The sequence below is a fragment of the Rathayibacter rhapontici genome, from assembly GCF_001995175.1.
GTDB lineage: Bacteria > Actinomycetota > Actinomycetes > Actinomycetales > Microbacteriaceae > Rathayibacter.
Genome location: NZ_MUKN01000016.1, coordinates 1 through 56,211, shown reverse-complemented (window position 1 = coordinate 56,211; position 56,211 = coordinate 1). Strand labels below are relative to the sequence as shown.

Here is a 56,211-nt window from a genome sequence, read left to right as displayed (position 1 = left end):
GATCTCGTCGTGGTCCGACTCCGGCTGCGCGAAGGAGTCGTAGAGCACGATGTCGATCGTGTCCGAGAGGGTCGCGTTGGCGTCGATCTCGGCGACGAGGACGCGGTGCCGGTAGTGGTCGAACATGTGGGCGAGGCCGGTGAGCACCACGTCGTAGTCGTCGACGAGCGCGACGGTGAGGGGCGCGGTCCGGGACATGGGTCGGACGCTACCGCACGGTCCTGAGCGCAGACCACACCCCCAGGGGTGTACCGGAGCCTCCCTGCGGGTGTAACTGTTGCCTCAGGCCCCGCGACTGCAGGGCTCCCACGCGGACCCGGTCCGCAGAACGGAAGGTGACCATCGTGATCGGTCTCATCATCAGCATCGTCGTCGTCGGTCTCATCGCCGGAGCGCTGGCGCGGCTCCTCGTCCCCGGACGTCAGAGCATCAGCATCCTCATGACCATCGTGCTCGGCATCGTCGGCTCGTTCGTCGGCGGGTTCCTCGGCTTCCTGATCTTCGGGCAGGCGCCGGCGACGGCTTCCTCCAGCCGGCCGGCATCATCGGCTCGGTCATCGGCGCGATCATCGTGCTGCTCGTCTACACCCGCTTCGCCGGCCGCTCGGGCTCGCGCCGCTGACCCCGCGGGGTCGACTCCGGTCGCGGACGTTTCGGATCGGGCCGTCCGGGGAAGGGGAGGAGTGCACCTTCCCCGGATCCGGCCCGCCGGCTCCGCACCACCGAGAGGAACACCCCGTGGTCGCCATCGCCCCCCTCCGAGAGCGCTTCGACGGAGTCGAGAGGATCGCCGTGCTCCGCGGCGGCGGCCTCGGCGACCTGCTGTTCGCGCTGCCCGCCGTGGACGCGCTGGCCGCCGCCTACCCCGACGCCGAGATCACCCTGCTCGGCACCCCCGCCCACCGGGTCCTGCTCGAGGGCGGGGTGTCGCCCGTCGCCGACGTGGAGGTGCTGCCCGTGGCGCAGGGCGTCCGCGACGGCGAGGGCGAGGACCCGCGGGTCGTCGAGGACTTCACCGCCCGGATGCGCGCACGCCGGTTCGACCTCGCCGTGCAGCTGCACGGCGGCGGTCGCTACTCCAACCCGTTCCTGCAGCGCCTCGGAGCGCGCCACACCGTCGGCTGCCGCACGCCCGACGCGGAGGAGCTCGAGCGCACCATCCCCTACGTCTACTACCAGCACGAGATGCTGCGCGCGCTGGAGGTCGTCGGCCTCGCCGGGGCACCCGCGGTCCGGCTCGAGCCCGAGCTCCACGTCGACGTCGAGCGGCGCGACCGGCTCGCCGCGACCCTGGGCGGTGACGGCCCGCTCGTGCTGATCCACCCGGGAGCGACGGATCCGCGCCGCCGCTGGCCCTCCGACTCGTTCGCCGTGGTCGCCCGGGCCCTGCTCGAGGACGGAGCGCGCGTGCTCGTCGTCGGCGACGACTCCGACGTGCCCGCGGCCGACGCGATCGTCGCGGGGGCGCCCGGCACCGAGTCGTGGGCGGGACGCGTGGAGCTGCGCGACCTCGCTCCGCTGCTCTCGCTCGCCGACCTCGTGCTCGGCAACGACAGCGGACCCCGCCACCTCGCGGCCGCGGTCGGCGCTCCCACCGTCGGCGTCTTCTGGGTGGGCAACGCCATCAACGCCGCCCCGCTGGGCCGGCAGCGCCACCGCGTGCAGCTGAGCTGGACGACGGCGTGCCCCGTCTGCGGTCGCGACGCGACGCAGGTCGGCTGGACGGCTCCGCGCTGCGAGCACGACCCGTCCTTCGTGGCGGACGTGCGGATCGAGGCCGTCCTGGAGGACGTGCGCGAGGTCCTCGCCGCCACCCGCTGAGACGCGAGACGCCACTCCGGTGCGCCTGCGACGATGTGTCGCGGACCGGAGTGGCGTCTCGGGGAAGCGATCCCTAGGGGATCAGGCGGCTCACGGCCAGGACGGCTCCTCCTCGTGCGTGATGACGAGCTCGCGCACCTCGCAGCCCTGCGGCTGGCCGAGGACGAACATGACCGCGTTCGCCACGTTCTCGGGCTCGTTGAGCAGGGCGTCGGGGCCCGGCTTGTACTGCGCGTCGCGGTCGTCGAAGAAGCGCGTCTTCATGCCGGAGGGGATGAGCGTCGTGACGCCGATCTCGCCCTTGGTCTCGGCGGCGAGGGCGCGGGTGAAGCCGAGCACGCCGAACTTCGACGCGCAGTAGGCGGTCGCGTCCGAGACGGCCTTGATCGCGAGCGAGGAGGCGACGGTGACGACGCGTCCGTGCGTCTCGGTCAGGAACGGCAGCGCTGCCCGGACCACCGCGGCGGTGCCGAGGAGGTTGACCGAGATGACGCGCTCCCACTCCTCCGGGTCGACGTCGACGAGGCGGCCGCAGCGGTCGATCCCGGCGGCGGTGACCACGGCGTCGAGTCCGCCGTGCTCGCGGGCGATGTCGACGACGGCCTTCTCGGCCTCGCGGGTCTTCGCGACGTCCACCTGGTAGGCGGCGACGCCCTCCGCCACGCTCGAGACGTCGCGGTCGAGCACGATCGGGGTGCCGCCCGCGGCGGTGACGGCGGCCGCGACGGCGGCACCGAGGCCGGAGGCTCCTCCGGTGATCAGGACGCGGCCGATGGGGGTGGGGGTGAGACTCATGATGTCCTTCTGGGTGACGGTGCGACGGCGCGCGGGTGGCGGGCCGCCGCGGGGCGGGAGTGGTGAGGTCAGCCGACGCGGGCGAGCGCCGCGGCGAGGTGGGTGGTCGAGCGGCCCGGGTGGTACGGCACGGTGAGCACGCGCCCGCCCCACTCGGCGACGGTCGCGGTCTCGGGGAGGGACTCGGCGGAGTAGTCGCCGCCCTTCACCCAGACGTCGGGGCGGATGCGGCGCAGCGCCTCGTCGGGGGTGTCCTCGCCGAAGACGAGCACCGCGTCGACGCACTCGAGCGCGAGCAGCAGATCGACCCGGTCGTCCTCGGGGATGATCGGGCGCGACGCGCCCTTGAGGCGGCGCACCGAGTCGTCGGAGTTGAGGCACACGATCAGGCAGTCGCCCAGCGCCCGGGCCGCCGAGAGCGTGCGGGCGTGGCCCGCGTGCAGCAGGTCGAAGCAGCCGCCCGTCGCGACGACCGTGCCTCCGGAGCCGCGGACGCCTCGGCGACGCGCAGGGCGTCGACTCCGGCGCTGTGCAGCACGGCGGTGTCGGTCGGCGCGGCCAGCGAGGCGACGCCTCCCGCGAGGAGGTAGGCGCCCGCGTCCGCGACGGCGGCGCCCACGGCCTGGGAGGGGGTCGCTCCGCCCGCGAGGGCCACGGCGGCCGACGCGGCGAAGCGGTCGCCCGCTCCGCACGGATCGGTCGGCGGCACGGAGGCGGCAGGGACCACGACGGGCACACCGGCGCCGCGCGAGCGCACCAGAGCCCCGCTGCCGCCCATCGTCACCGCGACGGCGCCGCAGCCCCAGCGCTCGAGCAGGGTCGTGGCGGCCGTCTCGGCGAGGGTGACGCCGCGTCCGCTCGCACCAGAGAACCCGGTCGCCTCGGCGAGGTTCGGAGTCGCGAGCGTCGTGCCCGCGACGGGAGCGGTGCCGCGCGGGTGCGGATCCCACACCAGGGGGACCGCGAGTGCGTCGAGAGCAGCGCGGAGCGACTCGTCCTCGGTGAGGCGGCGGCCGTAGTCGGCGACGACGACGGCGTCGACGTCCTGCAGCGCCGCCAGCATGCCGTCGGTGACGGCGGGGACCGGCGGGCGCTCGCAGCCGCGGTCGAAGCGCACGACGGCCTGCCCCGAGGCGGCGACGCGGGTCTTCACCGGAGTCGGTGCTCCCGACGGCCCGGCGACCACGCGGATCCCGTCCAGCGCCGCGCGCAGCTCCGCCACGTCGGCGTCGGAGTCGTCGGCCAGCGCCGTCACGAGGGTGACGTCGTGACCGTCGCGGGCGAGCATCCGCGCGACGAGCCCGGCACCGCCGGCGCGCACGCCGCGGGTCGAGACGTCGACGACGGGCACCGGCGCGTCGGGACTCAGCCGCTCGGCGGGGCCGGAGAGGTCGACGTCGAGCATCACGTCGCCGACGACGGCGATCCGCAGGCGCGGGCTCACGCGGCGGCTCCCGTGCGGGCGCGGATGCGGTGCTCGAAGGCCCGGCAGAGCGCGTGCACGAGCACGAGCTGCGCCTCCTGCACGTTCGAGCCGTGGCCCTCCAGGGCGATCGCCTCGTCGCACGCGTCGTCAGCGGGTTGGGTCCGTCGCCGGTCAGCGCCCAGGTGCGGGCGCCCGCCGCGCGGGCCGCCTCGGCCGCGTGCAGCAGGTTGGCGCTGCGCCCGCTGGTCGAGAGCAGCACGACCACGTCGCCGGCGCGCGCGTGGGCCGTGACCTGGCGGGCGAAGACGTGGTCGAAGCCGTAGTCGTTGCCGATCGCGGTGAGGCTGGACGTCTCGGCGTGCAGCGAGATCGCCGAGAACGGCACGCGGTCGCCGTCGAAGCGGCCGACGAGCTCGGCCGTCAGGTGCTGCGCCTCGGCCGCCGAGCCGCCGTTGCCGGCCGCGAGCAGCCGGGCACCCGAGTGCAGGCGGTCGGCGAGCTCGACGCCCCAGGCGACGATCTGCTCCGAGTGGCGCTCCAGCTGCGCGACGACGTCGAGCGAGCGGGCGATGTGGTCGTCGACGATCCGCCGGGCGGCGTCCGTCGGGGTGTCCAGCACGGTGTCGATGCTCATCGTCGCGGGGCCGCCTTCCGGGGCTTGGAGGAGTGGGAGGAGAGGGAGGCGCCGGTCAGGACGGCCTCTGCGTCGCCGAGTCCGGCGAGGGTGGTGAGGTACGCGCGCTCGGTGTCCGCGGCGACGCGGTCCCAGGAGTAGCGCGACTCGACGCGCTCGCGACCCGCGGCTCCGTAGGCGCGGGCGCGCTCGGGGTCGGCGATCAGAGCGGCGAGGGCGGCGGCCAGGGCCGCCGGGTCGCGGGGCGGCACGTGCACGCCGGTGACGTCCTCGACGACGGTGTCGATGAGCCCGCCGACCGAGGACGCGACGACCGGCCGGCCGCACGCCATCGCCTCCAGCGGCACGATGCCGAACGGCTCGTACCAGGGGGCGCAGACGACGATGTCGGCCGAGCGGAGCATCGCGGGCATCTCGGTCTGCGAGAGCTGGCCCACGAGGTGGACGCGATCCGCGACTCCGAGGCCCTCGGCGACGCCGTGCAGGCGCTGGTACTCGGGGTCGGCCGCGAGGGCGTCGCCGGAGCCGGAGCCGCCGACGATGACGAGCTCGGCGTCGTGGCCGTCCTGCACCAGACGCGCGAGCGCCTCGATCGCGTGGCCCATGCCCTTGCGGGGCACGAGACGGCCGATGCTCATGAGGCGGAGCGGGCGGGTCTTCTCGGCGACGGGTCCGTCGGGGGAGAAGCGCTCGAGGTCCACTCCGCACGGGACGACCGAGATGCTGCCCGTCGGCACGCCGAGGCCCTTGAGCTCGAACGCCTCGTCCGAGCAGGTGGCGACGACGCCGTCGGCGCGCTGGCCGACGCCCGGCTCGAGCCAGGCGCGCTCCTCCGGGCTCGTGTCGAGTGCGCCCTGCTGGCGGCGCTTGACCACTCCGAGCGCGTGGAACGTGTGGAACACGGGCACGCGGCGGCCGGTCGCGCGCTCCACCCGCTCCGACGCGTCGAGCGCGGCGACCCCGGACATCCAGAAGTGGCTGTGCACGAGGTCGGGGCGGGAGTCGAGCCAGTCGTTCGCGAGGTCGACGGCGAAGTCGCCCATGTAGGGGAGCAGCTCGTCCTTCGACACCTTCGCGGCGGGCCCGGCGTCGATGTGCACCACCTCCACCCCCGAGGTGAAGGGGACGCGCCGGGGGAGGGAGGGGTCGTCTCGCCGGGTGTAGACGGTGACGCGGTGGCCGCGGCGCGCGAGCGCGTCGGCGAGGGCCGCGACGTGCACGTTCTGCCCGCCCGCGTCGACGCCTCCGAGCGTCGCCAGCGGGCTGGCGTGCTCCGAGACCATCGCGATCGCGAGCGGTCGGGTGGTGGTGGTGGTGGTGTGCTTCATCGGGTGCTCCCTCCTCGGGTCCCTGCGGCGGTGAGGGCCCGGCCGGTGCGGCGCGGACGATCGGAGAGGACCTCGTCCCAGTCCCGGTGGAACCGGGCGAGTCCGTAGCGCTCGAGGACGCTCTCGCGGGCGATCGCCCCGGCGGCGGCGGCGCGCTCCGGATCCGCGATCAGCTCGCGAGCGGCGGCGACGAGCTCGTCGAGGTCGTTCGAGACCGCTCCCGCGCCGGGCGGCACGGCGCGGCCCGCCTCGGTCGTCTCGAGCGCGATCACGGGCATGCCCAGGTGCATCGCCTCGAGGAGCGCGAGGCCGAGCGAGGTCCAGCGGAACGGGTGGAGGTAGACGCGGCGGCGGGCGAGCTGCGCGTGCATCTCGCTCGTCCGCACGTCGCCGAGCACGTCGAGCCGGCCCTCCGGGAAGCCGGGCAGCTCGGCCAGGCCCTCGGTCTTCATCCCGAAGACGTCCAGCGGGGCGACCTCGGCGAAGCGGGGCAGCAGATCGGTGCCGGTGACGCGGTTGCGGCGCACCGGCTCGTTGATCACCACACCGAAGTGCGCGAGCTCGCCCGTGTAGAGGGGCCCCGGGTCGTGGATCCCGTGCTCGATCACCGTGGTGGCCGTCGAGCCCGTGTCCCACATCAGCGCGTTGAAGTGCGTGACGTGCACCAGGAGGAGGTCGTCGCGGTCGGCGAGCGGGTGGCGGCTGGTCGGGGCGTCCCCGCGCGGGGTGTTGTGCTCGACGTAGACGGCGGGCACGTCGAGGCCGAGGCGCCGGCCCAGCAGGCGCTCGGCCTCCGCGAGCTCCTCGGGTCGCTGCAGGAGCACGACGTCGATGTCGGCGTCGCGCAGGTCCTCGGGGGCGATCTCGATCGCGTTCGGCCAGTCGCGCCCGCCGGTGCCCAGGCCCCAGCCGTCGCGGGCGTCCGTCGTGGGGAGCAGGTACTCGTGGTCGCCGCGGACGAACGCGTCCGCCCAGCCGCCGTGCACGTGCCAGAGGAGGATCCTCATGCCATCGCCTCCGTCGTGGTCGTGGTGGTGGAGCGCCCGAGGGCGCGGAGTCGCAGGACGGCGGCGACCGCCTCCTCGGCGCTCACCCCCGCCAGACAGGGATGGCCGGGCAGCGGGCAGACCCGGGCGCGGGAGCCGGCGCACGCGGCGCCCTGGTCGCCCAGCAGCTCCACCGGAACGCCGTAGGGCGCCCAGCGGATCGCGGGGACGACGGGGGAGAACAGGCTGACGACCGGAGTGCCGACGGCGGCGGCGAGGTGCGCCGGGCCGGTGTTGCCGCTGACGACGACCTCGGCGCGGCCGAGCACCTCGGCTGCACCGGCGAAGTCGGTCGCGCCGCCCAGGTCGATGCCGCGGGTGCCGGCGACCTCGGCCGTGAGAGCGCGCTCGCCGGGGCCGCCGGTCACCGCGACGGCGAAGCCCTCGTCCGCGAGCAGCTCGACGGCGCGGGCCGCGTTCGCCGCGGGCCAGGCGCGGGCCGGCACCGCCGCTCCGGGGTGCACGACGACGTAGGGGCCGACTCCCTCGAGCGCGGCCGGCAGAGCGCCCTCGCGGCGCACGCGCAGACGGCCGTCGTCGCCCTCGGGCAGTGCGAAGCCGGCGGCCGCGGCGATGGCGAGCGCGCGCTCCGGCTCGGGCTGGTCCTCCTCGAGGGTCTCGCCCGGCACGAGGCGCACGTCGAGCAGGGCACCGGCGAAGTCGACGGAGGCGCCGCTGATCCTCGCGACGCCCGCCAGGCGCAGCAGCAGAGCGAGCGGCAGCGGCGACTGGTGGAAGGAGGTCAGGATGACGGCCTCGTCCGGGGCGAACTCCTCGACGATCGCGTGCAGCTCCGCCACGAGCGCGGCGTCGACCGGTCGCGACGCGTCGCCGATCCACGGGCACCACCAGGTGCGGACGCTCGTCGGGCCGGGCAGCAAGGCCGCGGCGGGCGCGCCCTGGGGGCCCGCGAGCAGCAGCACTTCGGCGTCGGCGGCGATCGCGCGCACGGCGGGGCCGCAGAGGAGCACGTCGCCCGCGCTGTCGAGGCGGGCGACGAGGACGCGGCGGGTCATGCCGTGCCCTCCTCTGACGGGTCCGGCTGCATCGCCAGGAGCAGCTCGACCGCCTCGAGGAGCGTGTCGGCGCGCAGCGTCGCGGCCGCCACCTCCTCGGCCCGGGTGATCGGAGTGGGGACGAGCACGCCCCGCGCACCCGCGTTGGCCGCGGCACCCACGTCGGCGCCGATGTCGCCGATCACGGCGAGGGAGTCGGCGGGCAGCCCGAGTGCCTCGGCGGCGCCCAGCACCATCCCGGGCGCGGGCTTGCGGCAGCCGCAGCCGTCCTCGGGGCCGTGCGGGCAGAGCATCCAGACGTCGAAGCCGCCGAAGAGCTCGTCGACCCGCCGGTTCACCGCGTCGGCCTGCGATCGGTCGATGATGCCGCGAGCGATGCCCGACTGGTTCGTGACGACTCCGATCGACAGCCCTGCCTCGCGCGCGCGCTCGACGGCGTCGAGGGCGGTCGGCATCGGCTCGACCCGGGCGGGGTCGCCGTTGTAGGGCACGTCGACGACGAGCGTGGCATCGCGGTCGAAGAGGATCCCGCGCAGTCGCGGGGTCCGCTCGAGCTCGGCGGTGCCGCGCTGCTCGCTCGGGTGCATCGGGTCGGTCACACCGTTCTCGTACCCTGCTTCTCCTCCTCGTAAACGGTGCCGAGGAGAAGTGGTGCCGCTCGGGCGCGTCGGGATCGGAGTCCGCGCGTCTGAGCCTGCGGGGACGGGGTACGGGACGTCCGACAGGAAGGAGGCGCCGTGCGCGCTCTCACCGAACCGGACGGCACCCCGGAGGTCCTCGCGCTCCGCGCGCTCAAGCTCGGCGACATCCTGGTGGCGGTGCCGGCCCTCAAGGCACTGCGCCGCGGCTTCCCCGAGCATCGGCTGATCCTCGCCACGACGCCCTGGCTCGAGCCGATCGTCGACCTGGTCGAGGGGCTGGACGCTCTGGTGCCCACCCTGCACGGTCTCGACGACCCGCTGCCGATGGCGGCCGGTCGCGTCGAGCTCGGCGTCAACCTGCACGGCAACGGCCCGGAGTCGCGGCTGCGCCTCGCCGAGATCGAGCCCGAGCGCACGCTCGAGTTCCGCGTGCCGGCGCTCGATCCCGACGCGGGCCACGACGACCCGCGCCCGCTCTGGATCGACGGCGAGCTCGAGCGCGCCCGCTGGGCCCGCCTGGTGAACTCGATCGGACTCGACGCCGATCCCGAGGACGTCGCCATCGCGGTCCCCGAGGTCGCGCCCCGCGTCGACGGCGCCGCCGTCGTGCACATCGGCGCCTTCTACGGCTCGCGCGAGTGGCCCGAGGAGCGCTTCGCCGCGGTCGCCCGCTCTCTCGCCGACCAGGGGCACCGCGTCGTCTACACCGGAGGAGCGAACGAGGCCGATCGCGCCCGTCGCGTCGCCGAGCTCGCCGGCACGGGGGAGGTGCTGGCCGGAGAGGTCGACCTGGTCGAGTTCGCCGCCGTCGTGGCGGCCGCCGAGACCCTGGTCACGGTCGACACCGGAGCCGCGCACCTGGCGTCGGCGTACGGCATCCCCTCGGTCGTCATCTTCGGACCGGCGCCGCCCGAGGCCTGGGGCCCGCCCGCGAGCGGACCGCACGTCGTCCTGACCGACGCGTCGCTCCGCAAGGGCGACGTCTTCTCCTCCGAGCCGGACCCGGCCCTCCTGGCCGTGCAGACCGAGGACGTCCTGGACGCCCTCGCCTCGCTGCCCTCGCGTGCCGAGGCGCACCTCAGGCGGACCGCAGGCGCGGAGCCTGCCGGACGGGCGTGACCACGGCGACGCGGGCGCGGGGGGAGCGCGGCTGATGCGATCGCGAGGGGGCGCCGAGGCGGTCGGCGAGCTGCGCGAGGATCCGGCGCTGCAGACGCGAGACCTGCATCTGCGTCGTGCCGAGCGCCTCCGCGATCTGCTGCTGCGTCATCTCCTCGACGAAGCGCATGCGCAGCAGCTCGCGCTGCGCGTCCTCGAGCTCCGCGAGGGCCGTGGCGAGGCCGTGACGGCGGTCGATCGCCGCGAGGTTGTCGTCGTCCCCGCCGAGCGTCTCGCCGAGCCGCACTCCACCCTCGCCACCCGTGCCGACCGTCTCGTCGAGCGAGAGCGGGTGACCCGCCGAGCGCGCGTCGGCGACCTCGGCGGCACCGACCCCGAGCCGCAGCGCGATCTCGTGGTCGGAGGGGTGCCGGCCGAGCTCCTGCGACAGCTCCTCGGCGACGACTCCGGAGCGACGGTGCAGCTCCTGCACGCTGCGCGGCGGGCGGACCATCCAGCCCAGGTCCCTCAGGTGGCGCTTGAGCTCGCCGGTGATCGTGGGCACGGCGAAGGCCGCGAAGCTGTCGCCGCGCTCGGGGGCGAAGCGGCGGGCGCCTTGACCAGGCCCACGTACGCCACCTGGCGCAGGTCCGCCCAGTCGCCGCCGGCGCCGCCTCCGCGCGAGACGCGGCGGGCCATGGCCTCGGCGAGTCCGAGGTGGTCGAGCACGATGCGCTCGCGGATGCGGTCGCCCTCGGCGCCCGTGGCCTCGGCGGCCGCGCGGAAGAGCGAGAGGGTGCGCGCGTCCTTCTCCTCGCGTGCCGGATCCATCGCGGCGGTGGCGCGCGACGTGGCGACATCGAGATCGGTCGTGCTCATCCGAATCCCCTTTCCGGGCGTGCTGGCGCGAGGCCCGGGGCATGGCGGATGCGGTGCGCTCCTCATCGAGCGGCCCCGGAGAAGCGCTCTGCACAGAGCACCACTGCTCCTCGGAGAAGACGAGTCCGTTGACGCGGAGCACTGCTTCGCGATAAAGGGCGTGGGAGCGCGGTCATCCGACCGGACGGCGGAGGATCCCGTCCGTGCGGCAGCGGGACGGGACCCGGAACCGGCGCCCGCGCGGAGTCCGCACCCCCGGGACGCCCCTTGTCCAGCCCGACGGCACTGCGCGCTCCGCGGCTAGAATCGCGGGCGTATGTCTGAGCTCACCCCGCCCTCCGATCGCGCCGCAGCGGCGCACCCGTTCACGACCGCGACCGGGAGCGACGTGCGCGTCCGCTTCTGCCCGTCCCCGACCGGGACACCCCACGTCGGCCTCATCCGCACCGCCCTGTTCAACTGGGCGTACGCGCGGCACACGGGGGGCACGTTCGTCTTCCGCATCGAGGACACCGACGCGGCGCGCGACAGCGAGGAGAGCTACGAGCAGATCGTCGACGCGCTGCGCTGGCTGAAGCTCGACTGGGACGAGGGCGTCGGAGTCGGCGGCCCGCACGGTCCGTACCGCCAGTCGGAGCGCAGCGACGTCTACCTCGATGTGATCCAGCGCCTGCTCGCCTCGGGTCACCTCTACGAGAGCTACTCCACCGCCGAGGAGATCGACGCCCGCAACGAGGCCGCCGGCCGCGCCAAGCAGCACGGCTACGACAACTTCGACCGCGGTCTCACCGAGGAGCAGCGCGCGGCGTTCCGCGCCGAGGGCCGCAGCCCCGCGCTGCGTCTGCGGGTCCCCGACGCCGATCTCTCCTTCGACGACCTGGTGCGGGGCGAGATCACCTTCCCGGCCGGCTCCTTCAGCGACTTCGTGGTCGTGCGCCCCAACGGCCAGCCGCTCTACACGCTGGTGAACCCGGTCGACGACGCGATCATGCAGATCACGCACGTGCTCCGCGGCGAGGACATCCTGCCCTCCACCGCCCGGCAGATCGCGCTGTACCACGCGCTGATCGACATCGGAGTGACCACCTTCGTGCCGCGCTTCGGCCACCTCCCGTACGTGATGGGCGAGGGCAACAAAAAGCTCTCGAAGCGCGACCCCTCCTCGAACCTCTTCCACCACCGCGACCGCGGCTTCATCCCCGAGGGCCTGGTGAACTACCTGGCCCTGCTGGGCTGGTCGCTGACCCACGACCGCGACGTCTTCTCGATCGACGAGATGATCGCCGCGTTCGACGTCGCCGACGTGAACCCCAACCCCGCGCGCTTCGACCTCAAGAAGGCCGAGTCGATCAACGGCGACCACATCCGCCTGCTCGCGGTCGACGACTTCACCGTGCGCACCGTGCCGTACCTGATCGCCGCGGGCGTGCTCGAGGGCGAGCCGACTCCGGCACAGCGCGCCGTGCTCGACGCCGCCGCCCCGCTCGTGCAGGAGCGCATCGGCCTGCTCGGCGAGGCTCCCGGCATGCTCGGCTTCCTCTTCACCACGGCCGACGCGCTGACGTACGACGAGGACGCGCTCAAGGGCCTCCCCGCGAACGCCGGCGCCGTGCTCGCCGCCTCGATCGAGGCGCTGTCCGCGGTGCCGGAGGGGGAGTGGCTGACCGCCTCGATCCAGGCCGCGCTCGCCTCGGCCCTGATCGAGGGCCTCGGGCTCAAGCCCCGCATCGCCTACGGACCCCTGCGCACCGCGATCTCGGGCCGCCGCGTCTCGCCCCCGCTGTTCGAGTCGATGGAGATCCTCGGCAAGGCGGAGTCGCTCGCACGCCTCTCGCGCCTCGCCGGCCGCACCGCCGCCTCCGCCGGACCGGCCTGAGCATGGCCGAGGCGGTGGGAGGCCAGTACGACGTCGTCGTGATCGGCGCGGGCCCGGCCGGTCTGTCGGCCGCGCTCAATCTGGCGCGCGCCCGCCGCAGCGTCCTGCTGCTCGACAGCAACCGTCCGCGGAACGCCGCGACACTGCACTCGCACGGCTTCCTGACGCGCGACGGAGTCTCTCCGCTCGAGCTGCGTCGTCTGGGTCGCGAAGAGGTCGAGAGCTACGAGGCCGCCGAGGTGCACAACGCCCTGGTCACCTCGGTCGAGCGCTCCGGCGGCGAGTTCCTCGTCTCCGCGCGCGGCGTGCGCGGCGCAGCGGACCGCGCCGTCGTGGCCACCGCCGTGGTCGTCGCCGCGGGCCTCAGCGAGAAGCTGCCACGCCTGCCCAGCCTCCGCGCCTACTACGGCACCGCGGTGCACAGCTGCATGGAGTGCGACGGCTACGAGAAGGCGGGGGAGCCCCTCGCCCTGATCGGCGAGACCTCCGACCTCGCCGAGCGCGCCATGCTGCTGTCGCAGTGGAGCACCGACCTGATCGTCTTCACCAACGGCATCGGAGTCGTGAGCGACGCCGACGAGTCCCTGCTCGGCTCGATCGGCATCCGCGTCGAGCGCCGCCCGGTCGCCGACCTCGCGGGCGAGCGCGCGCTCATGACCGGGGTCCTGCTCGAGGACGGCGACGTCATCCCGCGCACCGGCGCTTTCGTCCGCCCGATCTGGGTCCCCGTCCTGGAGTACCTCGACGCCGCCGGCCCCGAGACCGACGGCGACGGCTTCCTCCTCGTGGACGCGGGCGGACGCACCTCGGTGCCCGGCCTCTACGCCGCCGGCGAGGTCACCGCTCCGGGCCCGCAGCAGCTGATCGTGGCCGCCGGCTCCGGCGCGCAGGTCGCCTCGGCCGTCAACCGCGACCTCGTGCGCGCCCGCCTCGGCGAGGCCGCCCCCGAGTCCGAGGCCCACGCGATCCACGAGGCCGGCGTCGATTTGAGCGGCGTGCGCCCGTAGGGTAGTGTTCTTCCTCGGCGCCGGAAGTTCTTCCGATCGCCGCCTGGCCTCCTCCCTCACCTGCGGATGGCCATTGGGGTATGGTGTAATTGGCAACACGGCTGATTCTGGTTCAGTTGTTCTTGGTTCGAGTCCAGGTACCCCAGCAGTTTCTCGGCTCCGCTTCGGCGTGAGCATCCTCGCCGGAGTCATGTGCTGGCTTGCGCGTCCCTCCTGCCGCATGCTGCTGTCGATGCTTTGCGTTCGATCCGCCGGAGCCGTCGTCGATCGCGTCACTCGACGCGGACCGGGGACCTGCAGACCTTCAGAACCCTGTCTGCCGACTCGCCCCGGTCCTCCTCCGCCGGTGGACGCGGAACAGCCTCGACGCTCCGTCCGGGCCCCGATCCGCGACGACTCGCTGCCGACCGGGCACGGAACTGCTGTGTGGAGCACGCCGATCGCGATCCGTCCACTCCGTTCGACGTCTGCGGCGCGTGATTACGCTGGCGCCATGCGGGCTGAGCGGATGCGGAAGTGCGGCGTCGGCGCCCTCGCTCTGACCACCGTTCTCCTGCTCACCGGCTGCTCGGGCGACTCCTTCCGCGCCGATTTCGCGCGGACCTTCGGCAGCGACGAGGCGGTCGCGGATCTCGAGCTCTCGACGGTCGAGGACATGCCGTTCACGGGTGGCGTGAGCGCCGAGGTGGTGGCGCGCGAGAACCTCGCCGACGCGACCTGCGGGCGCTCGCCGACCGACTCAGTGCGTTCGCGTCCGAGCGCCCGGCGGGCGACGTGCGGGTCGTGCTCGACGCCGAGGGGCTCAGCCTCCCTGTGTCGGGCGACTCCGATCTCGCGGACGGGAGGATCGCGGCGGCGCTCGAGCTGCGCGACGACGTGCGGGTGTCGTCCGTCGCGCTGACCGCGGACGACGGCGACGACCGCGTGACCGGGCTGAGCCTGATCCTCGGCGAGGCGGCCACGGCGGGGGACCTCTTCTCGCTCGCCCGGGATGCGCCCGGACTGCTTCCGGACGCGCCGCCGGTGCACGTCAGTGTGCAGAGCGCCAACCGGTCCGCGCTCCTCAGCGGAGAGCCGGGCGCGTGGATCGACGGGGCCGAGGGCACGTGGGCGGCGGTCTCGGCGGCGGTGCCCGTGACCGGGTTCCGGGCGACTCCGGAGCGGCTTGAGGTGAGCCTGGGCAGTGAGGCGGACCTCACTGCGGCGGAGTCGGCGGCCGCGTCGACCGGCGGCCCCGCGGTCGTGTTCTCGACTCCGCTGGTCGCGCTCGGCGATGGCGGCACCGGAGTCGCTGCTCGCTCCGTGCTCGCCGCTCTCGCTCCCGACGTCCTCGCCGACGTCCGCTCGGTCTGGACGGACGACGACCGCCTCCGGCTCGCCGTCGACTCGGCCGATCGGGCCGCGATCGTCGCGGAGGCGGTGTCCGCGGCTCCGGGCTCCGCGGAGTTCGCGACCCTCACGATGAGCGTCGGCGATGCTCGGATTCTCGAGATCGGTGCCGCTCCCCGCTCCCTCGGCACTGCAGTGACCGACGCGTCGGCGCTGCTCGCTGCTCCGGGCGTCACCTCGGTCGCCCGCTCGGACCGGTCCGTGACGGTGACGGCCTCGGGTGACGACGGCGACCTCGAGCGACTGCTCCCTCCGGCCCGGAGCCTCGCACCCGAGGGCGCCCGCGTCTGCGTGCAGCGCGCCGACGGCACCGGCGTCTGCGACACCTCCGCCGGCTGACGGCGCCGAGTCGCGGTCGCTCCGCGCCGATCCCCGCCGCTCGCCGCTCCGCCTCGCGCCGGGGCATGCCACCATGAAGCCGTACATCGCTCAGAGACACGTCTCCGGCGTGTCCCGAGAAGGGGGAATCTCGTTCATGCAATCCGACCTGCTCTGGATCGTCATCGCGGGGGTCGTCGCCGGCGCCCTGCTGCTGCTGGCACTCATCGGCTTCTTCATCTTCCGCGCCTGGTATCAGGTGCCTCAGGCCGACGAGGCGATCGTGATCGTCGGCAAGAAGCAGAAGGGGGATGACGGGCTCACATCCAACATGACCGTCATCACCGGTGGCGGCGCGTTCGTCAACAAGCTGACGCAGCGCTCCGACCGCATCTCGCTGCGGTCGCGGCAGATCAAGATGGAGCCGGTCGCGCAGACCAAGAACGGCGTGACGATCCACCTCGCCGGCGTCGCTCTCGTGAAGATCGGCTCCACGGCCGATCAGGTGCGCGCCGCTGCCGAGCGCTTCGCGTCGCAGGACCAGTCGATCGACGTCTTCACGACCGAGCAGCTCGAGGGCGCCCTCCGCGGCGTCGTCGCGAAGCTCAGCGTCGAGGAGGTCATGCAGGACCGGCAGAAGCTGGGCGACGAGATCGCCGAGGGCATCAAGGGCGACCTGCTCGCGCAGGGACTCGTCCTCGACTCGTTCGCGATCCAGGGGGTCACCGACCGCAACGGCTACATCGAGGCGCTCGGCGCGCAGGAGATCGAGCGCGTCCGCCGCGAGGCCGACGTCGCCCGGATCAACGCGGCGCGCGAGGTCAAGGCGCGCCAGCTCGCGACCGACGAGGCGAACCTGATCGAGCAGACCGCCTACGACAAGAACACCGCCGCCGCGAAGTCCGAGGTCGGCCGCGCCAACGCCGAGGCCGAGCAGGCCGAGAACCTGGCCCGCGCCGAGCGCGAGCAGGCCGTCCTCGTGCAGCGCGCCGAGAACCGCCAGGCCGAGCTCGACGCCGACGTCAAGCGCGTCGCCGACGCCGAGAAGTACCGCCGCCAGACCGAGGCCGACGCCGACGCCTACGGGCGCGCCAAGAAGGCCGAGACCGACCGCCAGGTCGCTCAGCAGGTGTCCGACGCCGAGGCGTACGCCGTTCAGCGCCAGGCCGAGGCCCGTCAGGCGTCCGCCGCGGCCGAGGCGGCTGCCGTGAGCGCCCGCGCCGAGGCGGAGGCTCACGCTCTGCGGGCCAAGGCCGGTGCCGAGGCCGAGGCCCTGCGCGCGAACGCGACCGCCGAGGCAGAGGCGATCCGCGCGAAGGGCGAGGCGAGCGCGGCGGCCATCGCGGCCGAGGCGGAGGCGCTCCGCGAGAACCAGGAGGCGATCCTGGGACGCGAGCTCATCGGGCAGCTGCCCTCGCTCATGTCCGAGTTCGCCAAGGGCTACCAGAACGTCGGCACCGTCACGCTGATCGGCGGCGACACCGCCGGCACGCACATCGCCCGCGAGCAGGCGGCGAGCCTCGCCGCGACCTTCGACAGCGTCAAGTCGGCGACCGGCGTCGACCTGGGGGCGATCCTCCAGGGCCAGGCCTTCGGCCGCGGAGTCGGCGCGGCTACTCAGGGGGCGGGTCAGTCCGACCCGACGGCGGTGCCCTCGACGAACTGACCTCCGATGGCTGGCCGCCCGGCCCGGTGCCCGATGGTGGTGCCGGGTCGGGCGGCCGCGAGAAGTCCGGAAGCTCTCGGACGAGGCGGGAACGCGAAAACCGGACCGTGTCGCTCAGCCAGTGGTCGCGAACCGGCCGGCGAGGGAAGCGCAGGCCCCGGATGGCGACGAGTCAGTGCGGCCGCGGCCGCCCACTGGACGTGGAAAGGTCCCTCCGGCCCGCTCAGGGCCCGGAATGCGTCCACTCGCAGGAGCGGCACCCGACCAGACAGCGTGTCGCCACCCCAGCGTCGAGGGCGCTCTCCCTGTGACCCGCAGACCGCCGTGCGGCGGGTACGACTGATCTGGACGATGTTCTCCCGGCCCCGTTCTGCGCCGATCCGACCCCTCCGGCGCTTTCCGTCGCACGATATTCGCCATGAGCGACCGAGAGTCGATCGATGGCCGACCCGTGACCGAGCAGCAGATCGCGGACTGGGCGGCGCAGGTCGAGCAGGGCTACGACGTCGACGCCCTCCGCGCCCGTGGGCGGGGTCGCCCCGGACCCTCCGGTGCTCGGTCGCGATCGATTCCGAACAGCAGCTCAGCCTGGACAGGAACGGCGTTTCGTGACGGATCGGATCACGCCGGCTCCCTAGGAGGAGCGCTGAATGCCTGCGGCAGCGCGGCACCCCGGCCGAGGCAGTCGCGGTCGGCGCGCGCCCGACTCAAAAGTAGCGCTTCAGATGCTCCCTCAGCGCGTCATCGCACACGTACACGTACGTCCCGCGGATCCCGCGCGTCAGCAGCACCGTGTAGATGTTGCGGACGTACGCCAGCAGATCCTCGTCGGAGTACGTGATCCCCAGCTTCGGGTTGTTCTCGCGGCCCTTCGTGTCGTGGTAGTTCGAGCGGTCGAAGACGACCCGCTGCGCGACCGGATCGAAGCGCAGGTCGCGTCCGATGATCACGCCGGCGAAGTTCAGGTCGTAGCCCTGCACCGTGTGGATGGAGCCGACCTCGTCGATCGCGCCGGGCGAGTTGATCCAGTCGCGCTGCGTCTGGTTCCACCGCAGTGAGAGGCCGTCGATCTCGATGTCGAACGCGTCCTTCTGCTTCTTGGTGATCCACTTCCATGCGTACCCGGCCACGAGGCGCGCGAGGCCGTGCTCCTGTTCTCGGAGCAGCAGCTCCCGGCGCAGCTCGTGCACGTCGTCGAAGAAGCGCAGGTCGTAGCCGTCGAATTCCTCGCGCAGCGGAGGCGGGTCGTCCGACAGGACCGACCTCACGTACCCGACGTAGTCCTTGTCCGCCGCGATGCGCATTTGCGAGCGGAGCGGGTACATGCGGCTGCCCGCGGAGGCCTCCGCGAGGAGGCCCCGCGTCACCGCGGCCGGGAGGTCCATCGGACGGACCGTCTGGGCGGTGTCGAGCATCAGGATCACGTGCCTGCTCTGCGCCCGGATCCAGTCGAGCTGCGTGTACTCGAGCCCGTCCTCGCCGAAGAGCGTTCGGTTGACGTCGGCGAACGTCTTGTTCAGGGGGCCGGAGGGCTGGTTCGCCCGCTGGCTCAGGCGGTGCGCCTCGTCGACGAGGAGGAGGTCGAAGGGCTCGGCGCTCTTCCCCACCTGGAAGGGCGTGAGCACCAGATTCTTCGACAGCCCCGGCGTGAGAGTGAAGACCCGCGCGATCGACCCCCGCAGCGACTGCTGTGGAACCACCAGTCCGATGCGGAGCGTCGACAGCAGTTCTCTGTGCCCCGGCGTGAAGAAGTCGCTGAAGACGGAGTCGCTGTCCAGCGGCTCCTCCGGATCGTGCCGGCGGATGTCCTGGAGCAATTTCATCAGGTAGATCGCGACGACGGTCTTGCCGGTTCCGGGATCCCCCCGTACGACGACGGTGCTCCGCTCGCCCGACTCGAGGTCGGCGAAGAGGCCCTCGAGGATGTCCTCGACGGCGATCGCCTGATCGTGGTTGAGCGCCTTGAACGGCGACAGCTTGAAGAGGTCGCTGTTGATGATCTCCGGGAGCGTCCGCTGGAAGAGGTGCTCCTGGGTCCGCAGGACCTCGAACACCTCGTCGAACGTCCGGCGGTAGGAGTCGCGATCGAAGTAGTCGGCGTCGGTGACGCCCGCGTTGTGGTTCAGCACCTGCAGACGGCCCTCGCCCGACAGCATCCGCAGGAGGAAGGACTCGAGATCGAGGCACGCGGACTTGTTGAAGGTCTCGTCCAGGACGACCCGCACGCGCTCGAGCCGGCTCTTCTCGGGGGAGTCGAGATGCTGGCGGAGGCGTCCTTCCGCGTTGAGGGATTCGCCCACATAGACCTCGGCCGCACTGTCCAGCACGTACACGACCGGCCAGTTGCGGTGCCGCGGGTCGGCTGCTCCCCACGCGCGCACCTGGTCGGAGTCGAAGGGCAGGTGCTCGAGGCTAAAGCCGGTCATACTTCTCGCTCCGTCCGCGAGCCTTGTCGACGGGGTACTTCTCGCGGGTCTTCCGGAGCTTGGCGAGGACGATCTCGTCCGCATCGACTCCGAGCCGGTCGGCGAGCAGGAGGCAGTACGTCAGCACGTCCGCGAGCTCGTCGACCGCCGAGGGCAGGTCGCCCTCGCCCCACTGGAAGCACTCGAGCAGCTCGCCCGACTCGATGCTGATGCTCTTCGCGAGGTTCTCCGGCGTGTGGAACTGAGCCCAGTCGCGCTCCTCGACGAACGAGCGGAGGGCATCGAGGACGTCGTCACCGGGCATGGCTGCCAACCTATTCGACCTGCGGTGCGCTTGCTGCCACCGGGCAGGCGCCGGCCCGATGGTCGCGAATCGGTCCTCGAAGGGTGAGCAGACCCCGGATCAGGTCGACTCGCCGCGGTCTCGGTCGCCCACCGGACGCGGAACGGCCCCCACGGTCCCGTCGTGCCCCCGATCGCGTCCACTCGTCGTCGGTGTGACCGACAGCGATCGCTGAGCGAAGTGCTTCTGCGCCCGACGAGCGCGCGACTGATCCGTCACGACAGGCCGCTCATCCCGAGCAGGGGCGACTCATCGCGACGGATCGGATCACACCGCGTCGCCGTTGGACACGATCTGCGGTTCCGAGCAGCTCGGAGCAGCGGAAACTGTCCAACGGTGGCCGCTACGACCGGTCCGCGTCCTCGCGCGCCGACACCTGGTCCGCGTGACGCTTCTTGCCGAAGCGCGTCGCCAGGAACAGCAGCGACCCGACCACGACGTAGCCCGCGGTGCCGAGCCACACCACTCCGGTCTGCTGCGTGAGCAGCACGATGCTGGCGATCGTCGCCAGGATCGGCACGACGCGCGGCACCGAGAAGTGCGGGTGGTCGACGCGGTCCTTCTTCAGCACGAGCACCGAGACGTTCGCCGAGATGAAGACCAGGAGCAGCAGCAGCACGGTCGTCTCCGAGAGCGTGCCGACGTCGCCGAGGACGCTGAGCACCATCGTCACGCCGCCGACGACGAGGATCGAGACCCACGGGGTGCGGCGGTTCGGCAGGACGCGTCCGAAGGCGCTCGGCAGGAGCCCCGCCGTGGCCAAACCGAAGCCCACGCGGCTCGCCATGACCATGAAGAGCAGTGCGCCGTTGGCGATCGCGACGAGCGCGATCAGGCCGAACAGCCAGGGCGGCACACCCACCCCGCTGGCCGCGACCACGTCGAGCAGGGGACCGGTCGATTCGGCGAGCTCGTCGATCGGGAGCACGATGACGGCGCCGAGGGCGATCAGGAGGTAGACGACGGCGGCCGTGAACAGGGCCGCGAAGAGCGCGCGCGGGTAGACCTTCGAGGGGTTCCGCACCTCCTCCGCCATGTTCGCCGCGGCCTCGAAGCCGAGGAAGGAGAAGAAGGCGACGATGGAGGCGGCGAACGCGCCCTGCAGCGGCGCGACCTCGGGGTTGAACTCCAGGACCCGGGCGAAGTCGCCGTTGCCGGCGCCGAAGAAGATCGCCGCGCAGACGATCACGATCACGAGGCCGCTGACCTCGATGACCGAGGCGACGAGGTTCGCGGTCAGCGACTCCTTCACTCCGCGCAGGTTCACGAGGGTGAGGATCGCGATGAAGACGAGGGCCGTGGGCACGGGAGGCACGTCCAGCAGAGCGCCCAGGTAGTCGCCCGCGAACGCGTTGGCGAGGGCGGCGGCGGTCGTGATGCCCGACGCCATCATCAGGAAGCCGACCAGGAACGAGAGGTACGGCTTGCCGAAGGCCCGGTCGACGTAGCGGGCGGCGCCGCCGGCGTGCGGGTACTTCGTGATCAGCTCGGCGTAGGTGCCGGCGGTCAGCAGGGCGATCACGAGCGCGATCAGCAGGGGCAGCCAGATCACGCCGCCCACGTCCTTCGCCATGGTGCCGACGAGCGTGTAGATGCCCGCGCCGAGGGTGTCGCCCACGATGAAGGCGAACAGGAGCGGGCCGGTGATGACCTTCTTGAGAGATCCCTTGCCGGTGCCCGGAGAGCTCTCGCCGGTCGTGCGCGTCGTATCGGTCATCCGGTAACTCCACCCATCCGGGGGCACTCCGCGCAAGCCCCGGCGGTCGATCGTCGAAAGATTTCTCACGGACGAAACACGCGGAGGGTGCTTCGGGGATCAGGCCGACGGGATCCGCGGACCGGGGCCGGCACTCGGTGGACGTCGAGCGCACCGTCCCGGCACCCGCACCGGCGCCTGCTGCGTCAGGGAGTGGGTGAGGGGAACAGGACCGGACCGGTCGGTCGTGGTGCCTCGGTCACGACGCCCTGGAGGCCGGGTGAGTCGTCGTCCGCCACGGAGCCGCTGCCGGCGACCGGCGCGAGAAAGAGGTCGAGGGAGGTGAAAAGGCTGCCGTACGGCTTCTGGCAGTCGGCCACCACGCTGTAGCCCGCCTGGCCCGACGCCCCGAGGCTCGCGACGTCGACGGTGCGAGTGGCCTGCCATCGGATCCGCTGGAGGTAGCCGGAGTCGTCGGTACCGCCGATGGAGTCTCGGAGTTTCACGGTGAGGCCCACATCCGTCGGACCGACGACACTCCAGGCTCCGACTCCGACGCCGGGGGTCTGCTGGCGTGGCGGGATCAGGACGGCTGTCATCACAGCTCGGGCTGTCACCGCCGCGGCGTCGCGTCCGGCCTGAGCGGACGCGGGTGAGCCCCAGTTGGCCGTGACAGTGATGACGACGGTCTCGACGAACGACACCACCGGCGCCGGGACGAGCCCCGCTGTCTCCTGGAACGCGAACCCGGTGTAGCCCGTGAGGCCTCCGGAGGAGATGCCCCGACCGGACCGCGCCGACGCGTTCCAGCCGGGCTGCTCGGCGGCGAGCGCCGCGGGTCCGGAGGCGGACGCGGCCGGGGCGGCGACGGCGAGGGCGACGACGGGCGCGCTCCAGAGGGCGAGGGAGGAGACGCTGCGGCGGGAGGGCGCGTCGGAGGACGGGGTCACGGGGCTCCAGGGAGAGCGGGGGAGGGGCGGGAACCCTCGGTCGTGCGGGGCAGGGGCGGTTCAGAGTGGCAGAGTGCGCGACCGCACCGGACCCCCCCGTTAAGCGCGACCCTGGCAGTCGGCTCGATCCGAGCGCCCCGGAGTCACACCGGCAGCTGCGCCCCCACCACCCGCAGCAGCTCGAGCTTCTCGTGGCTCGGCGATCCGGGTGCCGCCGTGTACACGAGCAGCGCGTGCGAGTCGACCGGGTCGATCAGGGTCTGGCAGGCGAGGTCGAGCCGCCCGAGCTCCGGGTGCTCGAAGCGCTTGGTCTCGCCGGGCCGCACGCCCACCTCGTGCAGTGCCCAGAGCCGGCGGAACTCGTCGCTGCGCTCGAGGAGCAGCTCGACGTAGCGGGCGGCGCGGGACCCTGGTCCGCGGCGGCTGAGCACCTCGCGCAATCCCGACGCCCAGACGCGCGACAGGTGCTCGTGACCCTCCTCGGCGTAGATCGCCCGGCTCGCCGGGTCCGTGAACCAGCGGTAGCCGATGCTGCGCTCGGGACCGGTGAAGCGGGTGAGGTCGCCGGTGAGGGCGACGCCGAGCGGAGTCTGCCGCAGCGTCTCGCCGAGCTCCGTCACGATCTCGGCGGGCGTGTCCTGCAGTCGGTCGAGGATCCGGAGCAGCCCCGGGCCGACGTGGCCGTCCGACGCTCCGCGCTCGGGCGGCCGGTGCCCGGCGAGGTGGAAGAGGTGGTCCCGCTCGGCGAGGGTCAGGTGCAGTCCCTGCGCGATCGACGCGAGCATCTGCTCGGACGGCTGGGGGCTGCGGCCGCGCTCGATGCGCGCGTAGTAGTCGGCCGACATGCTGCAGCGGGCGGCGACCTCCTCGCGGCGGAGCCCGGCGGTGCGGCGGCGCGCCGTGCGCGGCATCCCCACGTCCTCGGGCTGCAGGGCCTCGCGTCGGGCGCGCAGGAACTCGGCGAGCCCCTCCCGGTCCATCGTGCGCATCGGTCCTCCTGACGTCCGCTCCCTTTCTACCGGCGGTCGGCGCGCTCAGCCACGGTCCGGCGATCCACGGTTGAGCGGGACGTTCCTCCCGGGCGCCGCGGGCCGCACGCTGGCAGCGCTGCACCCGGCAGCCACGAGTCAGGAGCCCGCCATGCCACGCCGACCGATCGATCTCGACCTCCCCGACCTCTCGGGCCGCCGCGCCCTCGTCACCGGGGCCAGCGACGGCCTCGGGCTCGTCCTCGCCCGGCGCCTCGCCGCGGCGGGAGCGGAGGTCCTGCTGCCCGTCCGCAACCGCGCGAAGGGGGAGGCGGCGCTCGCCCGCATCCGGGAGAAGCACCCGGGAGCCGCGGTCTCGCTCCGCGACCTCGACCTCTCGTCCCTCGCGTCGGTCCGCTCCCTCGCCGACACGCTCGCCGCTGAGGGGCAGCCGCTGCACCTCCTCGTCGCCAACGCCGGAGTGATGACCCCGCCCACGCGCCTGAGCACGGCGGACGGCTTCGAGCTGCAGTTCGGCACGAACCACCTCGGGCACTTCGCCCTGATCGGCCGGCTCATGCCGCTCCTGCGCGAAGGACGGGCGCGCGTCGTGTCGCAGGTGAGCGTCGCCGCGAACCGGAACGCGGTGCACTGGGAGGACCCGGACTGGGAGCGCGGCTACCACGCGTTCCGCGCCTACAGCTCGTCGAAGATCGCGGTCGGGCTGTTCGGCCTCGAGCTCGAGCGCCGCAGCGCAGCGCACGGCTGGGGCGTCACGAGCAACCTGTCGCACCCCGGAGTGGCGCCCACCAGCCTCCTCGCCGCCCGTCCCGAGACGGGTCGCGCCCGCGACGGAGTAGACGTGCGGCTGATCCGGGCGCTGTCGCGCCGAGGACTCCTGGTCGGCACCGTCGAGACCGCTCCGCTGCCGGCGCTGCTCGCCTCCGTCCTCGAGGGCGCGGGCGGCCGATTCGTCGGACCGGGCGGCCCCGGCGGGCTCGGGGGAGCGCCGACGGAGCAGCGCCCGTTCCCGCGCCTCGTCGACCCCGAGGACGCGCAGCGCCTGTGGCGGCTGTCGGAGGAGCGCACCGGAGTCACGTTCCCGTGACGGACGCGTTCACCTCGCCGTCACCTGCGCGGGCGACCCTCGAGGGCATGTCGATGGCAGAGCCGTTCCTCCCGTCCTCCCGACCCGCCCGCGACGCCGAGCAGGCCGAGCGCGATCTCGACGTCGAGGCCGCTCCCGGCACCGCCGAGCCCGAGGTCGATCTCCCGCCCGCCGGGCCGTTCCGGACGCCGGTGCCCGGCGACCGGCTGAGCGCCGACCAGCTCGCCGACGAGATCGGCGACGGCGAGCCCGCCGACTGCGACTGAGTCAGGAGCGCGATCCGAGCGCCACCACGACGGCGGCCGCGGCCGTTCGTCAGTCGCCGTCGATCCGCTCGGCCAGGGCGACGATGATCCCCTCCGGACCGCGGACGTAGGCCATCCGCCAGACGCCCTCGTGCTCCCCGACGCCGCCGACGAGCCGGTGGCCGTTGTCGGCGAGGCGCTCCAGTACCGCGGACAGGTCCTCGACGACGAACGCGAGGCTCCGGAGCCCGGGCTCGGTCGCCCCGACCGGCGGCGGCACGGGAGGCGACGGCGGCCGGACGAAGCGCGAGAGCTCGACGGCCGTCCCACCTCCCGGAGGCCGCAGCATCACGATCTCGGTCCGCGCACCGGTCAGGCCGACGACCGTGTCGAGGAACTCGCCCTCGACGGGTGTCCTCCCCTCGATCTCGAGGCCGAGCCCGACGAAGAACGCCGTCGCCGCCTCGAGATCGACGACCGTCACTCCGATGTGGTCGAAACCTGTGATCCCCGCCATCAGCGCCTCCTCGCGTCGGACCCAGTCAGGCACCGCCGCGAAGCCGTGTCAACGCGCGGGCTGCTTCGCGCTGCGCCCCGTCGCTCCCAGCGTCGAGGCCGCCGTGCTGATCGCGGTGATGCGCTCCCAGTCCTGCGCGTCGATCGCCGCCTGCGGGGTGAGCCAGCTGCCGCCGACGCACGCCACGTTCGGCAGCGCGAGGTAGTCCGCGGCCGTGGCGACCGAGATCCCGCCCGTCGGGCAGAAGGTCGCCTGCGGGATCGGCGCGCCGACGGCGGCGAGGTAGGGCGGCCCGCCCGCGGGACCGGCGGGGAAGAACTTGAGCTCCGTGGCACCCTCCTCGAGCGCGGTCATCACCTCGCCGACGGTCGAGACCCCCGGCAGCACCGGCACCTCGAGCGAGCGGAAGTAGCGGTGCAGCGAGCGGGTCAGCCCGGGGCTGACCAGGAACCCCGCACCTGCCGCGACCGCCGCGTCGGCCTGCTCGGCCGAGAGCACGGTGCCGGCGCCCAGCAGCATCTCCGGCACGTCCGCGGCGATCAGGGACAGCGACTCCAGGGCGGTCGGCGTGCGCAGGGTGAGCTCGATCAGCCCGATGCCCCCCGCGAGCAGCGCCCGCGCGACGGGGACGGCGTCCTCGGGATCGAGGAGGGTGACGACGGGGATGACGGGGGAGACCCGCATCACGTCCAGTGCAGTGGTCATGCGTCGATCTCTTCTCTGATACCCTGCGCGCCTCGACGGTCGAGGATCCCGTACCAGTCGACGAGGAGGGCGGTGACGGCCGGGTCGTCGGCCAGGTCGGGTCCGAAGACCGCGGGGGAGCGCAGCAGCGCCGGGACGACCGCTCCGGCGGAGCGATCGCGGGGGAGGAGGGCGCGCAGCTCGTCGGCGAGCGGATCGTCGAGCACCGCGGCGGTGGCGACGCGGTGCATCCACGCGGCGACGCCGAGGGCGGCCCAGCGCGGCTCCCGTCCGCTCGCGCGGCAGGCGCGCACCGTGCTGAGCAGGCGGAGCGGGATCTTCTGCGACCCGTCGGCGCCGACCTTGGCGGTCGTGTGCCCGAGTGCCGGGTTGCCGAAGCGCCGCAGGACCGAGGCGGAGTAGTCCGCTCCGTCGAGCCGGTCGGGCAGGACGATGGTCGGCAGGGCGTCCTCGGACATCATCCGCTCGGCCGCCAGGCGGAAGGCGGGGTCCCGGACCGTCTCGGCGATCGTGTCGAGCCCGGCGGCGAGTCCCAGGTACGCCAGGAGCGAGTGGCTGGCGTTGAGCAGGCGCAGCTTCGCCGACTCCCACGGCTCCACGTCCGCGGTGAGCAGGGCGCCCGCGGCCTCCCAGGCCGGGCGTTCCGCGGCGAAGGAGTCCTCGATCACCCACTGCGCGAACGGCTCCGCGACGACGCCGCCCTCGTCGCGGAAGCCGGTCTCGCGCTCGATCGCGTCGAGGTCGGCCGGGGTCGTCGCCGGGACCATCCGGTCGACCATCGTGCTCGGGAAGCGCACGTGCTCGGCGATCCACTCGGGCAGATCGGCGGCCTCCGACGACGGCAGCGCGGCGAGGAAGTCGAGGACGAGCGTGCGGGTGAGCGCGCCGTTCGAGGGCAGGTTGTCGCACGGCACGACCGAGATCGGACCGCCGCCCTCCGAGGCCCGGCGCTGGAGGCCGCGCGCGATCTGGCCCACGGCCGTGACGGGAGGGGTCCCCGCCAGATCGGCGCGCACCAGGCGTCGTCGGTGTCGAGGCGGCCCGAGCGCGCCCGGTAGCCCTTCTCGGTGACGGTGAGGGTCACGACGGAGGTGCGCGGCGAGGCGATCCGGGACACCACGGCATCCGAGTCGGTCCGCCCCGCGAGCACGCGGGAGACAGAGGAGACGAGGCGCGGCGCACGGGCCCCCTCGCCCCGCTCGACGAGGGTGAAGAGGCCGTCCTGAGGCCCCAGCTGCCGCACCACGGTGTCCGAGGTCTGGGTGACCCCGGTGATCCCCCAGCGGGTGTCGCCGGTGGCGAGCATGGCGTCCTCGGTGAGGACGGCCGTGTGCGCCCGCGCGAACGCGCCGAGTCCGAGGTGCACCACTCCGTCGCCCAGCCTGTCCCGGGGCACCGACGGACGCGCTCCCGCCGCGAGCGACAGTCGCGTCACGAGGTCACCCCCGCATGGGCCCGCGTCTGGGCGAGGGTCGGGACGAGGCCGGTCCCGCCGCGGCCCCCGACGACGAGGGATGCGGCGGCCGCGGCGAGTCGAGCGGCGTCGGCGAGCGGATCCCCGAGCACGATCCGGGCGGCCAGCGTGCCGACGAAGGCGTCGCCGGCGCGGTCTGGTCGACGACGGAGGGGGCGGGCACGGCGTCGATCCAGAGGTGCTCGCCCTCGCCGGTCGCCAGGTGCACGCCGCGCGAGCCGCAGGTGACCGCGACGGCGGCGGCGCCGAGGGCCAGCAGCTCGTCGGCGGCGTCGGCGGCGGAGTCGGCTCCGAGCAGGGCCGTGGTCTCGCCGGGGAAGGACGGGGTCACCAGCGCGGCCGAGGCGGCGAGGAGGCGCAGATCGGCGGAGGCGCGCTCCGCGGTGTTCAGGCGGGGACGGTGGTTGGGGTCGTAGACGAAGCGCTGCGCGGTGCGGGCGGCGTGCAGCACGAGAGCGCGCGTGGTCTCCGAGACCGCGCAGGCGATCCCTCCGGCGACCACGGCGCCCGCCGCGGCCAGCACGGCGTCGTCGACGTCGTCGGCCCCCAGCGTCGAGCCGACGCTGCCCGAGCGGGCGTAGGAGAACTCCCGTTCTCCGTCCGGGTCGCTGTGCACGAGGTAGACGCCCTGCTGGCCGCGCCGGAAGCGCAGCAGCTCGGTCGAGACGCCGAGCGCCTCGACACGGGCGGCGATCGCCCGGCCGAGATCGTCGTCGGTCAGGACGGCCGCGAGGGCGACGCGCGCCCCGGCCGCGGCGGCGGCGGCCGCGACGTTGAGGGCGTCCCCCGAGACTCCCAGCAGTGCCGGCACGCCGTGGCCGAACGCGTCGTCGGTCGCGACCTCGACGAGCACCTCGCCGAGCGCGACGACGTCGTACGCTGCCCCGCTCACCAGTCGTGCACCGATCCGTCGAGCCGGCGGTTCACCGGCAGGTACTTCGGGTCGTAGGGGAAGCGCGCGGCGGCCTCCTCGTCGAAGACGACGCCCAGGCCCGGCGCGTCGCCGGGGTGCATGTAGCCGTCGGTGAAGGTGTAGTCCCAGCGGAACACCTCGCCCGCCGGGTCCCGGTGGCCCATTTGCTCCTGGATCCCGAAGTTCGGGATCGAGAGGTCCACGTGCAGTGCCGCCGCCATCGTGATCGGCGAGAGGTCGCCGGCGCCGTGCGAGCCCGACCGCACGCCGTAGAGGTCGGCGAGCGCGAAGATCCGGCGCAGGTGCGTGATGCCGCCCGCGTGCGAGACCGAGGTCCGGATGTAGTCGATCAGCCGCTCGGTGATCAGCTGCTGGCAGTCCCAGATGGAGTTGAAGATCTCGCCGACCGCGATCGGCGTCGTCGTGTGCTGGCGGATGAGCCGGAACGAGGACTGGTCCTCGGCGGGCGTCGGGTCCTCGAGCCAGAACGGCCGGAGCGATTCGACCGCCGCGCCCAGCCGGCCCGCCTCGATGGGGGAGAGGCGGTGGTGGACGTCGTGCAGCAGGTGCACGCCGTAGCCGAACTGCTCGCGGACGTGCCCGAGCATCTCCGGTGCGAAGTCGAGGTACGCCGTGGTCTCCCACGAGTCCTCCTGCGGCGAGGCGCCGCTGGCGGGCTCGTAGACCGCTCCGCCCGCCGGCGGGATGCCGTACGTCTTGTCGAGCCCGGGCACGGCGGCCTGCGCGCGGATCGCCTTGTAGCCGAGGTCGAGATGGCGCTGGAAGTCGACGTCGAGGTCGTCGAGCGTCGTCCCGCTCGCGTGGCCGTAGACCATGACCCCGTCGCGGGCGGCGCCGCCCAGGAGCTGGTAGACGGGCATCCCCGCGGCCTTCCCCTTGATGTCCCAGAGCGCCACGTCGATCGCAGCGATCGCCGTCATCGTCACTGGGCCGCGGCGCCAGTAGGCGCCCTTGTAGAAGTACTGCCAGGTGTCCTCGATCCGGCGCGCGTCGCGTCCGATCAGGAGGGGGCAGAGGTGGTCCTCGAGGTACGAGGCGACCGAGAGCTCGCGGCCGTTCAGCGTGGCGTCGCCGACGCCGATCACCCCGTCCTCGGTCTCGATGACGAGGGTCACGTAGTTCCGCCCGGGGGAGGACACGACCACTCGGGCGCGGTGATCTTCACAGTGCCTCCTTCTTCACGGGGGTCTCCTTCTGCACGGGGGCGGCCGTCTGCACGGGGCCGTCCTCCTCGGTGCGACGTCCGCCGAGGCGGAGCATCACCTTGCTGCTGCCCGACGCCGGGTCCGCCGCGGTGCGCAGCGCCTCCTCGGCGTCGGCCAGGTCGAACTCGTGGGTCATCAGCGGGGAGAGATCGAGGCCGTCGCGCATCGCAGCGACCGCGTCGGTGATCTCGTCGACGAAGCGGAAGCTGCCGATCCAGGTGATCTCGCGGGTCACGAGGTCGCCCAGCGCGGCCGGCGCGGGGGCGCCGGGCAGGTTGCCGACCTGGACGACGGTGCCGCCCCGGGCCGTCGCGTGCAGGACCGCTCCGAGTGCGGCGGGCGCGCCCGACGCCTCGAAGACGAGCTCCGAGTCCGCGGGGAGCGCCTCGCCCGCGGAGACGTCGCGCGTCTCGTCCGCGCCCATCCGGCGGGCGATCGCCAGCGATGCGGCGCTCAGGTCGGCGGCCGTGATGCGGCCGGCGCCTGCGTGGCGCAGGGCCGCGATGAGGAGGGACCCGATGGGGCCGGCTCCGTTCACGACCACGTCCCTGCCCCGCACGTCGCCCGCGCGGCGCACCGCGTGCATCGCCACCGCCAACGGCTCGGCGAGGGCGCCGTGGCGCGTGTCCACTCCGTCGGGCAGGGCGCGCAGCTGGTGCGCGAGCACCGTCTTGGCTTCGCTGAACCCGCCGTCGGCGTGCGGGTGGAGGGCCGCCGAGCCGTAGTAGCGGATGGCGGGGTGCAGATTCGTGCGGCCGGCGATCCGCTCGGGGAGGGCCGGGTCACCGATGAGCTCGGACGGGTGGACGGTGACCGCCTGCCCGATCTCCCAGCCCTCGACGCCTTCGCCCAGCCGGGCGATGCGTCCGGCGAACTCGTGACCGAGGACGAGCGGATCCACGAGTCGCGCGGTCCCGGAGGCGCCGTGCTTCCAGTAGCTGAGATCGGATCCGCAGATCCCTCCCCACTCGACCGCCAGGACGACCTGGCCGGGACCTGCGATCGGATCGGGACGCTCGTCGATCCGCAGATCGCCCGCCCCGTGCACCACGACGGCTCTCATACCGCGTCCTCCAGTCGCACCATGTCGCGTCCACGGACCTCGGGGCTGAGCACTGCCGAGACGAGCGTCACGAGGGAGTAGCCGATCACCATCGCGGCGAGGGGCCACCAGGACCCTGTCACGGCGGTGAGGGTCGCGGCCAGCACGGGGCCGATCGCGGTGGTGAGGATGCCGCCGATCTCCTTCGCGAGCGCGAGCTGGGTGAAGCGCGTGCGGGCTCCGAAGAGCTCGGCCATGGTGACGGACTCGAGCGAGAACAGCGCGAGGACGCCGATGTTCAGGCCCACCACGATGCCGATCGTCATGAGCACGGGGTCGCCGCTGGTGACCATCATCATCATCGGGATCGCGAACAGGATCGTGAGGGAGGTGAAGACGATGTACAGCGGGCGCCGACCGAAGCGGTCGCCCAGGATCCCGAGCAGGGGCACCGTGACGAAGCCGCAGAGGGAGCCGATCACGATCGCGCTCGTGCCGATCGACTTGTCGCTGAGCATGACCGTCGCGATGTAGCCGATCAGGAAGGTCTGGATGAGACCGGAGTTGCCCGCCTGGCCGAAGCGCAGGCCGAGGGCGATCAGGAACGCCTTGCCCTTCTTCTGCTTCAGGGCGGTCTCGATGCTGCCGGTGCCCGCGATGAGGGCCTGCTCGGCGAGCTGCTTCTTGGTGAGCGCCACGCCGTCGACGAGGTCGTCGCGCTGCTCGAAGACCGGGCTCTCCTTCAGCGAGGTGCGGATCCACACCGCGAGGATGAGGAGCACGAAGCTCGCCAGGAACGGCACGCGCCAGCCCCAGGTGATCAGGTCCTCGTCCGAGAGGGTCGCGACCAGGATCGCCCAGAGCGCCGAGGCGCCCAGAGTGCCGGAGTTGGTGCCCAGGGAGACGAGCGACGAGATCAGTCCGCGCTTCTTCACCGGGGCGTACTCGGCGAGCATCACCGTCGCTCCCGCGATCTCGGCACCGGCGCCGAAGCCCTGCAGCAGGCGGAGGAACACCAGCAGGATCGGGGCGAGGAGGCCCACCTGCTGGTAGGTCGGCAGCACGCCGATCAGCGTGGTCGAGACGCCCATCAGCGCGATCGTGAGGAACAGCACCTTCTTGCGGCCGATGCGGTCGCCCATCCGGCCGAAGTAGATCGCGCCGAGGAGGCGGGCGACGTAGCCGACGCCGTAGGTCGCCATCGCGGCGATGAGGCCCACCGCCGGGTCGAACTCGGGGAAGAAGATGCGGTTGAAGACGATGGCGGCGGCCAGCGAGTAGAGCTGGAAGTCCATGAACTCCATCGCGGTGCCGAGCCAGCCCGAGACGGCGACCTTCGCGAGGTCCTTCGTCGAGCGGACCCCCTTCTGATCGGGGGTCTGCGTCGAGGACGACGCGCGGGATCTCTGGGACATCCGGTGCTCCTTTGCATGCGGGTTCGGGTCGGCCGCGAGGGTGCGCGAGGACCGATGACTGCCATACAAGCACTGCCATGGCAGTGTGTCAACGCCGTTTAGACTGGCGTCATGGCATCACGGAGCGAGCCCGCGGCGAGAGCCGCGTCGGCGCGCGACCGCACCGTCGACGCCCTGCGCCGCCGCATCATCTCGCTCGATCTCCAGCCCGGTTCCCCGCTGTCCGAGAACGAGCTGTCGGCCGAGCTCGGCATCTCGAGGACCCCGGTGCGCGAGAGTCTCCTGCTGCTGAAGGAGGAGGGTCTCGTGCAGATCTTCCCGCAGCGGGGCAGCTTCGTCTCGCGCGTCGATCCGGAGCGTGTCGCTCAGGCGCAGTTCATCCGCGAGGCGATCGAGTGCGCCTCGCTGGCGCAGGTCGCCGCTGAGTCCGAGGTCGACCCGGCCGGACTCGCGGCCCTGCACGACATCCTCGACGATCAGCGCGAGGCCGACGCGGAGGAGGACGTCGAGCGCTTCTTCCGGCTCGACGAGGACTTCCACCGGGCCCTGCTCGACCTCTCGGGCCACGGCAGCGCATGGAACGCCGTCAACTCCGCGAAGGCGCACCTCGATCGCGCCCGCCGCCTGAGTCTCGTCGACGCCCGGCCGATCCACGCTCTGATCGATCAGCATGCGGCGGTCGTCGACGCCATCGGGCGCGGCGACGGAGACGGCGCCGTCGCAGCGCTGCGCTCCCACCTGCGGGCGGTGTTCGACGACGTCGAGCGGATCCGGCGCAGCTCGCCCGAGCTCTTCTCGGACGGCAGCGACCTGCGCGTCGTCCGCCGCACGGTGTCCGAGCTGGCCTAGTCCGCCCGCAGCGCCGCCGCACAGCTCGCGAGCAGGCGCATCAGCCGCTCGCGGTCGCCGTCCGCGAGCCCGGCGACCATGCGGTCCTCGACCGCGCGGACCGCGGCGCTCGCCGCCCGCAGCTGCCGCCGACCGGCCCCGGTCAGCTCGGTCGGGAGGATGCGTCCGGACGCGGGCCGCTCGGCCCGGGCGACGAGGCCCTGCTGCTCGAGCGACTGCAGCAGCACGTTCATCGACTGCCGCGTGACGAAAGTGCCCCGCGCGAGCTCCGAGTTGGACAGCCCCGGGCGCTGGGCGAGCAGCTCGAGGCACGAGTAGTGCGTGATCGTCATGCCCAGCGGATGCAGCACCTCCTCCATGGCGGCGCGCAGTGCTGTCGACGCCACCTTCAGCAGGTATCCGGGGGAAGCCGTCAGATCGATGCCACTCATGTCAGGAGTCTGACATAGGATCATCCGTGTCAGAAGACTGACATCAACGAAGGGCTTCCCCATGACCGTCTCCGGACCCGGTTTCGTCTCGCTGCAGGTGCGCGATCTCGACTCCTCCGCCGCCTTCTACGAGCAGCACCTCGGCTTCGCGCGGCAGGCCGGCCCGCCGCACGCGGTCGTCTTCGCCACCTCGCCGGCGGCGTTCGCGGTCCGCTCGGCGGCCCACGGAGTCGATCTCGACGCGGCCCCGCTGGGTCGGGGCGTCGGGCTGTGGCTGCACGCTCCCGAGGCCGAGCGGATCCACGCCGCACTCGTCGACGCGGGCGTGCCGATCGCCTCCGATCCGGTCCAGGGCCCGTTCGGCCTCACGTTCACGTTCGAGGACCCGGACGGCTACCTGATCACGCTCCACGACCGCGCTTGACGCGGCCGGCGGGCGACCGCTCGGCGCCGCTCTCGGGGCGCCGCCGCCCTCGCGCGACGAGCCAGAACAGGTACGCCCCGCCGACCGCTCCCGTCACCAGCCCGACCGGCAGCTGGAGCGGAGCGAGCACCCGCTGCGCCAGCACGTCCGACGCCAGCAGGAGGGTCGCCCCGATCGCCGCCGACGCGGTCAGCGGGATCCCCGCCGAGCCCGTCGCGCGTCGGGCGAGCTGCGGCGCCGCGAGCGCGACGAAGCCGATCGGACCGCTGACCGCGGTCGCCGTCCCGGTCAGCCCCGCGGCGAGCAGGAGCAGCACCAGCCGGGTCCGCCGCACCGGGACGCCGAGCCCCGTCGCCAGCTCGTCGCCCAGCTCCAGCAGGCGCAGCCGCTCGCGCTGCGTCGCGAGCAGCAGTCCGAGGACCCCGCCGGCGACCGCGAGCGGCGCGGTGTCTCCCCAGTCGGTCGCCGAGAGCGATCCGAAGAGCCAGAGCGTCGCCGAGCGCGCCACCTCGGTCGGAGCGCGGGTCAGGAGGAACTCGTTCACCGCCGAGAGCAGGGCCGCGAGGGCGATCCCCGCCAGGATCGTCCGCTCGCTCGCCAGGCCCGCTCCGCGGGTGAGGAGGACGACGACGAGCACTGCGCCGACGCCGCCCGCCCACGCGCCGAGGGCCGGGTCGGCGGGCGGGGTCAGGAGCACCAGGCAGACCAGCGCTCCGGACGCCGACCCCGCGCTGAAGCCCACGATGTCGGGGCTGCCGAGCGGATTCCGCGAGAGGGTCTGGAAGACGGCGCCCGCGACTCCGAGCGCCGCGCCGACGAGGAGCCCGGCGAGGACGCGGGGGAGGCGCATGTCGACGACGATCACGCTGGTCCGGGCCGACGCCGTGCCCAGCACCGCGTCGCGCACGTCGGCGAGCGTCGTCTCGTAGGAGCCTCCGACGATCCCCGCGACGGCCGCCGCGAGCGCCAGCACCGCGGTGACGGCGAGCATGCGGGTGCGGCGCGCCGACCGGCGCTGCGCGAGCGTCATCGCGCCGTGCTCCGCGTCGCGAGGTGGAACAGGAGGGGTGCTCCGAGCAGCGCCGTCACGATGCCGACCTCCACCTCTCCCGGAGCGGCGATCAGCCGGCCGAGCACGTCGGAGACGACGACCAGCACGGCCCCGCCGAGGGCGGCCAGCGGGAGTCCCGAGCGCAGATCCGGCCCGGCCAGGCGCAGCACGAGGTGCGCCACGAGGAGCCCGACGAAGGCGAGCGGCCCGGCGGCGGCGGTCGCGGCTCCGCAGAGCAGGGTGATCGCGGCGCCCGCGCCGAGGATCACCGCGCCGGGGCGCACCCCGAGGGATCGAGCGATGTCGTGCCCGAGCGCCAGCAGGTTCAGCCCCGGCGCCACGAGCGCGGCGACTGCGAGCCCGATCGCGACGAACGGAGCGAGCTGCGCCGCGGTGCCGAGCTCGCGCCGCTCCAGGGAGCCCACCACCCAGAACCGGTACGACTCGAACGTCTCGGTGTCCAGCAGCGTGACGATGCCGATCAGCGCGCCGAGGCACGCCGCGAGCGCCACTCCGGCGAGCACCGTGCCGATCGGGTCGCGGCCGTCGCCGGCCCCGACGACGTGGACGAGCACCGCGGCGACGGCCGCACCGCCGAAGGCGAACCAGACGTACTCGCCCGCGCTCGAGACGCCGAGGAACCCGATGGCGACGACGACCGCCGCGGAGGCGCCCGCGTTCACCCCGAGCAGCCCCGGGTCGGCCAGGCGGTTGCGCGTCACCGCCTGCATCAGCAGGCCGGCGGCTCCGAGTGCGGCGCCGACGAGCAGCCCGGCGGCGGTGCGGGGGATCCGCAGCTCCCGCACGATCAGCGCGTCGGCCGTGGCGCCGCCGTGCAGCAGCGCGTCCAGCGCGGCCCCGACCGGGACGGGCCGGGAGCCCACCGCGAGGCTCGCCGTGCAGGCGAGGACGAGCAGCGCGGCGAGCAGGAGTCCTGCGACGACCGATCGGCCGAGCGGTCGCCGAGGGGCGGCGGGGCCCGTGGCGGGCTTCGGAGGCGCGGAAGGCGCGAGGGCGCGGTCGATCATTCAGGCAAGGCTATCCTTACCGGCGTGACCTCCTCGACCCGCACCGTCCCCGTCCGCCCGTCCCGCCTCCTCGCCGTCCCGGCGCTCGCCGGAGCCGCACTGCTCGTCCTGACCGGCTGCTCGGGCCCGGCCTCGACCGCCGAGCTGCCCGACGCCGAGGCGGCGTCCACCGGCGACTGGACCGTCTCGCGCACGATGGGCGAGGGCATGGGCGCCCCGGAGGAGGACGGCGTGTTCCCGCGCACGGTGGCGCACCACGCCGGGTCGACCGAGCTCGCCGCGGCTCCGGAGCGGGTCGCCGTCGTCTCGACGGGCCAGCTCGACGCCCTGCTCGCGCTCGACGTCGTCCCCGCCGCCGCCACCCGCGCCGAGAACAGCGGCCTCGTCCCCGAGTACCTGGCCGACCGCGTCGCATCCGCCGACGCGATCGCGGACATCGGCGAGCGGACCGAGCCCGACGTCGAGGCGATCGCCCAGGCGGATCCCGATCTCATCCTCATCAACTCGGTGCGCGGAGCCGAGCTCTACGACCAGCTCAGCGCGATCGCCCCCACCGTGGTGACGCTCGGCAACGGCGTGAACTGGAAGAGCGACCTCCTCCTGCTCGCCGACGCACTGGGCCGCGAGGGCGACGCGCAGGAGATGCTCGACGCTCTGCACGAGGACGCCGGCGCGTTCGCCGCGACGCTGCCCGAGCCGGCCCCGACGGTCTCGTTCCTGCAGTCCACCGGCGACCGCACCCGCATCCAGGGCGTCCCGTCCTTCGTCGGCGGTCTCGCCGAGGACCTCGGGCTCGACCGGCCCGAGTCCCAGCGCTTCGACGACACCGCCCAGGAGATCAGCGCGGAGCAGCTCGAGCTCGCCGACGCCGATCACGTGTTCTACGCCGGGCTCGGCGACGGGCTCGCGCTGATCGAGGACGCGGCGCTCTGGCCCACCCTGTCCACCGTCGGGGCGGGCACGGCCGTCGAGGTCCCGATGGAGCCGTTCTTCCTCAACGCGGGGCCGATCGCGGCGCGCCTCGTGCTCGACACCGTCACCTCGTCGATCGGCTGACACCGCACTGCTCCTCACCGGCGTGCTCCGGTAGGCTGGAGCGCTTCGCAGTCGAGAGTGGAGCGGTCGCGGAGGAACGATGGGCAAGAAGCGCAATCAGGGACGATCCGGCGGCGGCCGATCGGGTGGTCAGGGCGGTTCCGGAGGCGGGCGCACCGCCGAGACGGCGATGATGGTGCGGTTCCGCAGCTGGTACCGCGCGCACCTCGCCGACGTCGGCGTCCTGCACGAGCACCTCGATGTCGACGAGGCCGTCGAGGTCCTGACCGACCTCTTCGCCATGACGCGCGACCTGCGCCCCCGCGGCTCCTTCGCCCAGCCCGACGCCGAGCTCCTCGAGGCGGTCTTCGACCAGATCGAGTCCGACCTGTCGGGGGAGGAGAGCGAGGCCGATCTCGACGACACGCTCTTCACCGTCGCCGAGGTCATCGAGCACTTCCTCGACTTCCTGACCGACGAGGACCTCTGGACGGGCACCGACGAGGAGCTCGACGACTGCCAGGCGGTCCTGGACGAGGTCCTCGACCTCGCCGGCTCCTTCGTCGAGGCCGTCCTCGAGGACCTCACCGCCGTCGAGGACGTCCCCGCTCCCGAGCAGCTCTCGGCCGTCCGGGCCACCGCCCTCGTGCACGCCGCCGACGTGGTGGTCGAGCACCTCGCCGGCGCCGACGACGCGTCCCTCTCCGAGCGCGCGGCGCGCGAGATCGCGGTCGAGGCGGGCATCCCCTCCGCCGGGTCGACCCCGAGCGACGACGCCGTGCGGATCCCCGTGTCGGCCTGGTGGGACGCGCTCGTCGCGTCCTCCGTGCTCGAGACGGAGGGGTCCGTCGCGGTCCTCGGCGAGGCGGCTCCGCTCTGGCGCAGCTCCGACGCGGCCGAGGCCGCCGCCGAGCGCGTCGCCTACGTCGCCCGCTTCCTCGAGCAGTGGATCGTGAGCGCGCAGGCCGCGCTCGCCTCCTCCGACACCGAGAACGGCGCCTTCTCGCCGCGCGAGCGCGCCGTGACCACCACCGACGCCGTGCTCCTGCGCATCGCCGTCGCCTGCCAGTCGCAGATCCACCCCGGGCTCGTCGTCGGCGAGCTGGTCGACGAGCTGGCGGCCGACGCCGACGTGGCCCTCGAGGAGGCGCTCGACGAGCGCGAGCGCATGGTGGGCGCCGCCGAGCGGATGCTCGACGACGCCGCCGAGCTCGGCCTGCTCCTGCACTCTCCCGAGTTCGGCTACGTGGTGCCCGAGGGCCTGCAGCCGGTGCTCGCCTCCGTCGTCCGCGCGAGCATCGTGCTGCTCGGCGAGCGCGACGCGTCGCGACTCGAGATCCTCGACGAGGCGACGCAGGACACCGCGTCGGCCTACGCGCTCCGCGTCTCGCTGCTGGGCACCAAGCCCGTCGTCTGGCGCCGCCTCGAGCTGTCCTCGGAGTCGAGCCTGCGCGATCTGCACCTCGCACTCCAGCTCTCGCTGGGCTGGACCGACGCGCAGCCGCACTACTTCAGCGTCGGCGTGCCCGACGAGGAGGCCGCCCGCATCGGCTCGCCCGCCGACGCCGAGGAGCTCGGGGCCGATCTGGTCGACGAGGCCTCCGTCGCGCTGGCCGAGGTGCTCGAGAACGTCCAGGACGAGCTGTTCTACGTCTACGACCTCGAGGACGAGTGGCGCCACGTCATCCGGCTCGAGGCCGTCTCTCCGCTCGGCGCGGCGCTGCCGCGGTGCACCGGAGCGCGCGGCGCGGCTCCGATCGACGCGCCCGGCGGTCCGGCGGCGTGGGCCGACACGGTCCGTGCGGCCACCGACGCGTCGTCGGCCGACCACGCCGAGGCGCTCGAGGCGCTCGGCCTCGCGGAGGGCGCCTCCTTCGACCCGGCCGCGGTCGACGTCGACGGCATCAACCGCTCGCTCGGGCTGCTCCGCTCGGGAGTCTGAGCCCGCGACCCCCCGCCTCGGCCGGGAGCGCTCGTCAGCCGCGATGACCGCTGACGGGTGCTCCCGGCCGAGGTCCTGCGCGCCAGCGGCGGCGCCCACCCGTCACGGCGTGAGCAGCAGCTTGCCGATGTGGCCCGACGCCCGCATCCGCTCGTGCGCGCGCTCGGCCTCGGCCAGCGGCACGACCTCGTCGATCACCGGGCGGATGCTGCCGTCGGCGACCAGCGGCCAGAGCTTCTCGCGCACCTGCGCGATGATCGCGCGCCGCTCCTCGAGCGGCCGCGCCCGCAGCGTCGTCGCGTGCACCGTGCCGCGCTTGCGCATCAGCAGGCCCACGTCGAGCGCCCCCTCCGCCCCGGACTGGTTGCCGATGAACACGATGCGCCCGCCCGTCGCCAGCGCCTCCACATCGCGCGCGAGGTAGTCGCCGCCGATCGGATCCAGGATCACGTCGACCCCGCGGCCGCCGGTCTCCTCGCCGATCCGGGCGACGAAGTCCTCCTCGCGGTAGTCGATCAGGCGTCCGCGCCGAGCGCCCGGCACGCGTCGAGCTTGCGCGGGCTCCCGGCCGTCACGGCGACCCGCGCACCGACCGCGTGCGCGATCTGGATCGCGGCGGTGCCGATGCCGCTCCCTCCGCCGTGGATGAGGACGGTCTCGCCCGCGCGCAGGCCCGCCGTCATCACGAGGTTCGACCAGACCGTCGCGGTCGCCTCGGGCAGCGCCGCGGCCGAGACGAGCCCGACCGAGGCGGGCACCGGCAGCAGCAGTCCCGCGTCGACCGCGACGTACTCGGCGTAGCCGCCGCCGGACAGCAGCGCGCAGACCTCGTCGCCCACCGCGGCACCCGAGACGCCGGGCCCCAGCTCGACGACCGAGCCCGACACCTCCATGCCGAGGATCTCGGAGGCACCGGGCGGCGGCGGGTAGACGCCGGCCCGCTGGCCGAGGTCGGCGCGGTTCACCCCGGCGGCCGCCACGTGCAGCAGCACCTCGCCCTCGCGGGGAGTCGGAGTCGGCACCTCCTCGAGCACGAGACGGGAGTCGGTTCCTGGTGCGTCGACGCGGAGGGCATGCATGCCGCGATGCTACGCCTGCACTCCGCAAGCGGTCAGGCGTGCTCCGCGAGGAACGCGAGCACCGCCTCCTTGAACCCGCGCGCGGGCACCGTGCTCGTGTGATCGCGGCCGGGGACCTCGACGAAGCGGGCGCCGGCCGCGGCGGCGAGCCGGGCGCGTCGGGGGCGATCGGATCGGCTCCGCCCGTCACCAGGAGCATCGGGGCCGCCGGGTGCTCGCCCGCCTCCGGATGCGCTCCGCCGCGCACGCCGTCGGCCACGGCGACCAGCGCCGCGAGGTCGTTGCCGGCGACGCCCTCGGCCATCCCGATGAACGCGCGGGTGAAGCGGTCGTCGATCTCCCCTCCGCTCGCCACGCGCGCTCGGGCCGCCTCGGCGTCGAACCGGGTGAGCGGCTCGCCGACGGTGAGCCCGCCGAGACTGAGCGTCGCGACGAGCCCGGGGTGCCGGAGGCCCAGGACCCAGCTCATCCGCGAGCCCAGCGAGTAGCCGAGCACGTGCGGTGCGACCAGGTCGTACGACTCGATCACCCGCACGAGGTCCTCGACCATGACGTCGACCCCGTAGCGCCGGTGCGGTGCGGCTTCTCGCTCGCGCCGTGCCCGCGCTGGTCCAGCGCGACGACCCGGTATCCGGCGCGGACGAGGGTGCGGAGCCAGCCCGCCGTCTCCCAGTTGAGGACGGCGTTCGACGCGAAGCCGTGCACCGCGAGCACGGTCGGCGCGCCCTCGTCGCCGACGGAGTAGGTGGCCAGTCGGGTGCCGTCGTCCGCGACGACGAAGACGGGGGAGGGGAAGGCGATCGGAGTCACCGCTCCACCCTGCCGCATCCGTCGACGCGCTCAGCGCATCGGGCGGGAGGAGCGGACGAACGGCACCGCGATCGGCAGGCGCACGGTCCTCCCGCGCCCGGAGCGGATGCCGAGCACCGTGCACACCACGAGGTTCAGCACCGCGAGGGCGAGGATCGCGGTGATGGTGGCGACCGGCCAGTCGGCGCTGAGGGTGTCGCGCACCGAGACGAGCGCCAGGTGGAGGGGCACCAGCATGAGCTGCAGGGCGAGGTAGGTGAGCTGCCAGTTCACGGCGACGACGCCGTTCCGATCGCTGAGGACGCCGATCCGCCGCTTCGCGCCCCAGGTCATCACCGTCGCGGTGAGCGAGATCAGCGGGGAGAGGAGCACGAAGCCGGCGATCGCGCTCAGCCCGGCGAACCACACCGCACGGGCGCCGCGGCTGTCGCGGGTCCGGTGCCGGATCTCGTCGTCGGTCATGGTCACCGCCTCCTCGCGCGACCGGCGGAGCACCGGTCGTCCCAGTCTCGCACCCGCCCCCTTCCGTGTGCGGGGGCTTCCCCCCATCGGCGGGGGGTTCACCGGATGGGGCGGCGCGCAGCGCGTCCGTAGCGTGGAGGCATCGCCGGAGACACCGGCCCACCCCGACAGCCAGGAGCATCAGCCATGTCCAGCGACGAGACCACCCCCCGCAGCAGCGCCGCCTCCGAGCAGCCGACCGAGGACCTCGGGATGCGCGCCACCGCCGTGCTCCCGGACCCGGCGGTCGAGGAGCGCGAGTCGCTGCGCTCCGAGGCGTCGTCGCAGCGGGACGGGCAGGTGCGCCCCGCGGACGCTCGTGCATCCGTCCCCGCGCCGTACGGGACCCCGAGCGTCCCGCCGCACACCGTCGCCGCCGCTCCCTCGACGCCGTTCTCGCTCACCAGCCTGATCCTCGGCGTCACCTCGGTCTTCTTCGGCCTCACGGTGATCGCCCCGGTCGCCGGCCTCGTCTTCGGCCTCCTCGGGCTCCGCCGCGAGCCGACCGGACGCACTCTGGCCATCTGGGGCATCGTCCTCAACGCGGTGATGATCGGGCTCGTCGGGCTGTTCGTCGCGTTCCTGGTGTTCGCCGGGCTGCTGCTGCCGCTGGTCGCGGTCGCGACCGGCGACTACCGCTGACCGGGAGCCGCCGACTCGTCGCGTGACGGGTCCCGGACCGGTCGCACAGCCCGGTCCGCGTCCCCTCATCGCGCGGGTCCGCGCCGAGTGGCCGCGGACCGGGCTCCGGCGTGCGTCCAGGGCCCGTTCCGCGCCGACTCGCGACGCCCCTCGGGCTACGCCTGGGGCGGCATCGGAACGGGCGGGTCGTTCTCGAAGACGACCCCGTTCTCCGATCCCACGCTGGTCACGGCGTAGGGATCGAGGTTCAGGGTGTCCCCGGCGAAGAGGGTCGACGCGCGATTGCGCCGGACCTGGTTGAGGGCGTTGATGTAGTCGACGTGGAGGCAGAACCGCTCGGCGACGACGGTCCACACGTCGTCCGGAGCGACGAGGTACGCGACCGGTCGGCCGGCGTCGTCGAGGACCGCGTCCCCGCTCGCGTGCTCGACCGGACCCCGATCGACCGGGATCCGCATCCGACTGCGCCGAGCGTCGCCACGATCGGAGTTGCGGGCGACCAGGGCTCGTACAGCTCGATGGGGGAGCAGGCCGGGACGGCGGGAGAGACAGGCGTCGATCCGTCCGCCTCGGCGGAGGCGCGCGGCGTCGACGGCTCGGTCGGCGTGGACGGTCCGGTGCTCGCGCCGGTGGTGTCGCCCGCGGTGGAACCGACGGTGGGGCCCGCGGTCGGACCGGCGGGGGATCCCGCGGTCGATCCCGCGGTCGGACCGGCGGGCGAGCTGGAGGACGACGTCCCGGGCGTGCAGCCCGCGAGGGCCATCGCCAGGACGAGTGCGGGAGCGACGAGTCGCGCGGTCCGGCCGGTCATGAGGGGAGCGTACCCATCCGGAGCCCGTCGGCTCAGCTCTCGCCCGCGTGGGCGCGGTGCTCGCGGGCCGCGGCGACCAGTCCGCTGAAGAGGCGGTCGTCGGCGGAGTCCTCCTCCGGGTGCCACTGCACGCCGAGGGCGAAGCGCCGACCCGGCAGCTCGACCGCCTCGATCGTGCCATCGGCCGTCCGCGCGGTGACGACGAGCCCCTCCGCCACGCGGTCCACCGCCTGGTGGTGGTGCACCTTCGCGACGAGCGACCGGACGCCGAGCAGGTCCTCCAGGCGCGACCCGGGAGCGATCGCGACGTCGGCGTGCGAGAAGACGCCGCCGGCCGCCTGCTAGCGGGTGTCGCCGACGACCTCGGGCAGGTGCTGATGCAACGTGCCGCCGAGGGCGACGTTGAGCAGCTGTGCTCCGCGGCAGACCCCCAGCAGCGGCAGGTCGGCCTCGAGGGCGGCCGTCAGCAGCGCGTCCTCCCACGCGTCGCGGTCCGGGCGGGGGAGGTCGGTCTCGGGATGCGGCGCCTGGCCGTAGAGGGCCGGATCGATGTCGAGGCCGCCCGTGATCACCAGCGCGTCGATCCGGTCAATGACGGCACGGGCGACCTCGGGTGAAGCAGGCTGCGGCGGCAGGAGCAACGCGACTCCGCCGGCCCGGGTCACGGAGTCGAGGTAGCTGGCGGGGAGGTACGGGGCCTCGAGGTCCCAGACGTCCGACACGATGCGCTCGCGGTAGGTGGTCAGGCCGACCATCGGACCGGGCGCGGTCGCCTGCTGCATGTGATCCTCCGGTCCCGTGTCCCATCGCGGCCCGCGCGGGAGCCCTGGCGACGATGAAACCACGGCGCGGGAGTGACCGCCGGTCGGTTCCCGCACGATCTGCAGGGATCCGGGCGGATGAGCGCACGATCTGCAGGGGATCCGGGAGGGAAAGCGCCTCCCTCCCCGTGATCCCTGTCCGTGGAACCCGGATCCCCTGCGAACGGCACAGGTTCCTGCGAACGGCACAGGTTCCTGCGAACGGCACAGGTTCCTGCGAACGGCACAGGCTCCTACGAACCACACAGGCTCCTGCAGACCGCGCAGGTGCCTGCAGACCGTCCGCGCGGCCGCTCCGCTCCTGCAGCCGCGACCCGGCCGCGGCGTAGGCTGGCGGCGCAGACCGCGGACCCCCTGCACCCCCGGGGCCGCACGACGACAGCAACGGAGCTGACGTGACCCTCTCCCCGAGCACCCTCCCCGAGAGCGACCAGGAAGGACCCGCCGTGACCCGCACCGAGAGCGACTCGCTCGGCTCGCTCGAGATCCCGGACGACGCCTACTGGGGCATCCACACCGCCCGGGCCCTCGAGAACTTCCCCATCTCGAAGCGCCCGATCTCGATCTACCCGGATCTGGTCAGGGCGCTGGCGACCGTCAAGCTCGCCGCCGCGCGCGCGAACACCGAGCTCGGCACCCTCCCCCCGCACAAGGCCGAGCTGATCGAGGCCGCGTGCCGCCGGATCATCGACGGCGAGTTCCACGACCAGTTCGTGGTCGGAGTGATCCAGGGCGGCGCGGGCACGTCCACCAACATGAACGCGAACGAGGTCGTCGCCAACGTGGCGCTCGAGATCGCCGGGCGCCCCAAGGGCGACTACGGGACCCTCCATCCGCTCGACGACGTCAACCGGAGCCAGTCGACCAACGACGTCTACCCGACGGCGATCAAGATGGCCATGACCTGGTCGCTGCGCCGACTGCTGGACGAGCTGGCGCTGCTGCGCGGGTCGTTCTCGCAGAAGGCGGTCGAGTTCGGCGGTGTGCTGAAGGTCGGCCGGACGCAGCTGCAGGACGCGGTGCCGATGACGCTCGGCCAGGAGTTCCACGGCTTCGCCACGACCCTCGGCGAGGATCACGCACGCCTGTCCGAGACGATCTGGCTGCTCGCCGAGGTGAACATCGGAGCGACCGCCATCGGCACCGGCATCACCGCCGATCCCCGCTACGGCGCCGCGGCGGTGCGCCACCTCAACGACATCACCGATCTCGACCTCGAGATGGCGCAGGACCTCGTCGAGGCGACGAGCGACACCGGCGTCTTCATGTCGTTCTCGAGCGCGCTGAAGCGCTCGGCGATCAAGCTGTCGAAGATCTGCAACGACCTGCGGCTGCTCTCCTCCGGGCCCCAGGCCGGCTTCGGCGAGATCAACCTCCCGCCGCGGCAGGCCGGCTCGAGCATCATGCCCGGCAAGGTCAACCCGGTGATCCCCGAGGTGGTGAACCAGGTCGCGTACTCGGTCGCGGGGGCCGACGTCACGGTCACCATGGCGGCCGAGGCGGGGCAGCTGCAGCTGAACGCGTTCGAGCCGGTCATCGCGCACTCGCTCCTGCAGAGCATCACCTGGATGACGCAGGCCTGCCTGACCCTCCGCGTCAACTGCATCGACGGCATCACCGCGAACACGGCGCGGCTGGAGGCCATGGTGGCGTCCAGCGTCGGCGTCGTGACCGCGCTCACGCCGAGCATCGGCTACACGGCGTCGGCGGCGATCGCCAAGGCGGCCCTCGCGACCGGCCGCAACGTCGCCGACCTCGTCGTCGAGGCGGGGCTGATGTCGCGGGAGGAGGTGCTGCGGCTGATCTCGCCCGCACGCCTCTCCGGCATCGAGGCCATGACGGCGGCGCTGCCGATCATCCCGCCCGCCGCAGACCAGTAGCAGCCGCGCGTCGCAGGTGCTCGCCGGCGTAGCTGCGCCAGGGAGCCCAGCGGCGACCGGACGCGGCGAGGGCGAGGGGAGCGCTGGCGAGGCCGAGCGCGGCCGCACCGCGTCGGAGCCCGCGGTCCCCGGTCAGCAGGACGTCGGGATCCGCGGTGATGCGCATCGCGACGGCCTCGGCGGTGCGCGGTCCGATGCCGGGGACGGCGAGCAGGCGCTCCGAGAGCTCCTCCCGGCTCGCTCCGGCGTCCAGCCTCAGCGAGCGTCGGCGAGCAGTCCGCAGACCCGGCGGACGGCCTCGGCCGCTCCGCCGAGCACCCGGGCGCCGTCGGAGGCGATCCTGCCGGGGGAGGGGAAGGCGAGCGACACGTCCGCCGTGGCGAGCGCCGGCGGCAGCGGATCGCCGAGCAGCGCGACCAGCCGGGCCAGGACGGCGGGGCGCTCCGCGAGCAGGGCGCGCACCAGGGTCTCGGCGGGGTCGACGGAGCCGGGCAGCCGGATCCCGGGGGCGGCCGCGACGAGCGGGGCGAGCACCGGATCGGTGCCGAGCGCCTCGTCGATCGCGCGCGCGTCGGCGTCGAGGTCGAGCAGGCGGCGCACTCGCGAGACCAGCGGCGCGATGTCGGCGACGGAGGCGAGCGCCGCCGTGCAGCGCACCGCGGCGCCGTCGACCTCGAGCCGGACGACGGCCGGTCCGCCCGGCAGTACGAGCGAGCGCGTGTGACGTCCGCGGCCCCCCTCCTCCAGCCCCGGGATCGCCGACGCCGCGAGGTCGTCGAGGACGCCGGAGTCGAACGGCGCCCGCACGGGGAGCCGCAGCTCGAGGGTCGTCGCGCCCGCCTGCACTCCGACCCCGGTGCGACCGCCGCGGGCCGAGGCGCGCAGCTCGCTCGGGGTCCGCTCGTACACCTCGGCGATCGTCGCGTTGAACTGGCGGATGCTCGCGAAGCCGGCCGCGAACGCGACCTCCGACACGGGCAGCTCCGTCCCGGTGAGCAGCAGGCGCGCGGTCTGCGCGCGCTGGGCTCGGGCGAGGGCGAGCGGAGGCGCGCCGAGCTCCTCGCGCAGGATCCGGCCGAGATGGCGTGCTCCGTAGCCCAGCCGCGAGGCCAGGCCCTCGACGCCCTCCCGGTCGACGACGCCGTCGGCGATGAGGCGCATGGCGCGGGCGGCGGTGTCGTCGCGCAGGTTCCACTCCGGCGAGCCCGGCACGGCGTCGGGCAGGCAGCGCTTGCAGGCGCGGAGCCCGGCCTCGTGCGCGGCGGCCGCGGTGGGGTAGAAGCGCACGTTCGCGGCGCGGGGCGTCGTGGCGGGGCAGCTCGGCGGCAGTAGATGCCGGTCGAGTGCACGCCGGTGATGAAGCGGCCGTCGAAGCGGGCGTCGCGGGAGGCGACGGCGCGGTAGCGCTCCTCGAAGAGCGGATCGGTGGCGGGCACCCCTCGAGCCTGTCACGTGGACGGTCGCCGCGGTCGCGGGATTCGGACACGGCAGGCCCGCGCCGTCCTGTCAACCGCCGGAGGCGCTCGCCGCCCGTGCCCTACTGTCGGTCCCCATGAGCGCCTATCCGCCGCCGGCTCCCGCCCGCCCCTCGATCGTCCCGACCGTGCTCGGCGCCCTCGGAGTCGCGCTGCTGGGGGTCCTGCTGCTGCTCGTGCTCGCCTACGTGGTGCTGGGGCTCGGAGTGAGCGCCGCGGCGGTCTGCGCGGTCGTCGCGCTGGTGCCGCTGCTCGTCGTGCTCTCCGGAGTGCGCTGGGTCGACCGCTGGGAGCCGGAGGCGCCGCTGGGCCTGTGGTTCGCGTTCCTGTGGGGTGCGGCGGGCTCGGTCGCGATCTCGCTGCTGGTCGACCTGGGCGTGCAGATCGCGGTCTACGCCTCGGGGGAGCAGCCGAGCGGATCCGACTTCGTCGGCGCGGTGATCCAGGCGCCGCTGGTCGAGGAGAGCGCCAAGGGCCTCGGCGTGCTCCTGATCCTGCTGATCTGGCGTCGCACCTTCGACGGACCCGTCGACGGCATCGTCTACGCGGCGGTCGTGGCCTCGGGCTTCGCCTTCGTCGAGAACATCCTCTACTTCGGCAGCGCTCTCGTGGAGGGCGGGCTCGGCTCGCTCGCCGTCACGTTCTTCCTCCGCGGGGTGCTCTCGCCGTTCGCCCACGTGCTCTTCACCTCGTGCACCGGAGCGGCGCTGGGCTTCGCCGTGTCGCGGCGCGCGGGGGCGGCCGTGCCGATCGTGCTGCTCGGCCTCGCCGCGGCGGTGCTCCTGCACGCGCTGTGGAACGGCTCGTCGTTCCTGGTCGCGGACTGGTTCGGCTTCTACGGAGTGGTGCAGGTACCGCTGTTCGTCGTCGCGGTCGTGGTCGTCGTGCTGCTGCGGCGGCAGGAGCGCCGGGTCACCCTGGAGCGGCTCGGCGACTACTCCGCGGCCGGCTGGCTCTCGCCCGCCGAGGTGCGCATGATCGGCACGGCGGAGGGGCGCCGGACGGCGATGCGCTGGGCGCGGACCGCGGGCGGCGACCGACCGCGGGCGATGAGCGCGTTCCTCCGGTCGGCCACCCGCCTGGCCCACCTGCGCCAGCAGCAGCTGGCGGGACGCGGCGGCCGCACCGGCGCGGTCGACGAGCGCGTGCTGCTCGAGGAGGTCGTCGCGCGCCGGACGGCGCTGACCGGGCGCTAGGCGCTCGCGGGCCGCACCGCGATCCGGCGCCGCCGGAGATCGAGCAGGGCGACCACTCCGGCCGCCACGCACAGCAGGGCGACCACCGGCGCGACGAGGTCGAGAGCGAGCTCGAGCCCGAGCGACGTCGCCAGCGCTCCCGCGACGACGGCCGTGAGCGCCTGGCCGAGGTAGCTGACGAGGTACACGGCCGAGATCATCGAGCCGCGGTGCTCGGCGGGCGCCGCCCGGCCGACGAGCGAGAGCCCGCCCGAGAAGCTCAGGGAGTAGCCGACTCCGCTGACGACGCTGAAGGCGAGGAAGAGGGCGAAGGACCCGCTGGACGCGGCCCACTCCATCAGCGCGAGTCCGGCGATCGCCGCGCCGGCGCCGGCGATGATCAGCGTGTGCGCCGGGACGCGCTGGATCGCGAGGGCCGTCACTCCGATCACGACCGAGGACAGGGCGAGGGCGGAGCCGATCACGAGCAGGTCGGTCGCGCCGGTCAGCTCACGGGCCATCTGCGCGCCCAGCGAGAGCACGAGAGCGCCGGTGGCGTAGGCGACCGAGACGGCGAGCGTCGCACCGACGTAGACCGTGCCCAGTCCCGGAGCGACGTGCGGGAGCCGCGGGCGCCAGCGGGACGCTCCCGCGGGGCGGTCGTCGCGGCTGAGGGCGAGCATCACGATCGTGAGCAGTCCGACCAGGGCGAGCACCCAGTAGCTCAGCTGCAGGGGCATCGGCGCGTACTGCGCCAGCGCACCCGACACCAGGAGCGAGAGGGTGAGGCCCGTGGAGGTCGAGACGGTGGTCAGCGAGGACGGCAGCCGCGGGTTGGCCGAGACGTTGTTGTCGACGAGGGAGGCGCTCGCCGCACTGAGCGCGAGGGCTGTGCCGACGCCCTGCAGCGCCCGCCCGGCGTAGAGCAGCGCGACTCCGCCCGCCAGCGAGAAGACGATCGCCGAGACCGCGATCAGCGCGATGCCCAGCAGCATCGTGCGCCGGCGGCCGATGACGTCCGACAGGTCGCCGACGACCAGGAGGCTCAGGAGCAGCGCCGCGGGGTAGGCCGCGAAGACCGAGGTGACGACGACGGGCGAGAGGCCCCACTCCTCGGCGTACGTCGGGTAGAGCACCGAGGGCGCGCCGCTGGACCACAGGCAGAGCGCCAGCACCAGCGTGGACACCCAGAAGCTGCCGCGCCGCCCGAAGCGGCTCATCGGTGCGGGCGGTGCCTCCGGAGGCTCACGCGGCGTCCGCGCGCAGCACCCGGCGCTCGCCGGCGGTCACCGGCACGCCGAGGCGGTTCTGCGCCGGCGGCAGCGGGCAGTTGTAGTGCGGCGAGAAGCCGCAGGGCGGGATGTAGGCGCGGTTGAAGTCGAGGAGGACCGGGCCGGGCGTGCCGGCGTCGGCCGCACCTCCCAGGCGCTGCACCACGAGGAAGCGGCCCACGGGGTAGCTCTGCAGGTCGGGGTCGTCCGAGCGGTTCGTCGGGTCGCCGAACGGCACCAGCAGCGTGCCCCCGTCGTCGAACGCGGCGACGGTGTACTCGTGGGCGCGGCCGTCGTCGACCAGCGAGAAGGTGATGTCGCCGGGCACGACGAGCTCGCGCGTGGCCCCGTTGTCGCGCAGGTGCTCGAACGGGATCGTCCGCTCCCCGTCGACCGGCTCGAACCAGGCCTCGAGCACCCAGGCGGCGTCGAAGGGGAAGGTCTCGATGGCGTCGAACGTGCGGACGCCCTCCGAGGCGGCGTCCCAGACGCGGTAGCCGTACTCCTCCTCGCCGGTGTCGAGGTTCGGGCGGCGCATCCGCGAGAGGGTCGCGGTGGGGCCGTACCCGGCGAGCGCCGTTTCGTCGTCGACGCTCTCGCCGGGCTCGAGCCAGCGGGTCTCGACCAGGGCGAGGTCGCCGCGGGGGCCGGTGACGCGCTCGGCGCGGCGTGCGAGCCACGACTCCCAGCCGGCTCGCGCCGACTCCGTGGTGTCGATCGAGGCGCGGGAGGGGGCGGTGGTGCTGCTGCTCGTCGAAGGCATGCAGCGTGCAACGCCCGGGCCGCCCGAACTGTTCCCGCCCGGGAGCGCGCAGATGAGACGCCTCTCATCCTCGTCTCACACCCGCCTTACGCCGCGTCTCGAGGCTGTGAGCACGGGTCGAGGATCCGCCGCGGCTCCGGCCGCGACCGCCGCTGAGGGGAACGCCATGGTCATCCGCATCGCCCTGTACTCGCACGACTCCGTGGGGCTGGGCCACGTCCGGCGCAACGTCGCCCTGGCGCACGCCCTGAACACCGCGCTGCCCGAGCTGCTCGGCGAGGAGGTGACCGGCCTGCTCGTGACGGGCCAGTCCTCCGCCACCGCGTTCGCGGCCCCGGACGGCTGGGACTGGCTCGCGCTGCCCGGCGTCACCACCGGCGAGCAGGGCTACCGCGCGCGGCACCTCGACGTGGAGCTGCGCACCCTGACGAGCCTGCGCGGAGGAGTCGTCCGGGCCGGGCTCGCGGCCTTCGCCCCCGACATGGTGATCGTCGACCGGCACGCGTTCGGCGTGCACGGCGAGCTCGAGCCGGCGCTGCGCGCGGTCCGCGCGGCGAACTCCGCCGCCGTCGTGGTGCTGGGGCTGCGCGACGTGCTCGACCGACGGTCGGCGACCGCGGCCGAGTGGAAGGCCGTCGGGGGAGCGGCCGCCGTCCGCGAGCTCTACGACGCGGTCTGGGTCTACGGCGATCCGACCGTCCACGACCCGGCGGCCACGGGGGAGATCCCGGCCGGGCTGCACGACCTCGTCGCCCACACCGGCTTCCTCGCGAACGGGCGCCTGGGCACCGGCCACTCCGTCGTCGACGAGCCCTTCGTGCTCACCACGGTCGGCGGAGGATCGGACGGGCGCGCGATCGCCGAGGCGGCCGTCGCGGCCGAGGTGCCGGCCGGCTACCGCCACGTCGTCGTGACCGGCCCGCAGATGCCGGCGGAGCACCGGCGGGCGATCCGCGCCGCCGCCGGCCCCGCGACCACCGTCGTCCGCTCGGTGCCGGATGCGCTCGCGCTGCTGCGCCGCGCCTCCGCCGTGGTCAGCATGGGCGGCTACAACACGGTCTGCGAGGTGATGAGCACCACCGTCCCCTCGCTCGTCGTGCCCCGCACCCACCGCCGCCAGGAGCAGCGGCTGCGCGCCGACGCGCTCGCCGCCCGGGGCGCCGTCGAGGTCCTCGACCCGGCCGACGTCACCGCCGAGCGGCTCGGCGCCTGGTTCGCCGCGAGTGTCGGCACCGAGGTGCACCGCACGGGGATCGACCTCGACGGCCTCGCCGCCGTCGGCCCGCTCGCCGCCCGCCTCGTCACCGCGGCCCGCGGCACCGCTCAGGAGGAGGCCGACCGTGCCGTCTGAGAACCGGATCGCGCCGTCGCCGACCGAGACCCCCGTCCCGCCCACCGGAGGAACACCGATGCCCCGCACCGCCTACGTCCTGAAGGTCTACCCCCGCTTCTCCGAGACCTTCGTCGTCTCCGAGATCCTGGCCCGCGAGGCCGCGGGCGAGGACCTCGTGATCGTCTCGCTCCGAGCGCCCGACGACCCCCGCTTCCACCCCGAGCTCGCCCGGGTGAGCGCGCCCGTGCGCTACCTCGACAAGCCGCTGAAGGCGTCCGCCCTCTGGCAGGGGCTGCGGAGTGCCGAGCAGTCGCCGGAGCTCCTGGCCGCGGTCGGCCGCCTGCTGCCCGAGCTGCTGCGCGCGAGCCCCGAGGACGCCGCGCAGGCCGTGCAGCTGGCCGCCGCCGTCCACCGCGAGGGGGTGACGCACCTGCACGCGCACTTCGCGTCCAGCGCCACGACCGTCGCCCGGCTCGCATCGCTGCTGACCGGGGTGCCCTACTCCTTCACCGCTCACGCGAAGGACCTCTTCCACGAGTCGGTCGACTCCGCCGATCTGGCGCGCAAGCTCGCCGACGCGAGCTTCGCCGCGACCGTCAGCGACTACAACGTGCTGCACCTGGCGTCGCGCTTCCCAGGGTCCTCCGACCGGGTCCGCCGCGTCTACAACGGGCTCGAGCTCGAGCGGTTCGCCTTCTCGCCGCGCCCCGAGCGCTCCGGTGCGCTGCGCGTCGCGGCCGTCGGCCGCCTCGTCGAGAAGAAGGGCTTCGCGCTGCTCGTCGACGCGGTGGCGATGCTCGCCGCGGGCGGGCAGGACGTCGAGGTCGAGATCGCGGGCGGCGGCGAGCTGCACGGCTCGCTCGCCGAGCGGATCCGCTGCGCAGGCCTCGAGTCGCGCGTCCGGCTGCTCGGGCCGGTGCCGCAGAACGAGGTGGCCGCCCTGCTGCGCCGCTCCGACGTCTTCGTCGCGCCCTGCGTCGTCGGTGCCGACGGCAACGCGGACGGGCTGCCGACCGTGCTGCTGGAGGCCATGGCCACCGGGGTGCCGTGCATCTCGACGGCCGTCACCGGGATCCCGGAGGTGGTCCGCGACGGCGACACCGGGATCCTCTGCCGGCCGGGCCGCGTCGACGACCTCGCCCGGGCGCTCCAGCGCGTGGCGGAGCCGGGCTTCGACACCGCCGGGGTCACCGCCCGTGCCCGCGCCCTCGTCGAGCGCGAGTTCGACTCCCGCGTACAGGCCCGCACCCTCGCCGCGCTCACCCGCGAGGCCGCTCCGACGGCGGTGGCGTGATGCGCGTCGCCTTCGTCTGCGCCGACCCCGGCGTGCCCGTGTTCGGGAGCAAGGGCTCCTCCGTCCACGCCCAGGAGATCCTCCGGGCCCTCCGCGTGCGCGGCGACGAGGTGCGCGTCTACTGCGCCCGTGCCGGAGACAGCGTCCCGGCCGATCTCGCCGACGTCCCGGTGCTCGAGCACCGCACGCGCGTGCAGGACCCGGCCGAGCGCGAGCGCGTGATCGCCGAGGCCGCCGTGCACCTCGCCGAGGCCGTGGTGCTCGACGGCTGCGATCTCGTCTACGAGCGCTACTCGCTCTTCAGCCGCGCCTCCGCTCTCGTCTCGCGCGCCCTCGGCGTGCCCGCGGTCCTCGAGGTGAACTCCCCGCTCGTCCAGGAGCAGCGCGAGCACCGCGTGCTGATCGACGAGCAGGGCGCGCTCGAGGCGACCCGCGCGGTCCTGTCCTCGGCCGCGGTCGTCGCGTGCGTCTCCGCTCCCGTCGCGCGCTGGGCGGCGGTGCACGGCGCCGTCGCTCCGCTCGTGGTGCCCAACGGCGTCAACACGCGGAGGATCGTGCCGGGGCCCGAGCGCGGCGACGGCCCGCTCACCGTCGGCTTCGTCGGCACCCTGAAGCCCTGGCACGGGGTCGGCGCCCTGCTCGACGCGGTCGCCCGCCTCGATCCCGCCCTCGTCCGGCTCCTCGTCGTCGGCGACGGACCGGAGGGCCCCGCCCTCCGCGAGCAGGCCCGGCGCCTCGGCCTCGATGTGGAGTTCACCGGTGCCGTGCCGCCCGAGGACATGCCCGCGCAGCTCGCCCGCCTCGACATCGGAGTCGCCCCCTACCCGGCGCGCGCCGCCGAGGACTACTTCTCGCCGCTGAAGGTGTACGAGTACCTGGCCGCGGGGCTCCCGGTCGTCGCGACCGGCGTCGGGCAGATCCCGTCGATCCTCCGCCCCGGCGTCACCGGCCTCGTCGTCGAACCGGGTCGGCCGGAGGCGCTCGCCGCGGCGATCGCGTCCCTCGCCGCGGACCCCCTCCGCCGACGCGCGATGGGGGAGGCCGCCCGGTCCGCCGCCGTGGCCGAGCACGACTGGACGCAGGTGCTCGAGCGGATCCTCTCGGCCCTGCCCCGCCCCGAGGAGGCCGCCGCGTGAGCCGCACCAGCCGCACCACCCCCGACCCCGGCGCCCTGCGCCGCAGCCTCCACATCGTCCGCCCGCACCTGCGCGAGCACCGGCTGCTGATGCTCGGCGGCCTCGTCGCCCTGCTGGCCGAGGTGATCCTCCGGGTCCTCGAGCCGTGGCCGCTGAAGATCGTGATCGACAGCGTCAGCGCGAGCCTGGGGGCGACCGCGGGAGCGAACGCCGGCACGCCGCCGGCGACCATCAGCCTGCTCGTGGCGTGCGGAGCGATCCTGCTGGGCCTCGTGGGGCTGCGCGCGATCACCGCCTACCTCTCCACGATCGCCTTCGCCCTGGTCGGCTCGCGGGTCGCGACCTCGCTCCGGGCCCGGGTCTTCGCCCATGTGCAGGCCCTCTCGCTCCGGTATCACACGGTGTCCTCGGCGGGCGACACGGTGCAGCGCCTGGTCGGCGACATCGGCCGCCTGCAGGAGGTCGCGGTCACGGCGGGCCTGCCGCTGGTCGGCAACATCATCACCCTGGTCGTGCTGACCGTCGTGATGCTCTGGCTCGATCCGCTGCTCACTCTCGTCGTGGTCGCCGCCGCGGTCGTCTACCTCGTCTCCTCCCGGCGCAGCTCGACCTCCATCACGAGCGCCTCGCGCTCCACCCGCAAGGGCGAGGGCGCCCTGGCCGACACCGCCCAGCAGACCCTCGGCGCGATCCGCGTCGTGCAGGCGTACGGACTCGAGAAGGAGGTCGGCGGCGCGTTCGACCGCGGCAACGCGACCGCCCTGCACCAGGGCGTGAAGGCCCGGCGCCTCGCGGCCGCCCTCGAGCGCCGCACCGACGTCATCGTCGGAGCCGCGACCGCGCTGGTCCTCGTCGGCGGCGGCTGGCGCGTGCTCGAGGGGGTGATGACTCCGGGCGACCTCGTCGTCTTCACGATGTACCTGAAGATCGCCATGCGGCCGCTGAAGGACCTCGCGAAGTACACCGGCCGGATCGCGCGCGCGGCCGCCTCGGGCGAACGCGTCGCCGATCTGCTCGACGAGCGGATCGAGGTGCAGGACCGCCCGGGCGCCCGCGACCTGGTCACGACCACCGGCGCCGTCTCGTTCCAGTCGATCGGTGTCGACGACGGCTACGGCCGCCCGCTCTTCTCGGGTCTCTCGCTGGAGGTCCGCGGCGGCGAGAGCGTCTGCCTCCTGGGCGCGTCCGGCGCGGGCAAGTCGACGCTCGTGAGCCTGCTCGTGCGCGCCTCCGACCCTCGCAGCGGCCGCATCGCGATCGACGGCACCGATCTGCGCGACGCCACCCTGTCGAGCCTGCGCTCGAGCATCTCGCTGCTGCTGCAGGACTCGGTGCTCTTCGCCACGACGGTGCGCGAGAACATCCGCTACGGCCGCCTCGACGCCACCGACGCCGAGGTCGAGGAGGCGGCGCGCCGCGCGAACGCGCTCGAGTTCGTCGTCGCGCTGCCCGACGGCTTCGAGACCGTGCTCGGCGAGCGCGGCGGCACCCTCTCGGGCGGCCAGCGCCAGCGCATCGCCATCGCCCGCGCGCTCCTGCGCAACGCCCCGGTCGTCGTGCTCGACGAGGCGACGACGGGGCTCGATCCGGAGGCGCGCGCGCAGGTCGCGCAGTCGCTCGCCGAGCTCACCCGCGGGCGCACCACGATCTCGATCACGCACGACCCGGCCGCGATCGCGGGCGCCGACCGCCTGCTCTGGCTCGAGGACGGCCGCATCGTCGAGGACGGCAGCCCGGAGGAGCTGCTGGGCAGCGACTCCCGCGTCGCCGCCTGGTTCCGCCGGGCCGCCGCCCCCGAGGCCGCCGCGACCGGGGCGGAGGTGCGCGCATGACCCCCGCCACCGCCGCCGCCGTCGCCGATCTCGCCCGCCGCGATCCGTCCCTCCCCGCCCTCGCACCCCTGCTCGACCCCGGCCGGCTCGCCGAGGCGCTCGGCCACCCCGCCCTCGTCACCCGCCGCCGCTGGAAGCGGGGAGCGGACGTGGTCGTCGCCTTCGACGCGCCCGACGGCCCGTCCTGGATCGCCGCTTACGCCGATCCGGCCAAGCTCGAGAAGACCCGCGAGCGCGCCGCCCGCGTCGGAGTGGTCCTGCGGGAGCACCCCGAGTTCGGCGCGGTCAGCGGTCCTGTGCGCGCCGACCGCGAGCTCTCGCCCACCCTCCGCCGGCTCGCCCGCCGCGAGCCGGCCCTGCTCGACGGGGCCCGGATCCTCCGGCACAACCCGCACCGCCGACTGGTGCTCGCCGACGGCTCCCGCGTCGTCAAGATCGTGGCTCCGGGAGCCGCGTCCCGCGTCGAGGACGTCGCCCGCGTGCAGGCCGCCCTGGCCGGGCACGGCGTGCCGGTCCTCGTGCCGGCGGTGATCGGCGACGGAGCCTCCGCCACCGCGTGGTGGGGCGACGGCGACCTCGCCGAGCGCCCCTCCGAGGACGCGGCGGCGGCCGCCGGAGTCGCGCTCGCCCGGCTCCACTCCGTGCGCGGAGTGCCCGTGC

General features: G+C 73.8%; 47 protein-coding genes, 1 tRNA gene and 9 pseudogenes (1 of these 57 only partly in view). 22 read left to right on the top strand and 35 right to left on the bottom strand.

Features of this window, described 5'->3' with window-relative positions:
* Positions 1–198, bottom strand: the beginning of a protein-coding gene (locus B0T42_RS07120) for a response regulator transcription factor (RefSeq protein ID WP_077222541.1). It extends 465 nt beyond the left edge of the window; only the first 198 of its 663 coding nucleotides appear in the window; the start codon lies at positions 196–198; its stop codon lies off the left edge, out of view.
* 146 nt (positions 199–344) lie between these two features.
* Between B0T42_RS07120 and B0T42_RS21145 the strand changes: the two are divergent.
* Positions 345–622: pseudogene (locus tag B0T42_RS21145) on the top strand (GlsB/YeaQ/YmgE family stress response membrane protein).
* Positions 623–738: 116 nt separating this feature from the next.
* Complete coding sequence (locus B0T42_RS07110; RefSeq protein WP_094742699.1) at positions 739–1,821, top strand: glycosyltransferase family 9 protein; 1,083 nt, start codon at positions 739–741, stop codon at positions 1,819–1,821.
* 90 nt (positions 1,822–1,911) lie between these two features.
* Here the strand turns inward: B0T42_RS07110 and B0T42_RS07105 are convergent, their stop codons facing one another.
* The 7 genes and pseudogenes from B0T42_RS07105 to B0T42_RS07075 all read right to left on the bottom strand — a co-directional run bounded on the left by B0T42_RS07105 (position 1,912) and on the right by B0T42_RS07075 (position 8,665).
* Positions 1,912–2,616, bottom strand: a complete 705-nt coding sequence (locus B0T42_RS07105) for an SDR family oxidoreductase (RefSeq protein ID WP_055793508.1) — start codon at positions 2,614–2,616, stop codon at positions 1,912–1,914.
* Between the two features lie 68 nt (positions 2,617–2,684).
* A pseudogene (locus B0T42_RS07100) lies at positions 2,685–4,048 on the bottom strand (PfkB family carbohydrate kinase).
* Between the two features lie 187 nt (positions 4,049–4,235).
* A pseudogene (locus tag B0T42_RS07095) lies at positions 4,236–4,676 on the bottom strand (D-sedoheptulose-7-phosphate isomerase); the annotation flags it as partial.
* A complete protein-coding gene (locus B0T42_RS07090) occupies positions 4,673–6,004 on the bottom strand; it encodes a glycosyltransferase (protein ID WP_077222540.1) in 1,332 nt (443 codons plus the stop codon). The gene B0T42_RS07090 and the pseudogene B0T42_RS07095, both read right to left, overlap by 4 nt.
* Positions 6,001–7,011, bottom strand: a complete 1,011-nt coding sequence (locus B0T42_RS07085) for a glycosyltransferase (protein ID WP_077222539.1) — start codon at positions 7,009–7,011, stop codon at positions 6,001–6,003. Before B0T42_RS07085 ends, B0T42_RS07090 begins: the two co-directional genes overlap by 4 nt.
* Positions 7,008–8,066 carry a glycosyltransferase family 9 protein gene (locus B0T42_RS07080; RefSeq protein WP_077222538.1) on the bottom strand — a complete coding sequence of 353 codons (1,059 nt, stop codon included), beginning with the start codon at positions 8,064–8,066 and terminating at the stop codon, positions 7,008–7,010. Before B0T42_RS07080 ends, B0T42_RS07085 begins: the two co-directional genes overlap by 4 nt.
* Positions 8,063–8,665 carry an HAD family hydrolase gene (locus B0T42_RS07075; protein WP_342418217.1) on the bottom strand — a complete coding sequence of 201 codons (603 nt, stop codon included), beginning with the start codon at positions 8,663–8,665 and terminating at the stop codon, positions 8,063–8,065. The genes B0T42_RS07080 and B0T42_RS07075 overlap by 4 nt, the downstream gene beginning before the upstream one ends.
* 138 nt (positions 8,666–8,803) lie before the next feature.
* On the opposite strand from B0T42_RS07075, the gene B0T42_RS07070 reads away from it, so the two are divergent.
* Positions 8,804–9,826 carry a glycosyltransferase family 9 protein gene (locus B0T42_RS07070; protein WP_077222537.1) on the top strand — a complete coding sequence of 341 codons (1,023 nt, stop codon included), beginning with the start codon at positions 8,804–8,806 and terminating at the stop codon, positions 9,824–9,826.
* On the opposite strand, the gene B0T42_RS21135 is transcribed toward B0T42_RS07070, so the two are convergent.
* Positions 9,786–10,370, bottom strand: coding sequence for a sigma-70 family RNA polymerase sigma factor (locus tag B0T42_RS21135; RefSeq protein WP_236720166.1), 585 nt, complete (start codon positions 10,368–10,370; stop codon positions 9,786–9,788). The two genes, B0T42_RS07070 and B0T42_RS21135, sit on opposite strands and share 41 nt — an antisense overlap.
* Positions 10,334–10,684 (bottom strand): hypothetical protein, encoded by a 351-nt coding sequence (locus B0T42_RS21130; protein WP_236720165.1) that lies wholly within the window; start codon positions 10,682–10,684, stop codon positions 10,334–10,336. Before B0T42_RS21130 ends, B0T42_RS21135 begins: the two co-directional genes overlap by 37 nt.
* A 316-nt stretch (positions 10,685–11,000) precedes the next feature.
* Here B0T42_RS21130 and gltX point away from each other — a divergent pair, with 316 nt between their 5' ends.
* The 5 genes from gltX (at position 11,001) to B0T42_RS07035 (ending at position 16,940) form a co-directional block, all read left to right on the top strand.
* Positions 11,001–12,560 (top strand): glutamate--tRNA ligase, encoded by a 1,560-nt coding sequence (gene gltX, locus B0T42_RS07060; protein ID WP_077222535.1) that lies wholly within the window; start codon positions 11,001–11,003, stop codon positions 12,558–12,560.
* Positions 12,561–12,562: 2 nt separating this feature from the next.
* Positions 12,563–13,567, top strand: a complete 1,005-nt coding sequence (locus B0T42_RS07055) for an NAD(P)/FAD-dependent oxidoreductase (protein ID WP_077222534.1) — start codon at positions 12,563–12,565, stop codon at positions 13,565–13,567.
* 74 nt (positions 13,568–13,641) lie between these two features.
* A tRNA-Gln gene (locus B0T42_RS07050) sits at positions 13,642–13,713 on the top strand.
* Between the two features lie 637 nt (positions 13,714–14,350).
* Positions 14,351–15,295, top strand: coding sequence for a hypothetical protein (locus tag B0T42_RS07040; protein WP_139344437.1), 945 nt, complete (start codon positions 14,351–14,353; stop codon positions 15,293–15,295).
* A gap of 136 nt (positions 15,296–15,431) precedes the next feature.
* The gene (locus B0T42_RS07035; RefSeq protein WP_077222531.1) at positions 15,432–16,940 is read left to right on the top strand and encodes an SPFH domain-containing protein; all 1,509 of its coding nucleotides are present in this window, start codon (positions 15,432–15,434) and stop codon (positions 16,938–16,940) included.
* A 707-nt stretch (positions 16,941–17,647) separates the two neighbouring features.
* Here B0T42_RS07035 and B0T42_RS07030 read toward each other — a convergent pair.
* The 5 genes from B0T42_RS07030 to B0T42_RS07010 form a co-directional block, all read right to left on the bottom strand.
* Positions 17,648–19,366 carry a DUF2075 domain-containing protein gene (locus B0T42_RS07030; protein WP_077222530.1) on the bottom strand — a complete coding sequence of 573 codons (1,719 nt, stop codon included), beginning with the start codon at positions 19,364–19,366 and terminating at the stop codon, positions 17,648–17,650.
* Positions 19,353–19,670 carry a nucleotide pyrophosphohydrolase gene (locus B0T42_RS07025; RefSeq protein WP_077222529.1) on the bottom strand — a complete coding sequence of 106 codons (318 nt, stop codon included), beginning with the start codon at positions 19,668–19,670 and terminating at the stop codon, positions 19,353–19,355. Before B0T42_RS07025 ends, B0T42_RS07030 begins: the two co-directional genes overlap by 14 nt.
* Before the next feature lie 382 nt (positions 19,671–20,052).
* Positions 20,053–21,426: an APC family permease gene (locus tag B0T42_RS07020; RefSeq protein WP_077222528.1), complete on the bottom strand. Its 1,374-nt coding sequence runs from the start codon at positions 21,424–21,426 to the stop codon at positions 20,053–20,055.
* Between the two features lie 185 nt (positions 21,427–21,611).
* The gene (locus B0T42_RS07015) at positions 21,612–22,355 is read right to left on the bottom strand and encodes a hypothetical protein (protein ID WP_077222527.1); all 744 of its coding nucleotides are present in this window, start codon (positions 22,353–22,355) and stop codon (positions 21,612–21,614) included.
* Positions 22,356–22,498: 143 nt separating this feature from the next.
* A complete protein-coding gene (locus tag B0T42_RS07010; RefSeq protein WP_077222526.1) occupies positions 22,499–23,344 on the bottom strand; it encodes a helix-turn-helix transcriptional regulator in 846 nt (281 codons plus the stop codon).
* A gap of 151 nt (positions 23,345–23,495) precedes the next feature.
* Here B0T42_RS07010 and B0T42_RS07005 point away from each other — a divergent pair, with 151 nt between their 5' ends.
* Complete coding sequence (locus tag B0T42_RS07005) at positions 23,496–24,431, top strand: SDR family oxidoreductase (protein WP_077222525.1); 936 nt, start codon at positions 23,496–23,498, stop codon at positions 24,429–24,431.
* Complete coding sequence (locus tag B0T42_RS07000) at positions 24,428–24,697, top strand: hypothetical protein (RefSeq protein ID WP_077222524.1); 270 nt, start codon at positions 24,428–24,430, stop codon at positions 24,695–24,697. The genes B0T42_RS07005 and B0T42_RS07000 overlap by 4 nt, the downstream gene beginning before the upstream one ends.
* Positions 24,698–24,746: 49 nt before the next feature.
* On the opposite strand, the gene B0T42_RS06995 is transcribed toward B0T42_RS07000, so the two are convergent.
* The 9 genes and pseudogenes from B0T42_RS06995 to B0T42_RS06965 all read right to left on the bottom strand — a co-directional run bounded on the left by B0T42_RS06995 (position 24,747) and on the right by B0T42_RS06965 (position 31,968).
* Positions 24,747–25,193: a VOC family protein gene (locus B0T42_RS06995; RefSeq protein ID WP_077222523.1), complete on the bottom strand. Its 447-nt coding sequence runs from the start codon at positions 25,191–25,193 to the stop codon at positions 24,747–24,749.
* A 48-nt stretch (positions 25,194–25,241) separates the two neighbouring features.
* Positions 25,242–25,898, bottom strand: coding sequence for a bifunctional 4-hydroxy-2-oxoglutarate aldolase/2-dehydro-3-deoxy-phosphogluconate aldolase (eda, locus tag B0T42_RS06990; RefSeq protein WP_077222522.1), 657 nt, complete (start codon positions 25,896–25,898; stop codon positions 25,242–25,244).
* Positions 25,895–26,914 carry a mannitol dehydrogenase family protein gene (locus B0T42_RS06985; protein WP_236720164.1) on the bottom strand — a complete coding sequence of 340 codons (1,020 nt, stop codon included), beginning with the start codon at positions 26,912–26,914 and terminating at the stop codon, positions 25,895–25,897. Before B0T42_RS06985 ends, eda begins: the two co-directional genes overlap by 4 nt.
* Before the next feature lie 92 nt (positions 26,915–27,006).
* Positions 27,007–27,264 (bottom strand): annotated as a pseudogene (locus B0T42_RS21120) (mannitol dehydrogenase family protein); the annotation flags it as partial.
* A 65-nt stretch (positions 27,265–27,329) separates the two neighbouring features.
* Positions 27,330–27,464 carry a hypothetical protein gene (locus B0T42_RS21925; protein WP_269087507.1) on the bottom strand — a complete coding sequence of 45 codons (135 nt, stop codon included), beginning with the start codon at positions 27,462–27,464 and terminating at the stop codon, positions 27,330–27,332.
* 101 nt (positions 27,465–27,565) lie between these two features.
* Positions 27,566–28,183, bottom strand: a pseudogene (locus tag B0T42_RS06980) (PfkB family carbohydrate kinase); the annotation flags it as partial.
* 77 nt (positions 28,184–28,260) lie between these two features.
* Entirely contained in the window at positions 28,261–29,421 is a 1,161-nt protein-coding gene (gene manD, locus B0T42_RS06975) for a D-mannonate dehydratase ManD (protein WP_274703331.1), read from the bottom strand.
* A gap of 46 nt (positions 29,422–29,467) precedes the next feature.
* Positions 29,468–30,574: an L-idonate 5-dehydrogenase gene (locus tag B0T42_RS06970; RefSeq protein ID WP_077222519.1), complete on the bottom strand. Its 1,107-nt coding sequence runs from the start codon at positions 30,572–30,574 to the stop codon at positions 29,468–29,470.
* On the bottom strand, positions 30,571–31,968 hold the full coding sequence (locus B0T42_RS06965) for an MFS transporter (protein ID WP_077222518.1): 1,398 nt from the start codon (positions 31,966–31,968) through the stop codon (positions 30,571–30,573). The genes B0T42_RS06970 and B0T42_RS06965 overlap by 4 nt, the downstream gene beginning before the upstream one ends.
* Positions 31,969–32,079: 111 nt before the next feature.
* On the opposite strand from B0T42_RS06965, the gene B0T42_RS06960 reads away from it, so the two are divergent.
* Positions 32,080–32,817, top strand: coding sequence for a GntR family transcriptional regulator (locus B0T42_RS06960; RefSeq protein WP_077222516.1), 738 nt, complete (start codon positions 32,080–32,082; stop codon positions 32,815–32,817).
* On the opposite strand, the gene B0T42_RS06955 is transcribed toward B0T42_RS06960, so the two are convergent.
* A complete protein-coding gene (locus B0T42_RS06955) occupies positions 32,814–33,248 on the bottom strand; it encodes a MarR family winged helix-turn-helix transcriptional regulator (RefSeq protein ID WP_077222515.1) in 435 nt (144 codons plus the stop codon). The two genes, B0T42_RS06960 and B0T42_RS06955, sit on opposite strands and share 4 nt — an antisense overlap.
* A 61-nt stretch (positions 33,249–33,309) precedes the next feature.
* Here B0T42_RS06955 and B0T42_RS06950 point away from each other — a divergent pair, with 61 nt between their 5' ends.
* Entirely contained in the window at positions 33,310–33,672 is a 363-nt protein-coding gene (locus B0T42_RS06950; RefSeq protein WP_077222514.1) for a VOC family protein, read from the top strand.
* Here B0T42_RS06950 and B0T42_RS06945 read toward each other — a convergent pair.
* Together B0T42_RS06945 and B0T42_RS06940 are read right to left on the bottom strand one after the other, a co-directional pair.
* Positions 33,650–34,702 carry a FecCD family ABC transporter permease gene (locus B0T42_RS06945; RefSeq protein ID WP_077222513.1) on the bottom strand — a complete coding sequence of 351 codons (1,053 nt, stop codon included), beginning with the start codon at positions 34,700–34,702 and terminating at the stop codon, positions 33,650–33,652. The two genes, B0T42_RS06950 and B0T42_RS06945, sit on opposite strands and share 23 nt — an antisense overlap.
* On the bottom strand, positions 34,699–35,751 hold the full coding sequence (locus B0T42_RS06940) for a FecCD family ABC transporter permease (protein ID WP_077222511.1): 1,053 nt from the start codon (positions 35,749–35,751) through the stop codon (positions 34,699–34,701). Before B0T42_RS06940 ends, B0T42_RS06945 begins: the two co-directional genes overlap by 4 nt.
* A 24-nt stretch (positions 35,752–35,775) precedes the next feature.
* Here B0T42_RS06940 and B0T42_RS06935 point away from each other — a divergent pair, with 24 nt between their 5' ends.
* Both B0T42_RS06935 and B0T42_RS06930 read left to right on the top strand, forming a co-directional pair.
* On the top strand, positions 35,776–36,807 hold the full coding sequence (locus B0T42_RS06935; protein ID WP_173892311.1) for an iron-siderophore ABC transporter substrate-binding protein: 1,032 nt from the start codon (positions 35,776–35,778) through the stop codon (positions 36,805–36,807).
* Between the two features lie 79 nt (positions 36,808–36,886).
* Complete coding sequence (locus tag B0T42_RS06930; RefSeq protein ID WP_077222510.1) at positions 36,887–38,728, top strand: plasmid pRiA4b ORF-3 family protein; 1,842 nt, start codon at positions 36,887–36,889, stop codon at positions 38,726–38,728.
* A 102-nt stretch (positions 38,729–38,830) separates the two neighbouring features.
* On the opposite strand, the pseudogene B0T42_RS06925 reads toward B0T42_RS06930, so the two are convergent.
* The 3 genes and pseudogenes from B0T42_RS06925 to B0T42_RS06910 all read right to left on the bottom strand — a co-directional run bounded on the left by B0T42_RS06925 (position 38,831) and on the right by B0T42_RS06910 (position 41,079).
* Positions 38,831–39,807: pseudogene (locus B0T42_RS06925) on the bottom strand (NAD(P)H-quinone oxidoreductase).
* A gap of 525 nt (positions 39,808–40,332) precedes the next feature.
* On the bottom strand, positions 40,333–40,617 hold the full coding sequence (locus B0T42_RS06915; RefSeq protein ID WP_158078060.1) for an alpha/beta fold hydrolase: 285 nt from the start codon (positions 40,615–40,617) through the stop codon (positions 40,333–40,335).
* A 30-nt stretch (positions 40,618–40,647) separates the two neighbouring features.
* Complete coding sequence (locus B0T42_RS06910; RefSeq protein WP_158078059.1) at positions 40,648–41,079, bottom strand: magnetosome magnetite crystal formation protein family; 432 nt, start codon at positions 41,077–41,079, stop codon at positions 40,648–40,650.
* A gap of 186 nt (positions 41,080–41,265) precedes the next feature.
* On the opposite strand from B0T42_RS06910, the gene B0T42_RS06905 reads away from it, so the two are divergent.
* Positions 41,266–41,760, top strand: a complete 495-nt coding sequence (locus B0T42_RS06905) for a DUF4190 domain-containing protein (protein ID WP_077222505.1) — start codon at positions 41,266–41,268, stop codon at positions 41,758–41,760.
* 155 nt (positions 41,761–41,915) lie between these two features.
* Here the strand turns inward: B0T42_RS06905 and B0T42_RS06900 are convergent, their stop codons facing one another.
* On the bottom strand, positions 41,916–42,218 hold the full coding sequence (locus B0T42_RS06900) for a hypothetical protein (protein WP_077222504.1): 303 nt from the start codon (positions 42,216–42,218) through the stop codon (positions 41,916–41,918).
* A 385-nt stretch (positions 42,219–42,603) separates the two neighbouring features.
* Positions 42,604–43,326: pseudogene (locus B0T42_RS06895) on the bottom strand (gamma-glutamyl-gamma-aminobutyrate hydrolase family protein).
* 461 nt (positions 43,327–43,787) lie between these two features.
* Between B0T42_RS06895 and B0T42_RS06890 the strand changes: the two are divergent.
* Positions 43,788–45,272, top strand: a complete 1,485-nt coding sequence (locus tag B0T42_RS06890; RefSeq protein WP_077222502.1) for an aspartate ammonia-lyase — start codon at positions 43,788–43,790, stop codon at positions 45,270–45,272.
* Here B0T42_RS06890 and B0T42_RS22645 read toward each other — a convergent pair.
* A pseudogene (locus B0T42_RS22645) lies at positions 45,247–46,708 on the bottom strand (DNA-3-methyladenine glycosylase 2 family protein). The gene B0T42_RS06890 and the pseudogene B0T42_RS22645 overlap by 26 nt on opposite strands.
* 116 nt (positions 46,709–46,824) lie before the next feature.
* On the opposite strand from B0T42_RS22645, the gene B0T42_RS06880 reads away from it, so the two are divergent.
* A complete protein-coding gene (locus B0T42_RS06880) occupies positions 46,825–47,943 on the top strand; it encodes a PrsW family intramembrane metalloprotease (RefSeq protein ID WP_077222501.1) in 1,119 nt (372 codons plus the stop codon).
* Here B0T42_RS06880 and B0T42_RS06875 read toward each other — a convergent pair.
* A complete protein-coding gene (locus B0T42_RS06875; protein ID WP_077222500.1) occupies positions 47,940–49,142 on the bottom strand; it encodes an MFS transporter in 1,203 nt (400 codons plus the stop codon). The two genes, B0T42_RS06880 and B0T42_RS06875, sit on opposite strands and share 4 nt — an antisense overlap.
* 25 nt (positions 49,143–49,167) lie before the next feature.
* On the bottom strand, positions 49,168–49,956 hold the full coding sequence (locus B0T42_RS06870) for a DUF1684 domain-containing protein (RefSeq protein WP_077222498.1): 789 nt from the start codon (positions 49,954–49,956) through the stop codon (positions 49,168–49,170).
* Between the two features lie 166 nt (positions 49,957–50,122).
* Between B0T42_RS06870 and B0T42_RS06865 the strand changes: the two genes are divergently transcribed.
* The 5 genes and pseudogenes from B0T42_RS06865 to B0T42_RS06845 all read left to right on the top strand — a co-directional run.
* The gene (locus B0T42_RS06865) at positions 50,123–51,307 is read left to right on the top strand and encodes a glycosyltransferase family protein (protein ID WP_077222497.1); all 1,185 of its coding nucleotides are present in this window, start codon (positions 50,123–50,125) and stop codon (positions 51,305–51,307) included.
* Positions 51,308–51,365: 58 nt separating this feature from the next.
* Positions 51,366–52,583 carry a glycosyltransferase gene (locus B0T42_RS20630; RefSeq protein ID WP_077222550.1) on the top strand — a complete coding sequence of 406 codons (1,218 nt, stop codon included), beginning with the start codon at positions 51,366–51,368 and terminating at the stop codon, positions 52,581–52,583.
* A complete protein-coding gene (locus B0T42_RS20625; RefSeq protein WP_077222548.1) occupies positions 52,583–53,719 on the top strand; it encodes a glycosyltransferase family 4 protein in 1,137 nt (378 codons plus the stop codon). Before B0T42_RS20630 ends, B0T42_RS20625 begins: the two co-directional genes overlap by 1 nt.
* Positions 53,716–55,551 (top strand): ABC transporter ATP-binding protein, encoded by a 1,836-nt coding sequence (locus tag B0T42_RS06850; RefSeq protein WP_236720163.1) that lies wholly within the window; start codon positions 53,716–53,718, stop codon positions 55,549–55,551. Before B0T42_RS20625 ends, B0T42_RS06850 begins: the two co-directional genes overlap by 4 nt.
* Positions 55,548–56,211: pseudogene (locus B0T42_RS06845) on the top strand (hypothetical protein); the annotation flags it as partial. The gene B0T42_RS06850 and the pseudogene B0T42_RS06845, both read left to right, overlap by 4 nt.

Coding starts and splice junctions, on each gene's coding strand:
- B0T42_RS07105 (WP_055793508.1), bottom strand. CDS start 2,616: ATGAGTCTCACCCCCACCCCCATCGGCCGCGTCCTGATCACCGGAGGA.
- B0T42_RS07090 (WP_077222540.1), bottom strand. CDS start 6,004: ATGAAGCACACCACCACCACCACCACCCGACCGCTCGCGATCGCGATG.
- B0T42_RS07085 (WP_077222539.1), bottom strand. CDS start 7,011: ATGAGGATCCTCCTCTGGCACGTGCACGGCGGCTGGGCGGACGCGTTC.
- B0T42_RS07080 (WP_077222538.1), bottom strand. CDS start 8,066: ATGACCCGCCGCGTCCTCGTCGCCCGCCTCGACAGCGCGGGCGACGTG.
- B0T42_RS21130 (WP_236720165.1), bottom strand. CDS start 10,684: ATGAGCACGACCGATCTCGATGTCGCCACGTCGCGCGCCACCGCCGCG.
- gltX (WP_077222535.1), top strand. CDS start 11,001: ATGTCTGAGCTCACCCCGCCCTCCGATCGCGCCGCAGCGGCGCACCCG.
- B0T42_RS07055 (WP_077222534.1), top strand. CDS start 12,563: ATGGCCGAGGCGGTGGGAGGCCAGTACGACGTCGTCGTGATCGGCGCG.
- B0T42_RS07035 (WP_077222531.1), top strand. CDS start 15,432: ATGCAATCCGACCTGCTCTGGATCGTCATCGCGGGGGTCGTCGCCGGC.
- B0T42_RS07030 (WP_077222530.1), bottom strand. CDS start 19,366: ATGACCGGCTTTAGCCTCGAGCACCTGCCCTTCGACTCCGACCAGGTG.
- B0T42_RS07025 (WP_077222529.1), bottom strand. CDS start 19,670: ATGCCCGGTGACGACGTCCTCGATGCCCTCCGCTCGTTCGTCGAGGAG.
- B0T42_RS07020 (WP_077222528.1), bottom strand. CDS start 21,426: ATGACCGATACGACGCGCACGACCGGCGAGAGCTCTCCGGGCACCGGC.
- B0T42_RS07010 (WP_077222526.1), bottom strand. CDS start 23,344: ATGCGCACGATGGACCGGGAGGGGCTCGCCGAGTTCCTGCGCGCCCGA.
- B0T42_RS07005 (WP_077222525.1), top strand. CDS start 23,496: ATGCCACGCCGACCGATCGATCTCGACCTCCCCGACCTCTCGGGCCGC.
- B0T42_RS06995 (WP_077222523.1), bottom strand. CDS start 25,193: ATGGCGGGGATCACAGGTTTCGACCACATCGGAGTGACGGTCGTCGAT.
- eda (WP_077222522.1), bottom strand. CDS start 25,898: ATGACCACTGCACTGGACGTGATGCGGGTCTCCCCCGTCATCCCCGTC.
- B0T42_RS06970 (WP_077222519.1), bottom strand. CDS start 30,574: ATGAGAGCCGTCGTGGTGCACGGGGCGGGCGATCTGCGGATCGACGAG.
- B0T42_RS06965 (WP_077222518.1), bottom strand. CDS start 31,968: ATGTCCCAGAGATCCCGCGCGTCGTCCTCGACGCAGACCCCCGATCAG.
- B0T42_RS06960 (WP_077222516.1), top strand. CDS start 32,080: ATGGCATCACGGAGCGAGCCCGCGGCGAGAGCCGCGTCGGCGCGCGAC.
- B0T42_RS06955 (WP_077222515.1), bottom strand. CDS start 33,248: ATGAGTGGCATCGATCTGACGGCTTCCCCCGGATACCTGCTGAAGGTG.
- B0T42_RS06950 (WP_077222514.1), top strand. CDS start 33,310: ATGACCGTCTCCGGACCCGGTTTCGTCTCGCTGCAGGTGCGCGATCTC.
- B0T42_RS06945 (WP_077222513.1), bottom strand. CDS start 34,702: ATGACGCTCGCGCAGCGCCGGTCGGCGCGCCGCACCCGCATGCTCGCC.
- B0T42_RS06940 (WP_077222511.1), bottom strand. CDS start 35,751: ATGATCGACCGCGCCCTCGCGCCTTCCGCGCCTCCGAAGCCCGCCACG.
- B0T42_RS06930 (WP_077222510.1), top strand. CDS start 36,887: ATGGGCAAGAAGCGCAATCAGGGACGATCCGGCGGCGGCCGATCGGGT.
- B0T42_RS06910 (WP_158078059.1), bottom strand. CDS start 41,079: ATGACCGACGACGAGATCCGGCACCGGACCCGCGACAGCCGCGGCGCC.
- B0T42_RS06905 (WP_077222505.1), top strand. CDS start 41,266: ATGTCCAGCGACGAGACCACCCCCCGCAGCAGCGCCGCCTCCGAGCAG.
- B0T42_RS06900 (WP_077222504.1), bottom strand. CDS start 42,218: ATGCGGATCCCGGTCGATCGGGGTCCGGTCGAGCACGCGAGCGGGGAC.
- B0T42_RS06880 (WP_077222501.1), top strand. CDS start 46,825: ATGAGCGCCTATCCGCCGCCGGCTCCCGCCCGCCCCTCGATCGTCCCG.
- B0T42_RS06875 (WP_077222500.1), bottom strand. CDS start 49,142: ATGAGCCGCTTCGGGCGGCGCGGCAGCTTCTGGGTGTCCACGCTGGTG.
- B0T42_RS06870 (WP_077222498.1), bottom strand. CDS start 49,956: ATGCCTTCGACGAGCAGCAGCACCACCGCCCCCTCCCGCGCCTCGATC.
- B0T42_RS06865 (WP_077222497.1), top strand. CDS start 50,123: ATGGTCATCCGCATCGCCCTGTACTCGCACGACTCCGTGGGGCTGGGC.
- B0T42_RS20630 (WP_077222550.1), top strand. CDS start 51,366: ATGCCCCGCACCGCCTACGTCCTGAAGGTCTACCCCCGCTTCTCCGAG.
- B0T42_RS20625 (WP_077222548.1), top strand. CDS start 52,583: ATGCGCGTCGCCTTCGTCTGCGCCGACCCCGGCGTGCCCGTGTTCGGG.